Annotated in this window: 59 protein-coding genes (2 of these 59 only partly in view); 31 read left to right on the forward strand and 28 right to left on the reverse strand. The window is 32.2% G+C overall.

Features of this window, described 5'->3' with window-relative positions; all coding sequences use genetic code 11:
• The 8 genes from OLM57_RS10405 to OLM57_RS10440 form a co-directional block, all read right to left on the reverse strand.
• Window positions 1-374, reverse strand: partial view of a plasmid pRiA4b ORF-3 family protein gene (locus OLM57_RS10405; protein WP_264563627.1) — the 5' portion only. It extends 166 nt beyond the left edge of the window; 374 of the gene's 540 nt are visible here — the first part of the coding sequence; it begins with the start codon at window positions 372-374; its stop codon lies off the left edge, out of view.
• Window positions 375-569: 195 nt separating this feature from the next.
• A complete protein-coding gene (locus tag OLM57_RS10410) occupies window positions 570-1172 on the reverse strand; it encodes an HPP family protein (RefSeq protein ID WP_264563628.1) in 603 nt (200 codons plus the stop codon).
• A 10-nt stretch (window positions 1173-1182) separates the two neighbouring features.
• On the reverse strand, window positions 1183-2454 hold the full coding sequence (locus OLM57_RS10415) for a chloride channel protein (RefSeq protein ID WP_264563629.1): 1272 nt from the start codon (window positions 2452-2454) through the stop codon (window positions 1183-1185).
• Between the two features lie 182 nt (window positions 2455-2636).
• Complete coding sequence (locus OLM57_RS10420; protein WP_264563630.1) at window positions 2637-3026, reverse strand: VOC family protein; 390 nt, start codon at window positions 3024-3026, stop codon at window positions 2637-2639.
• Complete coding sequence (locus OLM57_RS10425) at window positions 3023-3184, reverse strand: hypothetical protein (protein ID WP_264563631.1); 162 nt, start codon at window positions 3182-3184, stop codon at window positions 3023-3025. Before OLM57_RS10425 ends, OLM57_RS10420 begins: the two co-directional genes overlap by 4 nt.
• Window positions 3185-3291: 107 nt before the next feature.
• Window positions 3292-3792, reverse strand: coding sequence for a YciI family protein (locus tag OLM57_RS10430; protein ID WP_264563632.1), 501 nt, complete (start codon window positions 3790-3792; stop codon window positions 3292-3294).
• A 17-nt stretch (window positions 3793-3809) separates the two neighbouring features.
• Window positions 3810-4268 (reverse strand): DinB family protein, encoded by a 459-nt coding sequence (locus OLM57_RS10435; RefSeq protein WP_264563633.1) that lies wholly within the window; start codon window positions 4266-4268, stop codon window positions 3810-3812.
• 80 nt (window positions 4269-4348) lie between these two features.
• Window positions 4349-5536, reverse strand: coding sequence for a PorT family protein (locus OLM57_RS10440; RefSeq protein ID WP_264563634.1), 1188 nt, complete (start codon window positions 5534-5536; stop codon window positions 4349-4351).
• A 143-nt stretch (window positions 5537-5679) separates the two neighbouring features.
• Here OLM57_RS10440 and OLM57_RS10445 point away from each other — a divergent pair, with 143 nt between their 5' ends.
• The 8 genes from OLM57_RS10445 to OLM57_RS10480 all read left to right on the forward strand — a co-directional run bounded on the left by OLM57_RS10445 (window position 5680) and on the right by OLM57_RS10480 (window position 12474).
• Complete coding sequence (locus OLM57_RS10445) at window positions 5680-7842, forward strand: TonB-dependent receptor (protein ID WP_264563635.1); 2163 nt, start codon at window positions 5680-5682, stop codon at window positions 7840-7842.
• A gap of 268 nt (window positions 7843-8110) precedes the next feature.
• On the forward strand, window positions 8111-8524 hold the full coding sequence (locus OLM57_RS10450; protein WP_264563636.1) for a DUF2141 domain-containing protein: 414 nt from the start codon (window positions 8111-8113) through the stop codon (window positions 8522-8524).
• Between the two features lie 25 nt (window positions 8525-8549).
• Window positions 8550-9170: a hypothetical protein gene (locus tag OLM57_RS10455; protein ID WP_264563637.1), complete on the forward strand. Its 621-nt coding sequence runs from the start codon at window positions 8550-8552 to the stop codon at window positions 9168-9170.
• Between the two features lie 19 nt (window positions 9171-9189).
• Window positions 9190-10545: a 2TM domain-containing protein gene (locus OLM57_RS10460; RefSeq protein WP_264563638.1), complete on the forward strand. Its 1356-nt coding sequence runs from the start codon at window positions 9190-9192 to the stop codon at window positions 10543-10545.
• A gap of 30 nt (window positions 10546-10575) precedes the next feature.
• Window positions 10576-10881, forward strand: a complete 306-nt coding sequence (locus tag OLM57_RS10465; RefSeq protein ID WP_264563639.1) for a 2TM domain-containing protein — start codon at window positions 10576-10578, stop codon at window positions 10879-10881.
• 21 nt (window positions 10882-10902) lie between these two features.
• On the forward strand, window positions 10903-11208 hold the full coding sequence (locus tag OLM57_RS10470; RefSeq protein ID WP_264563640.1) for a 2TM domain-containing protein: 306 nt from the start codon (window positions 10903-10905) through the stop codon (window positions 11206-11208).
• A 15-nt stretch (window positions 11209-11223) separates the two neighbouring features.
• Window positions 11224-11577, forward strand: coding sequence for a 2TM domain-containing protein (locus OLM57_RS10475; RefSeq protein ID WP_264563641.1), 354 nt, complete (start codon window positions 11224-11226; stop codon window positions 11575-11577).
• Between the two features lie 129 nt (window positions 11578-11706).
• A complete protein-coding gene (locus OLM57_RS10480; RefSeq protein ID WP_264563642.1) occupies window positions 11707-12474 on the forward strand; it encodes a LytR/AlgR family response regulator transcription factor in 768 nt (255 codons plus the stop codon).
• 92 nt (window positions 12475-12566) lie between these two features.
• On the opposite strand, the gene OLM57_RS10485 is transcribed toward OLM57_RS10480, so the two are convergent.
• The 5 genes from OLM57_RS10485 to OLM57_RS10505 form a co-directional block, all read right to left on the reverse strand.
• The gene (locus OLM57_RS10485; protein ID WP_264563643.1) at window positions 12567-13340 is read right to left on the reverse strand and encodes a CDP-alcohol phosphatidyltransferase family protein; all 774 of its coding nucleotides are present in this window, start codon (window positions 13338-13340) and stop codon (window positions 12567-12569) included.
• 170 nt (window positions 13341-13510) lie between these two features.
• Window positions 13511-14533 (reverse strand): COX15/CtaA family protein, encoded by a 1023-nt coding sequence (locus tag OLM57_RS10490; protein WP_264566902.1) that lies wholly within the window; start codon window positions 14531-14533, stop codon window positions 13511-13513.
• 60 nt (window positions 14534-14593) lie between these two features.
• Window positions 14594-16009, reverse strand: a complete 1416-nt coding sequence (locus OLM57_RS10495) for a CCA tRNA nucleotidyltransferase (RefSeq protein WP_264563644.1) — start codon at window positions 16007-16009, stop codon at window positions 14594-14596.
• Between the two features lie 65 nt (window positions 16010-16074).
• On the reverse strand, window positions 16075-16641 hold the full coding sequence (locus tag OLM57_RS10500) for an L-threonylcarbamoyladenylate synthase (protein WP_264563645.1): 567 nt from the start codon (window positions 16639-16641) through the stop codon (window positions 16075-16077).
• Between the two features lie 335 nt (window positions 16642-16976).
• Window positions 16977-17342, reverse strand: coding sequence for a capsule assembly Wzi family protein (locus OLM57_RS10505; RefSeq protein ID WP_264563646.1), 366 nt, complete (start codon window positions 17340-17342; stop codon window positions 16977-16979).
• 134 nt (window positions 17343-17476) lie between these two features.
• Here OLM57_RS10505 and OLM57_RS10510 point away from each other — a divergent pair, with 134 nt between their 5' ends.
• From OLM57_RS10510 to OLM57_RS10535, 6 genes are all read left to right on the forward strand, one after another.
• On the forward strand, window positions 17477-18574 hold the full coding sequence (locus OLM57_RS10510; protein ID WP_264563647.1) for a DegT/DnrJ/EryC1/StrS family aminotransferase: 1098 nt from the start codon (window positions 17477-17479) through the stop codon (window positions 18572-18574).
• Complete coding sequence (locus tag OLM57_RS10515) at window positions 18571-19215, forward strand: acetyltransferase (RefSeq protein WP_264563648.1); 645 nt, start codon at window positions 18571-18573, stop codon at window positions 19213-19215. The genes OLM57_RS10510 and OLM57_RS10515 overlap by 4 nt, the downstream gene beginning before the upstream one ends.
• Before the next feature lies 1 nt (window position 19216).
• On the forward strand, window positions 19217-20392 hold the full coding sequence (locus OLM57_RS10520; RefSeq protein WP_264563649.1) for a glycosyltransferase family 4 protein: 1176 nt from the start codon (window positions 19217-19219) through the stop codon (window positions 20390-20392).
• A gap of 35 nt (window positions 20393-20427) precedes the next feature.
• A complete protein-coding gene (locus OLM57_RS10525) occupies window positions 20428-21246 on the forward strand; it encodes a glycosyltransferase family 2 protein (RefSeq protein ID WP_264563650.1) in 819 nt (272 codons plus the stop codon).
• Between the two features lie 43 nt (window positions 21247-21289).
• The gene (locus tag OLM57_RS10530) at window positions 21290-22168 is read left to right on the forward strand and encodes a hypothetical protein (protein WP_264563651.1); all 879 of its coding nucleotides are present in this window, start codon (window positions 21290-21292) and stop codon (window positions 22166-22168) included.
• Window positions 22169-23081: 913 nt separating this feature from the next.
• Window positions 23082-23843 carry a Kdo domain containing protein gene (locus tag OLM57_RS10535; RefSeq protein ID WP_264563652.1) on the forward strand — a complete coding sequence of 254 codons (762 nt, stop codon included), beginning with the start codon at window positions 23082-23084 and terminating at the stop codon, window positions 23841-23843.
• Between the two features lie 4 nt (window positions 23844-23847).
• On the opposite strand, the gene OLM57_RS10540 is transcribed toward OLM57_RS10535, so the two are convergent.
• The 3 genes from OLM57_RS10540 to OLM57_RS10550 all read right to left on the reverse strand — a co-directional run bounded on the left by OLM57_RS10540 (window position 23848) and on the right by OLM57_RS10550 (window position 26730).
• A complete protein-coding gene (locus OLM57_RS10540; RefSeq protein ID WP_264563653.1) occupies window positions 23848-24618 on the reverse strand; it encodes a glycosyltransferase family 2 protein in 771 nt (256 codons plus the stop codon).
• Window positions 24608-25594: a glycosyltransferase family 2 protein gene (locus OLM57_RS10545; protein ID WP_264563654.1), complete on the reverse strand. Its 987-nt coding sequence runs from the start codon at window positions 25592-25594 to the stop codon at window positions 24608-24610. Before OLM57_RS10545 ends, OLM57_RS10540 begins: the two co-directional genes overlap by 11 nt.
• A 62-nt stretch (window positions 25595-25656) precedes the next feature.
• Window positions 25657-26730 carry a glycosyltransferase family 9 protein gene (locus tag OLM57_RS10550; protein WP_264563655.1) on the reverse strand — a complete coding sequence of 358 codons (1074 nt, stop codon included), beginning with the start codon at window positions 26728-26730 and terminating at the stop codon, window positions 25657-25659.
• A gap of 124 nt (window positions 26731-26854) precedes the next feature.
• Here OLM57_RS10550 and OLM57_RS10555 point away from each other — a divergent pair, with 124 nt between their 5' ends.
• The gene (locus OLM57_RS10555; protein WP_264563656.1) at window positions 26855-27607 is read left to right on the forward strand and encodes a glycosyltransferase family 2 protein; all 753 of its coding nucleotides are present in this window, start codon (window positions 26855-26857) and stop codon (window positions 27605-27607) included.
• Window positions 27608-27722: 115 nt separating this feature from the next.
• On the opposite strand, the gene OLM57_RS10560 is transcribed toward OLM57_RS10555, so the two are convergent.
• The gene (locus OLM57_RS10560) at window positions 27723-28538 is read right to left on the reverse strand and encodes a 2,3,4,5-tetrahydropyridine-2,6-dicarboxylate N-succinyltransferase (protein WP_264563657.1); all 816 of its coding nucleotides are present in this window, start codon (window positions 28536-28538) and stop codon (window positions 27723-27725) included.
• 158 nt (window positions 28539-28696) lie between these two features.
• Here OLM57_RS10560 and OLM57_RS10565 point away from each other — a divergent pair, with 158 nt between their 5' ends.
• The 4 genes from OLM57_RS10565 (at window position 28697) to OLM57_RS10580 (ending at window position 31218) form a co-directional block, all read left to right on the forward strand.
• On the forward strand, window positions 28697-28930 hold the full coding sequence (locus OLM57_RS10565; RefSeq protein ID WP_264563658.1) for a hypothetical protein: 234 nt from the start codon (window positions 28697-28699) through the stop codon (window positions 28928-28930).
• Window positions 28920-29201: a type II toxin-antitoxin system RelE/ParE family toxin gene (locus OLM57_RS10570; protein WP_264563659.1), complete on the forward strand. Its 282-nt coding sequence runs from the start codon at window positions 28920-28922 to the stop codon at window positions 29199-29201. Before OLM57_RS10565 ends, OLM57_RS10570 begins: the two co-directional genes overlap by 11 nt.
• Entirely contained in the window at window positions 29202-29612 is a 411-nt protein-coding gene (gene ruvX / locus OLM57_RS10575; RefSeq protein ID WP_264563660.1) for a Holliday junction resolvase RuvX, read from the forward strand. It abuts the gene before it with no gap.
• 109 nt (window positions 29613-29721) lie between these two features.
• Entirely contained in the window at window positions 29722-31218 is a 1497-nt protein-coding gene (locus OLM57_RS10580; RefSeq protein WP_264563661.1) for a malate:quinone oxidoreductase, read from the forward strand.
• 62 nt (window positions 31219-31280) lie between these two features.
• Here the strand turns inward: OLM57_RS10580 and OLM57_RS10585 are convergent, their stop codons facing one another.
• Window positions 31281-33494, reverse strand: a complete 2214-nt coding sequence (locus tag OLM57_RS10585; RefSeq protein ID WP_264563662.1) for an FUSC family protein — start codon at window positions 33492-33494, stop codon at window positions 31281-31283.
• A gap of 198 nt (window positions 33495-33692) precedes the next feature.
• Between OLM57_RS10585 and def the strand changes: the two genes are divergently transcribed.
• From def to mazG, 3 genes are all read left to right on the forward strand, one after another.
• Complete coding sequence (gene def, locus OLM57_RS10590) at window positions 33693-34280, forward strand: peptide deformylase (RefSeq protein ID WP_264563663.1); 588 nt, start codon at window positions 33693-33695, stop codon at window positions 34278-34280.
• An 82-nt stretch (window positions 34281-34362) separates the two neighbouring features.
• On the forward strand, window positions 34363-34845 hold the full coding sequence (locus OLM57_RS10595; RefSeq protein ID WP_264563664.1) for a DUF5606 domain-containing protein: 483 nt from the start codon (window positions 34363-34365) through the stop codon (window positions 34843-34845).
• Window positions 34846-34997: 152 nt separating this feature from the next.
• Window positions 34998-35768, forward strand: coding sequence for a nucleoside triphosphate pyrophosphohydrolase (gene mazG, locus OLM57_RS10600; RefSeq protein ID WP_264563665.1), 771 nt, complete (start codon window positions 34998-35000; stop codon window positions 35766-35768).
• A 35-nt stretch (window positions 35769-35803) separates the two neighbouring features.
• Here the strand turns inward: mazG and OLM57_RS10605 are convergent, their stop codons facing one another.
• On the reverse strand, window positions 35804-36487 hold the full coding sequence (locus tag OLM57_RS10605; protein WP_264563666.1) for a Crp/Fnr family transcriptional regulator: 684 nt from the start codon (window positions 36485-36487) through the stop codon (window positions 35804-35806).
• Between the two features lie 108 nt (window positions 36488-36595).
• On the opposite strand from OLM57_RS10605, the gene OLM57_RS10610 reads away from it, so the two are divergent.
• The 8 genes from OLM57_RS10610 to OLM57_RS10645 all read left to right on the forward strand — a co-directional run bounded on the left by OLM57_RS10610 (window position 36596) and on the right by OLM57_RS10645 (window position 45431).
• A complete protein-coding gene (locus tag OLM57_RS10610; RefSeq protein WP_264563667.1) occupies window positions 36596-38998 on the forward strand; it encodes a heavy metal translocating P-type ATPase metal-binding domain-containing protein in 2403 nt (800 codons plus the stop codon).
• A gap of 117 nt (window positions 38999-39115) precedes the next feature.
• Entirely contained in the window at window positions 39116-39307 is a 192-nt protein-coding gene (ccoS, locus tag OLM57_RS10615; RefSeq protein ID WP_264563668.1) for a cbb3-type cytochrome oxidase assembly protein CcoS, read from the forward strand.
• 2 nt (window positions 39308-39309) lie between these two features.
• Window positions 39310-41499 (forward strand): cytochrome-c oxidase, cbb3-type subunit I, encoded by a 2190-nt coding sequence (gene ccoN / locus OLM57_RS10620; protein ID WP_264563669.1) that lies wholly within the window; start codon window positions 39310-39312, stop codon window positions 41497-41499.
• A gap of 5 nt (window positions 41500-41504) precedes the next feature.
• Window positions 41505-41684: a cbb3-type cytochrome oxidase subunit 3 gene (locus tag OLM57_RS10625; RefSeq protein WP_264563670.1), complete on the forward strand. Its 180-nt coding sequence runs from the start codon at window positions 41505-41507 to the stop codon at window positions 41682-41684.
• 19 nt (window positions 41685-41703) lie between these two features.
• A complete protein-coding gene (locus OLM57_RS10630) occupies window positions 41704-42645 on the forward strand; it encodes a cbb3-type cytochrome c oxidase N-terminal domain-containing protein (protein ID WP_264563671.1) in 942 nt (313 codons plus the stop codon).
• Between the two features lie 80 nt (window positions 42646-42725).
• Window positions 42726-44144 (forward strand): cytochrome c oxidase accessory protein CcoG, encoded by a 1419-nt coding sequence (ccoG, locus tag OLM57_RS10635; protein ID WP_264563672.1) that lies wholly within the window; start codon window positions 42726-42728, stop codon window positions 44142-44144.
• Window positions 44145-44166: 22 nt separating this feature from the next.
• A complete protein-coding gene (locus OLM57_RS10640; protein WP_264563673.1) occupies window positions 44167-44616 on the forward strand; it encodes a FixH family protein in 450 nt (149 codons plus the stop codon).
• A gap of 113 nt (window positions 44617-44729) precedes the next feature.
• Window positions 44730-45431, forward strand: coding sequence for a sulfite exporter TauE/SafE family protein (locus tag OLM57_RS10645; protein WP_264563674.1), 702 nt, complete (start codon window positions 44730-44732; stop codon window positions 45429-45431).
• Between the two features lie 33 nt (window positions 45432-45464).
• On the opposite strand, the gene hemN is transcribed toward OLM57_RS10645, so the two are convergent.
• From hemN to OLM57_RS10690, 9 genes are all read right to left on the reverse strand, one after another.
• Entirely contained in the window at window positions 45465-46829 is a 1365-nt protein-coding gene (gene hemN / locus OLM57_RS10650) for an oxygen-independent coproporphyrinogen III oxidase (RefSeq protein WP_264563675.1), read from the reverse strand.
• Window positions 46830-46949: 120 nt separating this feature from the next.
• A complete protein-coding gene (locus OLM57_RS10655) occupies window positions 46950-47423 on the reverse strand; it encodes a hypothetical protein (RefSeq protein ID WP_264563676.1) in 474 nt (157 codons plus the stop codon).
• A gap of 112 nt (window positions 47424-47535) precedes the next feature.
• Window positions 47536-47883 carry a hypothetical protein gene (locus OLM57_RS10660; RefSeq protein ID WP_264563677.1) on the reverse strand — a complete coding sequence of 116 codons (348 nt, stop codon included), beginning with the start codon at window positions 47881-47883 and terminating at the stop codon, window positions 47536-47538.
• A gap of 126 nt (window positions 47884-48009) precedes the next feature.
• Complete coding sequence (locus OLM57_RS10665; protein ID WP_264563678.1) at window positions 48010-50010, reverse strand: DUF349 domain-containing protein; 2001 nt, start codon at window positions 50008-50010, stop codon at window positions 48010-48012.
• 248 nt (window positions 50011-50258) lie between these two features.
• Window positions 50259-51011 carry a lipid A phosphoethanolamine transferase gene (locus OLM57_RS10670; RefSeq protein ID WP_264563679.1) on the reverse strand — a complete coding sequence of 251 codons (753 nt, stop codon included), beginning with the start codon at window positions 51009-51011 and terminating at the stop codon, window positions 50259-50261.
• A gap of 207 nt (window positions 51012-51218) precedes the next feature.
• Entirely contained in the window at window positions 51219-51968 is a 750-nt protein-coding gene (locus OLM57_RS10675) for a shikimate dehydrogenase family protein (RefSeq protein ID WP_264563680.1), read from the reverse strand.
• Window positions 51969-51970: 2 nt separating this feature from the next.
• The gene (locus OLM57_RS10680) at window positions 51971-53365 is read right to left on the reverse strand and encodes a tetratricopeptide repeat protein (RefSeq protein WP_264563681.1); all 1395 of its coding nucleotides are present in this window, start codon (window positions 53363-53365) and stop codon (window positions 51971-51973) included.
• Window positions 53366-53539: 174 nt separating this feature from the next.
• Window positions 53540-54721: an aspartate aminotransferase family protein gene (locus OLM57_RS10685; protein WP_264563682.1), complete on the reverse strand. Its 1182-nt coding sequence runs from the start codon at window positions 54719-54721 to the stop codon at window positions 53540-53542.
• Between the two features lie 43 nt (window positions 54722-54764).
• Window positions 54765-56399 (reverse strand): OstA-like protein, encoded by a 1635-nt coding sequence (locus tag OLM57_RS10690; protein ID WP_264563683.1) that lies wholly within the window; start codon window positions 56397-56399, stop codon window positions 54765-54767.
• Between the two features lie 288 nt (window positions 56400-56687).
• Between OLM57_RS10690 and OLM57_RS10695 the strand changes: the two genes are divergently transcribed.
• Window positions 56688-57671 carry the 5' portion of an alpha-amylase family protein gene (locus tag OLM57_RS10695; protein ID WP_264563684.1) on the forward strand. Its footprint extends 888 nt past the window's final position, so 984 of the gene's 1872 nt are visible here — the first part of the coding sequence; its start codon is at window positions 56688-56690; its stop codon lies off the right edge, out of view.

Below are 57671 nucleotides of genomic sequence, written 5' to 3' on the forward strand. Positions count from 1 at the left end.
AATATAGTTTCCGGATACATATTTCCGGCTACCTGCTCTTCAACAGCGGCAAGTTCTACCAGAAATGTCCACATATTTATGAAATCGTATACATAAATAATTTTTGTATTTTCCTTGTCCAAAATATCTGAGAGTTGATAATCGCTCATCACTTTTTGTTCTCCGGGAACATCTCCTGTATCAAACATAGAAATCTCATCTTCCTGATTCCAGGTTTCATCACAAGTATAGAAAGAAGCCACTTCCATTCCGTCAAAACCAAATGAATTGAAAATAGCATTGTGTAAATCTTCTAAAGTGTCTTCCGCAAGTATTGCTATGTCTCTAAAAATGTCTTCTTCGGCATCTAGAATAACTCTGAATTTATAAACCATAATCTTTGTTTTATTGAAAGAGCAAATGTAAAGTTTAATTTTAGATTTTATATGTTGATATTTATTGTTTTTTTATCGGTCATATGTAATTCGTATATCATCATTGCTATTTGTTTCAAATTCATTGCGATGCTCATTTCATATTTACGAATTGGGATTTGTTGAAAAGATTTTTATTCGGCTCGAAAAGACTGTTTATGACTTTCCAGTTAACCGCTTTCTAATTTTATGATAGTGTTTGTGGTAAAAGTTATGACTGGGATACTTTCGGCTCGAAGTCATATTGTTAAAAATTAAAGCAGTCAGAAGTAAAATCAGAACACCTATTAGAACAGGTGAAAATACATACATATATCCTAAACTTTTTATTTTATCGGAACCAATAATGGCAATAAGTGCAGTTGCTCCTCCAGGCGGATGCAAGGTCTTGGTCATTTGCATAAAAATTATCGAAAATGATACAGCCAAAGGAGCGGCTATCCAAATAATATCAGGAATTAATTTATGAACGGTAACTCCAATTATGGCTGAGATTAAATGTCCGCCAACCAAGTTTCGGGGTTGCGAAAATGGACTTTGAATAATACCATAAACCAATACGCTCGAGGCTCCAAAAGAACCAATTAAATAAACCGCATCATTTCCTTTAAAATGTATAGACTGGATATAAGCCAAAATTCCGATTCCGACAAACGAACCTAGAAAGGACCAAAATTGCTCTTTAAAATCGACTAAAGTTTCTTTGTAAAGGATGTATTTTGTTTTGCGATACGTTTGCTTTATTTTTTGAACAGGCATAAGAGAAATGTTATTTTGCTAAACTAGGAGAGTAGGTATAAACAGTAAAAGGATAAATCGTTTTTGCAGTATATTTTGAAATCAGGCAAACGACTAAAATAGGAACGAATAAAGTGTAATCATTCGTCAAACCGCAAACCAGAAAAATGGATGTAAAAGGCGCGTGAATACTGGCACTCAATACTGCTGCCATTCCAATAATAATGAAATTTATAGGAATAACATTTGCATTAAAATAGGTGTTTAAAACCAAAGCAACCAACAATCCCAAAAAGGCGCCAATAAAAAGACTTGGAGCAAAAACACCGCCATCACCACCCGAGACCAATGTTGCCGAAGTTACTATGGGTTTCAAAACTAAGATTCCAATAAATGTTAGGACTATAGACAAAGTGAGTTGTATTTCGTTTGGATTTACTATCAGTCCTTTGATAGCATGATACCCTTCTCCATAAAGTTGTGGGAATAAAAGTAGCGAGATGCTCAAAATACTGGAACCGATAATAATTTTAAAATAATGGGTTTTTATTTTAGAAAACTGATCTTTGAAAAACAACACACATCGCGTTAAATAGACAGAAACAAATCCTGCCAAAATTCCAAGAAGGATAAAATAAGGTATCGCTTTAAGGTGCCAAGTTGTAATGACAACAGTAAATAGTGGTTTTTCTTTTAATAGAAAAATTAGCCCAAATGCAGTAAGAACCGCTATCAGATTACTAACTAAAAAAGCCCGGGTGACTTTTCTGGAGATGACTTCTAGGGCAAAAAGAATTCCCGCAATTGGACTGCTGAATAAAGCCGTAATTCCGGCAGCTACCCCGGCACAGATTAATTCGGTTTTGTATTCTTTGAAGACATTTTGTTTTCTTTGGGCTACAGAGCCAATAGTTGCCGATGCCACAACTGTAGAAACTTCGATACCTGTTGAACCACCGAAAATCACGGTCAATAATCCATTGATAAAATGGGACGAAATTTTATAGTTTGGTAAATTCTGTGATTTGGAATTGGTACTTTCAAAGATTTCCTTGATGCCTTTGTTTTCTTTTTTCTTAAAGAGATATTCTCTTAGAAAATAGATGACCGATAGTCCAAAAATGGGGAAAAGAATATAATATAATGGATTTATTGCCGCCTTATGAGAAAATATTTCTTCGTAATATTCGGTTAGTTTTTTTAAGGCAACTCCCAGAAATGCCGAAAGAAAGCCAATCAGGATAGAAACAACAACTAACTTTTGTAGTTTTAGGAATTGAAAATTTCGTACTGTTTGCATCATTTTCTTTATTTAAACCAAATAGGCTAATTAATTTTTAGAGTAATGAACCTGCAAATTAGATAAAAAGGTCCGTTTTTTGTTTTTTTTCAGGATTACAAAGCTAAAGAAAGAAAAATGGAATTGTAATAGATGCCTGCTTATAATAACATTGTTTTGTGATTTTAACAGCAGTAATTTTCAGATTATTTCTCGTAAAATTCTATCGGAGTGTTGTCTGGGTCGGCAGTGAAGAAAAATCTCTTTTTAGTAAATTCGTCAATTCGTATTGCTTCGGCATTGCAACCTTGTTCTACAATGTGCTTTCTTGTTTCCTCGATATCATTTACTTCAAAGGCCAAATGGCGTAATCCTGCTGCTTCAGGGCCTGAAACTCGTTTTGGAGGATTTGGGAAAGAAAATAATTCAAGTATAAAGTTTCCGTTGAGTGCCAAATCCAATTTATAGGAATCTCGTTCTTTGCGATAGATTTCCTGGATGACGGTCAATCCTAAAATAGCGATATAAAAATGTTTTGATCTCGAATAATCAGCGCAAATTAAGGCAATGTGGTGTACTTTGTTTAATGCAATCATTGTAAATAGGTCATGTTAGGCAAATTGGCATCGGGGTTTTGTTCCAATGTTTTGCTGTGTAATTTAATGATTAATTTTTTAGTATTGGCTATAGAATTGATTCTAAAGAGAAAATGCACTTCGTTTTCATCATCTGCATTTTGCCAAATATGCTCCATATACATTTCTTTGGAAGTATGAAAAGCCCTATCATTTTCTAAAATTCCTTTTATGGTTTCAAAGGAACATTTCTAAGTTTTGCTGAAAGAGGCAGTATTTTTTTAGACTATTTCTTAGGTAATAGAGTGTGTCTTTGTTGAAAAAAAAAATAGATTTTGGGCTTTACTATTTTTTCATGAATCTTCAGAATTTCCTGCAATGCCGCAGTACCGTACCAAGGGGTCAATTCGACTTCAAAAATATTCGCTTTTACGGCTGGATCTGTGGCAACAAGGGCTTTGGCTTCTTCGATAGTGGCAACATTAAAGATGTAAAGACCTCTATAATTTCGGTCGTTTTTCTCAAATGGTCCGGCTAAAACAAGTTTTCCTTCCTTTGCCAATCGGGAGATGTTGTCCATGTGACCTTTAAAAAGATTATTTTTTTCTTCTGCTGTAGCAGTCGTGTTGCTACCGGTTTTCAAAATGCAAAATACGTACTGCTTCATGCCGCGTTCATCTGCATTCAGGAATTTTGCTAAATTTTCATCATATTTAGCTGTGGTTTCCTGCGAAAATCCAATTGTTGTGAGGCACAAAAATGCAGCCAAAAGAATACTTTTTTTCATTTAAATACTTTTTAGAATTAAACCAATTTTTTGAGAATCACAATTTGCCCCAAATGATAAACATCATGATGTATTAGACCATGAATATGCTCATAATAGGTATGATTGTTATCAATGTATATTCTTTCGAAATCGGCATCATCAAAATAGGCCAAAAATGTATTCCATTGTTCTTGTGTTTTTGCCAGATTTTGGAGGGATTGCTGCCAGGCAGCTTCAGATGAATCCAAAACAGGCACAAAATAATTATGGTCAGGAGTAGTGATTTCTTCTCCTTGTACACGACCCAAAATATTCCTTCTCCACAGTATGATATGATTGACAATTTCCCAGATTGTGTTCAAATTTGGGTGAACTTTCTTGTATGCTTGTTGGGCATTTACATCTTTTAAAGTGTCTGCCAGAGTAACATCAAGCCATGGATTGCCATTATAAATGGACTGATATAAATTCGATATTCTTTTACTTTCTAACATAACAATGATTTTTTCAATTCATTGCTAAGATACAAAATAAGTAATTTTGTTTGGTTAAAAAATAAATGTAATAAGATGTTTTACAGTATTTTATAACCCAACAAAATACCGACTGAGCTATAGTTGGAATTCCAACTTTGATATGCTGTCAAAAGTCCTCGACCGAAATTGTATCGTAATTCAATGTCATAACGGCCACTTTTGTAACCTATACCAGTAAATAAATTGGAAGTATTGGATATATCAAGAGCAGTACCAGAATATTGGATTGTAGATTTTGAGGTTACAGAAAAAGCAATTCCGGCATCCAGAAATAATTGTGATTTTTTATTTAAAAACATATAATAACGTGCCCCAAAAGGCAATTCCAGAAACGTGTAATCAGCCTGAATAGATTGATTTGAATTATTTATTTCGGTTTGTTTGTAGGACTGAAAGTTTGGATCTGCAAATATGGACCATTTTTTTTGGTTGAATGGGAAAATGTTTTCAACCTCCAAACCAATTACAAAAACCGGTTTGGTACCAAAAGTATAATCAGTCAAAGCATTGTAGTTATTACCAAAAGTAAAAAGTGTCCCATTGACACCTGCAATTACCTTAAGGTTTATAGCAGATTTGTCTTTTTTTGTTTCCAGGATAGTTGTTTTAGTGGCTTTGGTTGTGTTGAATGTTACAAATAAATCGACAAGTTTTGTTTTTTTATATGTAATGTTTTCAAAATCACTAAGTGTTAACTGATCTGATTTTAAATTATTTCGCAACTGTTGTTTGTAATAATTATTCTCGCCAATTTGTGAAGTATCTTCATTTTTGTATTCCTTAAAAACAAGTTGTTCAACAGTTTCATGATTCCCGGTGCTAATATAAAAACGAACTAGGTTTACATCCTGATATTCATACAGATTTGCTTCTCCTTCTACCAAAACTTTTAGAAGCAAGGTTTCTTCATTGAAAATTGGATTTCTTTCAGTGCTCAAGTTATTGACATCACTTGACGATCTGTCTATTTTTAATTTGAAACGCTTGTATTTACAGCAGTTTTCTATACCAAATTCTTTAATATCAGCGATTGTTACTATTTTTTCCACTTCATTCTCATTCAGTTTGTACTGTATTTCTGTTGGATTTTTATACCAGCCAACATTACGAATCAGACATTCAGTCTTTATGTTAGTATTATTTGTGTAATAGCCAGTTTCAAAATTGATTTGTCCATATGACGAAATTGCAAATAAAATAAAAAATAAGTAGCGGAGTTTTTTCATGTTAAAAAATAATGTTAGAATACCAAACGTAGTCCTTTATTTTGAAATATACAACTCATCCCTAATTTTCCGCAATTGGGTCAGAACAATTTCATTTCCTTTTTATTCTGGATGACATTTGCTTCATCAAAATCACCAAAATCATGAAAACCGTTTTATTCGCCAGCATTTGTTTATTATTCAGTTTTGCACTTTTTTCTCAAAACACTATTTCGGGTAAAATAACCAACGAAAAAGGAGATCCAATCGCTGGCGCCAATGTTTATATTGAAGGAAGCTATGACGGTGCATCAAGTTCTGAAAGTGGAGATTTTTCTTTTGAAACTTCCACTACCGGCAACCAAATGCTAATAGTGAGTTTTCTTGTTTATGAAACTTCAAATACGGTAATAGATGTCGCTAACTTTAAAAACCAAACCATCAAACTCAGGGATAATGTCAATGCACTCGATGCCGTTGTAATCACGGCGGGTTCTTTGGATTCTGGTAGCAAAGCTCGGGTTTCGGTATTAAAGCCTTTGGATATTGTTACCACTGCGGGTTCGGCAGGAAATATTGTGGCGGCTTTGCAATCTTTGCCGGGTACACAAAGAGTAGGCGAGGATGGGAGATTGTTTGTTCGTGGAGGCGAAGCCAATGAAACCCAAACCTATGTTGATGGTATGCGAGTGCCGCAGCCTTACGGAGCAACACCCAATAACTTGCCAACTCGAAGCCGTTTTTCTCCTTTCCTTTTCAGTGGTATTTCCTTTTCTACAGGTGGATATTCAGCTGAATATGGAGATGCATTATCTAGCGTTTTGCTTTTGAATACCATAGACGAACCCGATCAAGCCAAAACTGAAATCTCGTTGATGACCGTAGGTGTTGGTCTTGGAAACACCCAAAAATGGGCCAAAAGTTCTTTTAGTATCAATACTTCTTATATTAATTTATCTCCCTATCAAGCGCTTATACCCCAAGATGTAGAATGGGAAAGTGCCCCACAGGCTTTGTCTGGAGAAATGGTTTACCGATACAATTTTGAAAGAGGAATTTTTAAGATGTATGCCGCTTTTGATGCTTCTCAATATGTCATCAAACAAGAGAATATCAACTCGATTGACAAAATCACTGTTGATTCCAAAAACGAGAATGTATATTTTAATTCTTCTTATAATGGTTTTTTTGGAACCAATTGGAATATCACCGCCGGCTTGAGTTATGGTTACAATCAAGTGAAATCGGATATTGATTTGGACGAATTGAAAAATGCAGAAAATGCCGCCAATTTGAAATTGAAACTGAGAAAGAGCATCTCTAATCGTTTTAAGCTATCGTTTGGCGCCGATTATTTTGTGACCAAATACGATGAAAACTTTACTCATAATGCAGGAAGTAGGTTTGATTATGGCTATGACAACACCATTGGAGCTTTATACACAGAAGCTGATATTTTCTTTTCCAAAAAGCTTGCCGCCAAAGTGGGAATTCGTGCCTCAACCAATAGTTTGATGAATGAAAATTTTGTTTCGCCAAGAATTTCATTTGCATACAAAATAGCACAATTCAGTCAGTTGTCTTTTGCTTATGGTGATTTTTCGCAAACTCCAAGCTCTGACTATATCAAGTTTTCGAAAAACAATCAATTTGAAAGTGAGAAAGCCTCGCATTACATTTTAAATTATCAGTATTACAAAGAGGGAAGAACTTTTAGAGCCGAAGCCTATTACAAGGATTACAGCAATCTCGTTCGTTTTGATGGACCAACGATTGGATTCAATTCCGTCTTTTCTAATAATGGAACGGGATATGCCAAAGGCTTGGATTTGTTTTGGAGAGATGGAAAAACCATTAAGAATCTCGAATATTGGGTTTCGTATTCTTATATCGATACCGAACGATTGTATAAAAATTTCCCGACTCAGGTAACTCCTAGTTTTGTTGCCAATCATAGTTTGTCAATAGTAACAAAATATTGGATTACCGACTGGAAATCACAAATAGGGTTTACTAACTCTTTTGCAACAGGAAGACCCTACAACAATCCGAATGAAACGGAATTTATGAATGCCAGAACAAAATCATACAACGATTTGAGTTTCAACTGGGCGTATTTATTAACTACCCAAAAGATTTTGTATTTCTCGGTTTCGAATGTTTTGGGAGCCAACAATATATACGGATACAATTATGCCATTCAGCCCAGTGCCGATGGAGAGTACAGAAGAAGTGCAATCAAACCAGCTGCCGACCGATTCTTTTTTGTCGGTTTCTTTTGGACCATCAGCAAAAACAAAAAAGACAATCAGTTGAAGAATCTTTAGAGAAAGGGTTTAATCGTTTAAAGGTTTAATTGTTTAAAGTTTGAGAAGTTTAAAAATGGATGATAGCGTATGGAATTTAAAAGCAGGCATTTATTTTCGACTTTATGGCTTACGACTTTACAACTTTCGACTCAATCGCAACTCATCCATCAAAATCAACAGTTCGGTATTATTAAATTTTAAAAGCGTTACAACCAATATAAATTTGTTCAGGAATAAAAGAATAAGAGTTTCAATTATAAATCAATCAAACAAAAAAATCAAAACCATGTTAAAAATTATCACCGCCATCGCACTCTTTATTTGCAGTCTAATGTCTGCTCAAAATGTCAATCTTACTGTTTCTGTTTCGGGTTTAAAAAACAATACAGGAGTGGTAAAAGTAGGTTTGTACAATTCAGAAGGAACGTTTTTGAAATCAATTTACAAAAGCATTACTTCCGAAATTAAAAACAACAGTGCTACTGTTACTTTTGTTGGCATTCCAAAAGGAGAATATGGAATTTCTACTTATCAGGACGAAAACAGCAATGGGAAATTGGACAAAAATATGATGGGAATCCCCTCTGAAGATTTTGCCTGCTCCAACGACGCCAAAGGATTTATGGGGCCTCCAAAATATGAAGATGCCAAATTTAATATCAATAAAGATTCAAAAATAGATATCAAATTTAATAACTAATCAGTAACCATTAACAGTAATCAAAATGAAAAAAATTATCACCACAATCGCATTATTAGTAGTTGTAATTGCATCAGCTCAAGGACAATTTGAACAAGGAATGGAAAAGGCTTTTAAGCTTTGGGGAGAAGGAAAAAACACCGAAGCTTCGGATATGTTTGAACGCATTGCCGCCGCAGACAAAACCAGCTGGTTGCCCAATTACTATGTAGCATTGGTCAATACTACAACTTCTTTTGGGACTCAGGACAAAGCCCAAGCCAATGCATTGCTTGCCAAAGCACAGAATGCCTTGGATGTAGAAATGATAAAAGACCAAAACAACTCTGAGTTGTATGTAATGCAAGGTTTGATTTACACCGCTTGGGTAGTGATAGATCCAATGACAAACGCAATGAAATATTCATCTAAAGTTATGGAGGCTTACGCCAAAGCAAAAGCTTTAGACCCTAATAATCCAAGAGCAGTTTTTGGTGAAGCAGATTACCAATTAGGAGGAGCAAAATGGACCGGAGTTGATACTAAACCACTTTGTGTACAAGTTGATAAAGCTATCGAACTTTTTGCTACTTTTAAACCGGCAACATCTTTTTCTCCAAAATGGGGATTGGATCGAGCATTAGAGGCTCAGAAAAATTGTAAATAAATCAGAATAAATTCGGAAAATGGAAAATCAAGGAAATGTACTTACTAAATTGAAAGATGGAACGATTGTTTGTTTTAAGATTTCTATGGTTTTCACAGTTATTTTTTCAGCTTTGTTGGGAGACAATTTCAGCATTCAAAATGTCTTGATAACTTTTTCCTTAAGCTGTCTGTATTCTTTTGGTGTAGGTTTTGGGAATGGTTTTTTAAATCATTTGCTTGACAGAAAATGGGATTGGCTGGAGCAAACGAATTTGCGAGTTTATTACGGAATTTTAGTTACCGTTTTATATACGATCCCGGTGGTTTTGGGCATAGATTATATCATTTTTATAATTTTACAAAAAATGCCTTTGGATCAGTTTTTTAATGAAAGGATGATTTGGATTCATCTTTTTTACATCATTTTGTCATTGGGAGTTTCTGTTTTTATGCAAGCCCGAAGCTTTATGGTAAAGTGGAAACAAGCTTCAAAAACCGAAGTGATTCAGCAAAGAATCATCGCAGGAACCGCCAATGCGAAGTTTGAAACCTTAAAAAACCAAATCGATCCACACTTTCTTTTTAATAGTTTGAATGTATTGAGTTCATTGATTGAAGAAAACCCTGAGAATGCACAACGATTTACTACTTCTTTGTCCAAAATATACCGTTATGTATTGGAGCAAAAAGACAAAGAATTGGTTTCGGTTGCTGAAGAATTGTCTTTTGCAAAAACCTATATGAATCTGTTGAAAATGCGTTTTGAGAACAGTTTGTTTTATGAATTACCGGAAACAACAATAAATCCGGAAGCCAAAGTAGTACCGCTTTCGTTGCAATTGTTATTGGAAAATACGGTAAAACACAATGTGGTTAGCGAGCAAAAACCATTGCACATTCGAATATTTATTGATGGCGACTATCTGGCTATTCAAAATGATTTTCAAAAGAAAGAAGTAATTCAAAGCCGTCAAGGTGTGGGATTGCAAAATATTGTGGATCGGTACGGAATTATTACCAATAGAAAAGTATTGATTGAACAAAATGAAAAAACGTTTACTGTTAAGATTCCGATTTTAACCAAACAAATTAGTGTTATGGAAACAACTTCAAATTATAATGAAAATAGTGCTTATTATAGAGCAAAAAAAAGAGTAGAACAACTGAAGGGATTTTATGGAAACTTGATTTCCTATTGCTGTGTGATCCCAATTTTAATATTTGTGAATTTAACCTATATGCCACAATTTCATTGGTTCTGGTTCTCAGCTGCTGGTTGGGGATTTGGTTTAACGATGCATGCTTTCAAGGTATTTGGCTACGGCAGTGATTGGGAAGAAAGAAAAATTAAGGAAATATTGGAAAAAGAAAACAATAAACAGAGTTGGAAATAGGATTTAGTAAAATCTAAAATTTTAAACATCATGGAAAATCAAAAAACAGATGAAGAACGCTATTATATGGCGAGAAAAAGGGTAGAAGAGATAAAAGGTTTTTATGGGAACTTGCTTTCCTATATTGTGGTAAATTGCTTTTTATTGGTATTAAATTTAGTGACATCACCACAGTATTTATGGTTCTTTTGGCCTTTATTGGGTTGGGGAATCGGAGTGCTTTTTCACGGATTAAAAGTTTTTAATTATTCACCGTTTTTTAATAAAGATTGGGAGGAACGAAAAATTAAAGAATTCATGGAAAAAGAAGAACAATCAAAAAAATCATGGGAATGATAACTTTATAAAACAACTGAAATGGAAACAAATTATGTTGAAGAGGAACGCTATTTTCAAGCTAAAAAAAGAGTAAAAGAAATTAGAGAATTTTATGAACATTTGACTGTTTATATGCTCTGTAATCCGATTGTAATTGTTGTAAATCTTATGACTTCGCCAGAGTTTTTGTATTTTTGGTTTAGCTTGTTGGGCTGGGGAATAGCGATAGTTTTACACGGATTGAAAGCGTATGGTTATGCACCATTTTTTGATAAAGAATGGGAGGAACGAAAAGTTAAAGAATACATGAAAAAGGAAGGTCAAACAAAAAAATCATGGGAATAATAAAAACACTACACAATGGGAAGATATAGAAAACAGTTATTTGAAAATTTTCAGGATGAAAATTTCAATCCAGACACAAGATATGAATTGGCTTATAAAAGAGTAAAAAGAATCAAAGGATTTTATATTCATTTATTGGTTTATGTTTTGGTAAATACTTTTATAATTGTCTCCAGTTTTAATAGTAGCACATTGGGAACCGAAGTTTTTTTTAGATGGGAAACATTCTCTACGGCTTTGTTTTGGGGTATCGGTTTGGTAGCGCATGGAATGTCTGTTTTTGGTAGAGATTTATTTTTTGGTACTGATTGGGAAGAAAAGAAAATTAAAGAGTTTATGGATAAAGACAAAAATCAAAAGTGGGAGTGATAAACAGTTATGAGTTATGAGTTATGAGTTTTTGCTTTTCGTTCTAAAACTGGATTAGTATTCTTTAATTTCATTTCTCTATTTTCTAAAAATCTAGTAATCAAAAAATCTAACAATCTGAAATTTCAAATGACCACAATAATAATAGAAGACGAAAAACCAGCAGCGAGATTATTGCAACGCAAACTCGAAAAAATAAATATTCCGGTAGGAGTGATGCTTCATTCTGTAGAGGAAGCATTGGACTGGTTTTCGAAAAATGAGCATCCCGATTTAATCTTTTTGGACATACAATTATCAGATGGATTATCCTTTGAAATCTTCGAAAAAATAGAAATAAAAAGTGCCGTTATTTTTACCACGGCTTATGATGAATATGCGCTAAAAGCTTTCAAATTAAACAGCATCGATTACCTGTTAAAACCCATCGATGAAGATGATTTAGAAGTAGCTGTTTTGAAATTTAAAGACCATTTTCAAATCTCCAAAAACGGAAATGAAACGATGCAGTTGGATTTTGAACAGATTCGAAAAATGCTTTCAAACCCTTTTGAAAAAACTTTCAAAAAAAGATTTACCGTCAAAATAGGGCAGCATCTTAAAGTGATTTCGACCGATGAAATTGAATGTTTTTTTAGTGAAAATAAAGGTACTTATATTCATACATTTGATAATAGAAATTATTTAATAGACAGTACTTTGGAAGTTTTGGAACAGGAAATTGATACTGCTGCCTTTTACCGAATCAGCCGAAAATTCATCATTTCACTCAAAGCAATAAAAGAAATTGTGGTGTACAGCAACTCCAGATTGAAGATAATTTTGCCTACTTACAAGGAAGATGAGGTGGTTGTAAGTAGAGAAAAGGTCTCGGATTTTAAAAATTGGATCGGTTAAAAAATACTTGGTGTCATTGTTGAGGTTTGTTGTTTTAAAATACTGAATTAGAATATTTTAAATTACTACTATAGATTTTAATTATGACGATTTTATGCTTTAATAAACGCTTTTCTAACACCTATTAGCACAAAAATGAGTGAAGTATAAACGATGAAAAAAGGAACAATATATTCTATCCAGTTCAATGGTAACATAATGGCAATTATCAATAATTGAAAACCCAATCCGTAAACAGAAAGTAATGTCATAAACCAATTTGGAAACGTTTTTACCTTATAGGCTTCTTTGTCAAGGGTGTGAATTATTTTGTCAAAAGCACCATAAACAATAGTGTAAATTTTAAACAAAATATCCACCCATTTTTGACTTTCTCCAGGCAATGCTCGAGGAGATTTGTCCTCAAAAATTTTGCTGGTTGTATCTCCTCCCTCAGATTTATTTCTCAAAATGACATAGTAATAATTGTACAAAGTGCCTTGTAATTGTATGCCAATAAAAGCCAAAAGAGTAAAGCCAAAAGTGGTTTTTGAAACATAACAAATACTCATAAAAATCAAAAAGTTGAGGATAATGTCGAATACGCTATCAAGGTATCTTCCGGTATAAGATGGAGTGTTTTTGACACGAGATAATTCACCATCGGCGGCATCAATTATTGATTTTAAAATGATAAAAAATGAAGCAAAAAGATAGTGGTTTTGTAAAATACAAAAGATAGCAATAAGACCAGAAATACCAAAAAGAAGCGTTACGTGAATGGGTGTAAAACGAGTGTTTTTTAATTGATTGGCAAATATTTTGGCAAGCGGTCTACCGTAATCGGATAAATCAAGAAATTGATTTTGCGTAGCAAGTTTAGACATTTTAATGGATGAAACAACAAGATGTGACAATATAGTCGGACTACAAAAGTAACTCTATTTTAAGTTTTTGAATCGTAAACAGTAGTTAAAAATTAAAAAAATGCTTTTATAAACAGTTCTTTAAAGAAATTTAAACTGTTTATAAAAGCATTTTCGTTATAAGGATATTGCTATTTACTCAATCGATGCAAAGTGTATGTCATCGCCGTTAATAGAAAGAACGCGACAATTTGATGGGTCAAACCAAGCCAAAGCGGCACGCTATACAATAATGTAAAAACGCCCAAAGCAAATTGCAGAAATACTATAATTACCAATGCATTCAATCCGTTTTGCTGTTGTGACGATAGTTGGTATTTTTTACTTTTAAAATAAAGGAATAAAATGAATCCTACGACCACATAAGCCAAGGTTCTATGAACCAATTGAACACCACTTTTTCCCTCCGTAAGATTCAAGAGCAGTGTTTTTTGTTCGATAAATACACTGTCGTGAATGAATTGCCCGTCGCTCATCATTGGCCAATGATTATGAATTAAACCTGCGTTTAGACCCGCAACAAAACCTCCATATATAATTTGCAAAAGCAAAAAGGCCAAGGCAAACCGGGCTATTTTTTGCAACGGAACAATTGCTGCTTTTTTATCAGGATATATTAAATCTAGCGCAACCCAAAGTGTATAGGCAAAAGTGATAAAGGCAAATGTAAGGTGTAAGGAAAGACGAAAATGACTTACATCTGGATTGTCGATCAAACCGCTTTTTACCATAAACCAACCAAAAAAACCTTGCAAAGCGCCCATTCCAAGTAGTACAAAGCATTTGTTTAAAGTGGCTTTGTCGATTTTCTTTTTAGCTAAGAAGTAAAAGAACGGGATTATAAAAACAAGCCCGATTATTCTACCAATAAAACGGTGAAACCATTCCCAGAAATAAATAAATTTATAATCGGAAAGTGTGAAGTCGTTATGAATATTGATTTTTTGGTATTCTGGAAACTGCTTGTATTGGTCGAATGCTTCTTGCCATTTGGCTTCTGTAAGAGGAGGAAGAGTATCGGTAACCAGATGCCAATCAGTCATCGATAAACCGGAATTGGTCAATCGGGTGATGCCACCCACTACAACCATTATAAATACTAAAAAGCAACCTGATAGGAGCCAGATAATTACAGATTTGTTGTTTTTCATTATGTTCTAAATCAATTTTTTGTAAATTTATTTTATAAATAATTAGTTGTAGCCGAACATTAGTTAAACTTTCTTTAAACCTAATTTTTCTGCTCTTTTCATCATAAATCCATAAGCGGCATCATAATCATTTGCAATTTCTCCTTCTAGGATGGCTTCTTTAATGGCTTCTTTTAGCATTCCGATTTCACGAGAAGGCTTTAAGTTGAATATCTCCATAATTTCTTCACCTGAAATTGGAGGTTGAAAATTACGCACATGGTCACGTTCTTCTACTTCCACAATTTTTTTGCGGACAATCTCGAAATTACTATGGTATTTCTTGAATTTATTGGGGTTTTTAGTTGTGATATCCGCTTCGCAAAGCGTCATTAAATTTTCAACATCTTCGCCAGCATCAAAAACCAAACGACGCACTGCCGAGTCAGTAACAATATCTTGTGCCAAAACGATTGGTCGCGAACTCATGATAACCATTTTTTGCACAAATTTCATTTTGTGGTTCAACGGCATGTGTAAGCGCTCGAATATTTTTTTGGCCATTTTACCGCCTAGGAATTCATGACCATGAAATGTCCAACCTTGTTTTTTGTTGAAGCGTTTGGTGGGAGCTTTTCCAATGTCATGCAACAAAGCCGACCAGCGCAACCAAACATCGTCGGTATTGGGGCAGATGTTATCTACAACTTCTAGAGTATGGTAAAAATTATTTTTGTGTGTATGACCTTCTATTTCTTCTACTTGGTTCAAAGCGGTTAATTCAGGTAGAATAATATCCAAAAGGCCAGTTTTAAACAACAATAAAAATCCAACGGAAGGTTTATCGGTAGAAAGAATCTTATTCAATTCTTCTACGATTCGTTCTCCAGAAATGATTTTGATGCGTTCGGCATTTTTGGTAATAGACTCCAAGGAAACTTTGTCGATTTCAAAACCCAATTGAGCGGCAAATCGAATTCCGCGTAGCATGCGTAAAGGATCGTCCGAAAAGGTAATGTCTGGATCTAGAGGTGTTTTTATAATTTTGTTTTCCAAGTCGGAAATACCATTGAAAGGATCGGACAGAGCACCAAAATTATTGGAGTTCAAAGATAAAGCTAATGCATTAATGGTAAAATCTCTACGATTTTGATCGTCTTCAAGGGTTCCGTTTTCTACAATTGGATTACGGCTGTCAAGATTATAGGATTCTTTTCGAGCACCTACAAATTCAATTTCGGTGTCATCAAAACGCAACATTGCCGTTCCATAGGTTTTGAAAATCTGAACTTTTGGTTTTTTTGGTAATAATTCTGAAACTTTTAAAGCCAATTCGATACCACTCCCGACAGCAACAACATCAATGTCTTTTTTGGAATCTCTATTTAAAAGTAGGTCACGAACAAAACCACCAATTACATAACTTTCTACATTAAGTTCTTGGGATGCTTTCGATATAACTTCGAATATTTTATTGTTTAAGGCTTCTTTGTAGTTCATTTTTTTTGTTTAGAGTTTAAAGTTTAAAGTTGTTTAACTGAAAACTAAAAACTGACGACTGATCACTATTTTCGAATCACCTTAACCTGTGAATCATTAGTTAATTTAATGATTGTTGATGGTTTTCCGGCAATTTTATCGCGATGCAAATTTACAACATAGTCGACGCCTTTTATAATTTCGGGACTAATTTCTTTGAAACTTTTCGGAGTAGGTTGGCCAGAGATATTCGCTGACGTGGAAACCAATGGTTTTTTCATGCGCTCCATTAATTTGAAACAAAAAGGTTCTTTGACAACCCGAATTCCCAACGTATTATCAGTTGCGATTAAATTGGGAGCCACATTTCGGGGTTTGTCAAGTACTAGTGTTGTTGGGTTTTCGGAAAAATCCATAATTTGCCAAGCTACCTCCGGAATTTCTTTAAAAACATTGTAAATCATTTTTTCGCCATTCATCAGGCAGATCATGCTTTGGGTTTCGGCTCGTTTTTTGAGTTTGTATATTTTGGCAACCGCTTCGGGATTTGTGGCATCACAGCCTATTCCCCAAACGGTATCGGTAGGGTAGAGTATGATTCCACCTTCTTTTATAACTTCGTAAGCGTTGTGTATTTCTTGATTGATGTCCATTTTATTTTTATAAGCTGCAAAGATATTTATTTGAAGCAATAAAAATGGGAGGTTTTGTGGAAATTATAAGCTTCTAAAATTTGCAGACTATTAATAGAATGTTTTAAAACAATCTATAAATGATATTGTAAACTAAGTTGGAATTGCATGTTTATATTGTTGTTTTTAAGTTGATCCTAATAGTTTCCTATTAATGAGGTATTTATTTTAGCCTTTACTCCTAAATTCCCATACTGTTTGTAAGCATAGGTGTTTAAAGCTAAATCTACCCATTTATGATTGTAGTCCGTATAAGCATCGTAATAAAAATCCATATTTTGGGCATAACGTTCTACTTATATTCCCCTAACTTTATTATTTTCCCAGACACTAAAATCTAAAGTTTGTAAATTGCTACCAGGCCCAATGCCAGCACCTATTACTTCTCCTTTGTGTGTGTAGCCTTGAAGAATAATTCCATGCAAATACCAAGCACCAGCTGTTCTTACTACACGATCTGCACTTTGTTCCAGACGAGTGGTTTCAAAATTTACTTTCAGATACTTATTCTTGGTTTTGTCTAGCATGAAAATTTTGCTAAAACCAGCAAGATAGGCTCTTGGATGTTCAGGGTATTCGAATAAATATGCTAAATCTTGTGAATGGTCATTCCAGCCGCTTTCGGCATAAAACTCAAATTTTGATGATATAAAATAATGCATTTCTCAAATAGATATTTTTGCATCAGAATTATTCAGTATATTTGTTTCGTTTTTGAAATAGTAGTGAAGATGTACATTTGTAAATTATCTTTAACTATGAGTAAATTTTTGATACAACAGCAACAAATTATACAATGTCAGTAATAAAAATTCCAATTTATAGGCCACACTTAAATGGTAATGAAAAAAAGTATGTTAATGAATGTATTGATTCTACATGGATTTCATCTAAAGGAGAGTTCATAACGCGATTTGAAAAACAATTTGAAAACTTTTTAGAAGTCAAACATGCAACAACAGTTTCTAATGGTACGGTAGCATTACATTTAGCATTACTAGCTTTAGGAATTAGTGAAGATGATGAGGTAATTGTACCAACATTAACTTATATAGCTTCAGTAAATTGCATACATTATACAGGTGCAAAGCCAATATTTGTTGACTCATTAGCAGATTCATGGCAAATGGATCCAAAGGATGTTAGAAGTAAAATTACTAATAAAACTAAAGCAATTATGGCAGTTCATTTATATGGACATGCTTGTGATATGGATGCTTTATTATCGATTTGTAAAGAATTTGGATTGTATTTAATTGAAGATTGTGCAGAAGCAATTGGTTCAAAATATAAAGGAAAATATGTGGGTACTTTTGGTGATATTTCTACATTTAGTTTTTTTGGTAATAAAACTATCACCACAGGCGAAGGAGGCATGGTTGTAACAAATGATGAAACCCTTTTTGATAGATGTGTACATTTTAAAGGACAAGGTTTAGCGAAGCATAGGCAATATTGGCATGATGTAGTTGGGTATAATTATCGAATGACTAATATTTGTGCAGCAATAGGCTTGGCTCAGTTGGAGCAGGTTGATGATTTTATTCACAGAAAAAGAGAAATTGCAGAAAAATACAAGTTTGCATTTGAAAATAGCTCTATTAAGTTTCATGGTGAACTTCCAGATGTTTACAATTCGTATTGGATGTGTAGCATCTTGGTTGAAAAGCCAGAGCAAAGAGAAGAGTTAAGAGATTTTTTGATGGAAAAAGGCATTGAAACAAGACCTTTGTTTTATCCTGTGCATACTATGCCAATGTATGCAGGAAAATTCCAAAAGCATGCTGTTGCAGAAGATTTAGGATGGAGAGGTATTAATTTGCCAAGTTTTCCTGTAATGACAGATGATGAACAAGATCAAATAATTTATCATATCAAAGAGTTTTTTCTATGAAAACTTTTATTTTTGGTGGGTCCGGTCACGCAAGAGAAGTGTATTGGATAATCAAGGAAATTAATAAAAAATCCAAGGAAATAATAGATGTTGATAAATTTGTTGTTGCTGATAATGATCCATTGTTAGGAAGTAAATACGATTCAATTCTCATAATATCTGAATCAGAATATTTTAAAAAACACGTTAATTATAATCATAATTGTGTGTTAGCAATAGGTTCGTCAAAAATAAGAAGAATTGTTTTTAATAAAATATTATCAAAAAACGTTTTTTTTCCTAATTTAATTCATCCATCCGTTATTTATGATGAAACTAGAATAAAACTTGGAATAGGAATTGTTATTGGACCAAATGTTACAATGACTACAGATATTGCAATTGATGAATTTGTGCATATAAATATAGGGTCAACAATTAGCCATGATGCAAAAATTGGTGCATTTACAACAATTTCTCCAGGAGCACATATCGCAGGAAATGTTACCTTAAAAGAAAATGTTTTCATAGGAATAAATGCAGTAATAATTGAGAAGATTAGTATTTGTGAAGATGCAATAATTGGAGCAGGTGCTGTTGTAGTTAAAAAAATTTACAATTCTGGAACTTACATAGGAATTCCAGCAAAAAAAATAATGTAAGATGTCAAAAAACATTCTTTTTTACATACCGACAATAGACCAAGGATCAGGGGGAATAAGACAGTATTCTTTTAATATGTTAAAAATGATTTCTGAAAATGATACAGGAGAATTTAATTTTTTTATTTATCATAAAAGAAATGATAAGATGTTTCTCGAAATTATTGAAAAAAAGGCAAATTTTAAATTAATACCGACTCATTTTATTGCAAAAACTTTGATTAAAGGCTATAATTTATTAGGTAAAGTAATTTCTTTTTTAACTTTTGAAAAAATTATATTTAAAAAAGAGTTTTATGATTTTTTGATAAAAAAGCATGAAATACAAATTGTTCATTGTCCTTATCAGTTTATACCTAAAACAAAAAAAGCAAAACTTATTACAACAATGCACGATGTTCAGGAGATACATTTTCCTGAGTTCTTTTCAGAAGATGAATTAAAAAATAGGGCTGTCAACTACCCTGATTATATGGAGAGAGCTGATACAATAATTGTTAGTTATAATCATATCAAAGAAGATTTAGTTAATTTTTTTAAAATAAATCCATTAAAAATTAAAACGTTATTGATTGGTTTAAATGATTTGTGGATTGCAGAGTATTTTAATAAAGGTATTAAATTTGATTTCAAAACTGATTTTGAGAGTTATTTATTATATCCAGCAAATGCATGGAAGCATAAAAATCACATTAAATTATTAGAAGCTATTAATTTTTTAAAAAATCAAAATAAGATTATAAATTTTTTGTTTACTGGAGATTTCACGAGTGACCACGGATTATTTTTAATAAATAAAATTGAAGAATTTGAATTACAAAATCAAATTATTTTAAAAGGAATTGTGAGCCAAGATGAACTGTATAGTATTTATCAAAATGCAACAGGAGTTGTCGTTCCAACATTATATGAAGCGGGAAGTTACCCTTTGTATGAATCGATTTATATAGAAAAACCAGTAGTTTGTTCGAATGTAACTTCTTTGCCTGAAACTATTGGCGATAATAAATTTGTATTCAACCCTTTGGATAAAATTGATATTGCAGATAAAGTTGAAAAATTGTATTTTGATGAAGATTACAGGAATGTTTCAAGGTTAAATGCGATTAAAATGAAGAATGAACTTAAAAGCAATAATTCAATTAAAACGATATATTCAGTTTATAGAAATTTGTAGTCTATGGTAAAAAGTATCGATTTAGAAAATATTATATGAAAAAAATTTCAGTTATTACAATTAATTACAATGACAATAAAGGGCTTTATAAAACCATAAATAGTGTTTTAAATCAAACTTATAAAGATTTTGAGTTTATAATAATTGATGGAGGAAGCACAGATGGGAGTAAAGAATTAATCGAGCAACATTCCAAACAAGTTGATTATTGGATTAGTGAAACTGATACAGGAGTTTTTAACGCCATGAATAAAGGTATAAAAGTCGCAACTGGTGATTTTGTTATTTTTATGAATGGTGGAGATTGTTTTTACAATAGTTTGGTTTTAGAAGAAATAGAACCATTACTAATAGATGATTTTGATATCTATTATGGTGATAATTTTAAAGAAACTCCAAGCTCAAAAAGGTTGAAAACCTATCCTGAAAAACTTAATTTTTCCTTTTTTTATACAAGTTCAATAAATCATCAATCAACATTTATTAGAAAGTCACTTTTTGAAAAGTATTTCTATTATAATGAGAATTATAAAATTGCTTCTGACTGGGAATTTTTTATATATACAATATGTCATTTACAAGTTCCTTATAAATATCTTAACAAAACGATTGCGATTTATGATTTTACTGGAATTTCTTCTAATCCGAAGTTTTCCATGGTTTATAAAGAAGAAAAAAATAGAACTTACAAAAAGTACTTTGCCGCATTTTATGAAGATTATAAAAATGTTAGTGAATTAAAGTCAAAAAGATATTTACAGTTTGCATATATTAAAAAATTTAAATTCGCTTGGAAGATTACAAAAGCATTTGTCAATTTAGTACTCTTTTTTTTACCCAAGATGCCCAAATAAAAATTATATATGGGTAATTTAGCCCAAATCAACTAAAAATAAAATGAAAAAAATTCATGTTGGCTTTTTGTTTTCTTATGATTACCAAAAATTAAAACTTTCAATTCCGCCAGTATATGATGCTTCGGATAGGATTTTTATTGCAATGGATGAGAATTTAGTAACTTGGTCTGGTAATAAATTTGAAGTTGATTCCTCTTTTTTTGATTGGTTAAAGGAATTTGATACTGACAATAAGATTGAAATTTATCGTGAAAATTTCTATATACCCGAATTGACTGCAATTGAAATGGATACCAGAGAACGACATTTGTTATCATTAAAAATGGGAATTGGAAATTGGCTAATTCAAATTGACAGTGATGAATATTTTATTGATTTTAAGAAATTTGTTGCAAATCTTAGAAAATATGATAATTATCTCGATAATCCTGAAAATAAAAAAATTGAAATTTATGCTTTCTGGTTGATAATTTATAAATATACAGAAAATGGGATTTTATATATTGATAAGCCAATGAAAGCTGCATTTGCAACTAATTACCCTAATTATAAGTGTGCAAGACGAACCAACGAAAGAATAATTTATGTAGACAATTTAGTTCTTCATGAATCTGTTGCAAGAAGTGAATCTGAATTGCGAATCAAATTAGAAAATTGGGGACATAGTAATGAGGTACATGATGATTTTCTGGATAAATGGATAAATACGAATGAAAATAACTATAAAGAAGGCACTAATTTCTATTATATTGAACCCAAAAGGTGGAAAAAATTAGCATATTTTCCTTCCAAGAATATGGATGACATCCTAAATGTTGTAAAGGAATCTAAAAATTTAAATATTTCTAAAACGAAATTGTTTTTTAAGAATTTAGGACAATGGTTCAAATATCATTGGAAGAAAAAAAATAGAATTTAAAAATGATATTAACATTGTTAATTTCTATAGGCAATTAGAAAGAATCATTATTGTTTATTTTGTATAACAAACAAAAATGTAGATAAAATTTTTATTACCGATGTCGTTTCGCGAAATGAAACAAGAGAACTTAGAGTTTTTTTAAAACTATTTCTGTAAAATATATTTGGTAAGAAGATAAATGCTATGGAAAAGGAAGCGTTTTAAAAAAGGTAATATTAGCTTTGAAATCGAATTGTGTTATTTCATATGAATATTTCATTCAAATTATATAAATAAAATATCATATTTGGCCTGCTTAAGTTAGGTATATTGTTTATTCTTTTATTGAATGTAGACGAAAATCAGATAAAAGATTGATTATTAATAATATTTGCAATATTAATTCTTTGACTTTTACAACTTTTAAACTTTAGTCTTACTTATATAATATATTTATTAATATTCTATTAAAATGCATTAGCACAGTTTTAAATTTTAAGAATATTATTTTTCAATATTTTCAAAAGAAATTAAAAATAAAACAAGTTTTTTTTTACCTAACAATTTTATCTGATTTTTGCAAAAGTATGCTAATATTTAAAAAAACATGATGATTATGACTTGCCATTTTGAAGGTTAGATTTCATTGGAATTAATGATTATAACGAAGGAATTAGGAGGAGATTCAGAATTCTTTATTTTGATTAGGTAATAATGGTATAAGAGTTAAGGGACTTGGATATGTCTCTATTTTTCATATTACATATTCGAAGGTTTAATTCAGTTAAAAGAAATTTAATCGTAATTATAAAATCCAAAAGAAAACTATTGTGAAAGGGATGACTAAAATTATAAATAGAATTGATGAAAATAACATTCACTAAATATTTCAATGATTATAAATGGATAGATTCACTTAAAAAACAAATAAATGGACTTAAAAATAAATCATAATTATAAAAATAGCATTGAATTAATAAAATCAAATATATTTAATTTCAAAACTAAAGGAAAACTCTTTGGTGACGGTAAAAGGAACATCATTAAACTATTTGAATTAGAAGGAGTGACAATGAATATAAAATCCTTCAAAGTTCCTAATTTGATTAATAAAATTGCTTATAGGTATTTTAGAAACTCAAAAGCAAGGCGTTCTTTTGAATTTGGAACACTTTTGTTAGAAAAAGGAATAGGAACACCACAGCCCATTTGCTATTTAGAAAACTATAATTGGATTGGATTGAAAGATAGTTATTACGGTAGTGAACACCTACAATGTGATTTGACCTATAGAGAACTTGTTGAAAACCCAGAATATCCAGATCATGAGAATATTTTGCGTCAATTTACTCGATTTTGTTATTTATTGCATCAAAAAGGAATTGAATTTAAAGACCATTCGCCTGGAAATACATTGATTAAAAAAAATAAAGATGGAAATTATGACTTCTTTTTAGTCGATTTGAATAGAATGAATTTTCATAAAGAAATGTCTTTTGATTTGAGAATGGAAAATCTTTGTCGATTGACACCTGTTAAAGAAATGGTTGTGGTAATGAGTAATGAATATGCAAAAGCATCTGGTGAATCTGAAAATTTAATCTTTGAAACGCTATGGAAATATACTACGAATTTTCAAGAGCGATTTCACAGAAAAAAAAGATTAAAAAAGCGATATATGTTTTGGAAATAAGAAACTAGTTTTGTTTCCATAAGCGATTTAACTCTCTATATCTTATATAAATACAATAGGCATTAAGATAACAAATAATAATGCCTTTTTTTCCATCAAGGATGCCCAAACGAATAACGTAATTGTAAAGAAAATTGTAGGTAGGGTGAAAGATTTGCAAAAAGAAATTCGATTTTTTTTGCTTTATAAATTTTTCCCGAGCTTTAAAATTTCCGTAAAATATTATTTTTTCTTTGTAATCGTTGAAACTGGCATAGGAATAATGGATTAGCTTGTTTTTCAAATACCCTATTTTTCCTTCTACTATTAATTTTTCGTGAACCAATCTTTTTTCATCATATTTTGCGAATTTTTTATTGAAAAGACGAAATATTTTATCGGTTTGATTACCACTATAATTTAAAATTTTTTTCTCAAACATGAATACTCTCTCAAAAAAGTATGCAGAGTAGGTTTGATTATTTTGCAGTGTTTCAATGATTTCTAGTTTTAATTCAGCAGTCAGGAACTCATCTGCATCAAGGAATAAAATCCAATCATTTTTTGCCTGTGAAATAGCAAAATTTCTTTGAGCTGAGAAGTTTTCAAATTTATTTTGTAAAAAAGTGACTTTTGGAAAAGATTTTGCAATATAGGCTGTTTTATCAGTGCTAAACGAATCGATAATTACAATTTCATCAGCAAAATCCAAATCGGATAAAAGAGAATATAAATGTTCTTCCTCATTTAATGTAATAATCAAAACGGATATTTTTTCAGTAATGCTATTTGGCATAATTTGTTTTTTGATAGTTTACTGACCTTTGACTTAACCATGTTTGCTCTAATATGGCGTTTGAATAATACATGCATAAATTCTTAAGTATGTATCTATTGGTTCTTATTTTTATATTAGAAAAAAACAACAAACTCAAAAGGGATAAAATTATTTTTTCAAGTAATGTAAAAAGAATTAAAAATGTATGAGCAGGAATTTTTGACAAAGAACTAAAGTTATTTTTAATATAAACGTGTTTAGAAATGATAACTTCTGTTCTACTACTATATTCCGTCTCAAAATTTATTCTTGACGAACCTCCATGTTCGTGAAAAATAGATGTTGTGTTGGTAACTGCAATTTTACCTTTTTGTTCTTTAACCTTTTTGCAAAGATCAACGTCTTCAAAATACAGCCAATAATCCTCATTCCAACCACCTACTTTTTCAAACCAATTACGACTCATAAAAATGAGAGCCCCTGTTGTCCAATCTGGATAAAAAAGCTCTTTATTGGCGCTGAAGAAGGAGTCGCATTTTATCTGAAATACTACTTTAGAAAGATATTTAGTTACTGTAAAAAGTTGCAGAAATGTTGGAAACTTTTTTTTTTGATTAAAGAACTTATTTTTTTTGTTAACCTGTAAACAAGATAAAATTCCTATTTCTGGATTCTTTTTATAGGTGTGAAATAAGGTGTTTAGAGCAGTTGCCGAAATAACAGTGTCAGGATTTAAAAACAAAAAATAGTCTCCTTTTGCTTTTTTTGCGCCTATGTTACAACCATTAGAATAACCGGAGTTTATATTGTTTTCTATAAAATTATAATCCTTGAATCGGGTTTTAAAATTGCCAAACTGCTCATCATTGGAGAAATTATCGATTACAATAACTTCAAAAGCTATTTCAGGATCATTTATTAAAAGTAATGATTCTATACAGTTTTGTAATGGTTTCCAACTTCGGTAATTAACTATTATAATTGAAATCTCCATTAGTAAATAGATGAAATTTTAAAAATATTTAAAGGTATAAAAAGGCTAACACAAAAAAAAAACTAGATATTTTTCAGGTTGTTGTTTATGAAAAAATCAATTTTATCTATAAATAATTCGGGAGTAAAATACTCATACATTGTGGTGTGGTTTTTTTTAATTTCATCGTGATGAAGATTGTCAAATAACTCGGGTTTGAAATCATTTAAATGCACGGATATGTTTCTTAACCCATCTTCAAAAGTCGCCCAAATATTCTTTTCTACAAAAGGAGAGAAAATAGTAAATGCAGGTTTGTTTAATGCTTTTGCCATATTGATTGCTCCTCCATCATTGCCTATTATTACATCACATTGGTTCATTATTGAAACAAATGATCTTAAATCTGTACCAAATAGATCAAAATATATTTTCTCTTTAGTGCTTATTGAGCAAGAATTGTATATAAATTTGGCATCCTCAATTTGATTTTCAAAATAGTTAAAAAAAATGGTTACATCATACTTGGCAACATGCTCAACAACTTTAACCATATATTCTAGCGGATAAGTTTTGTTTTTCTCACTCCCCAATAAACTTATCATTACGGTTTTTTTGGTTCTGTCTATTTTGTGTTTTTCAAAAAGCAAAATGGTTTCTTCATTTTCTTTAGGACTTACAAATAATTTTGGATATGGGTTAATATTATTTTTGTCCAGTTTTAATGGGTTCAATAATAAAAGTCTATTATCAATGGCAAACCCATATTTTGGCTTATTACTATTTTCAAAACGCTTTAAGTTATGTGTATAGAATAAAGTGGTGTACCATTTGTGATATCCAATTTTAATAGAAGCGCCAGTGAACATTGTAATAAGATTTGTCTCTAATTTATTATAAACATCAATTACAACATCATATTTTCTAGCTCTAATTTCAAAAATAAATTTAATTAGTGAAAAATAATTTTTTCTAACTTTATGGGATAAAGGTATTATAGTGTCAATATTTGGATTTCCAATTAATACATCAACACTATTGGTATAACACATGTAATCAACAGTATAGTTTGGGAATTGTTTTTTTATATTGTTACATATAATAGTACTTGTGAGTACATCACCAATTCTTTTCTGCTGAATAACTAAAATTTTCATATTGAATTAACTTAATTTGAGTGCTAAAATACAAAGTATTTATAGATATTTGCGAGCGCTATTTTATAAAAGAAGGAAAGTAGCCGAAAATAATATATTTTTGTAGAAGCAAATAAACATTACAATGGCAATAAGTGGTTTGGTTATTACTTTTAATGAAGAGAAAATGATTGGAAAGTGTATTGATGCACTTTTTAAAGTTTGTGACGAAGTAATAATAGTCGATTCGTTGAGTAAAGACAGAACTGTTGCCATAGCCAAAGACAAAGGAGCAATTGTTGTTGAACAAGCTTTCCTTGGTGATGGGCCTCAGCGTTCTCATGGGTTACCTTTTTGCAAAAATGATTGGATTCTAAACTTGGATGCCGATGAATTTCTAGATGCTGATGCAATAGATTATATTTTAAAAGAGAAATACCTCAAAAGTAATTTTGATGCTTTTAGTTTTAGAGTAAAAAACTTTTTGGGTGATAAATTAATTGATTTTGCAGGTTGGTATCCAGATCATAAAGTACGTTTTTTTAATAAAAAAACAGCTAGCCCTTCAGATTCCAAAGTGCATCAAACAATTATAGCTACAAATGAAAAGCAAGTTGCTGTACATATATTGCATTATGGATGGGACTCATTAGAACAAATTATTTCCAAAAAGAATCAATATTCGGGATGGCATGCCCAGCAACTTTATGACGAAGGCAATAGAATATGGAGCTACAAGCCTATCCTAAATGGAACCGTTGCTTTTTTACGTTGTTATTTCTTTAAAAAAGGGTTCTTGAATGGATTAGACGGGTTAACTATTTCAATGATTCAAGGTTTTTTTTCTTATATGAAATATGCCAAATTAATTAAAATCCAGAAGAAAAATAAAGAATAATTATGTTTGCTTTTGTTGCTAAAAAGCTATAATGATTTATAATGAAAAAAAAATCCAAATTCCAATCGAACAGTCAATTGGAATTTGGATTTTTTTAATTGAAGTTTAAATCAATTTAAACCGCTACATCATATTCGCGTAAAGCGTTATTCAATGAGGTTTTTAAATCTGTTGATGGTTTGCGAGTTCCAATAATTAATGCGCAAGGCACTTGATATTCTCCAGCGGCAAACTTTTTTGTATAGCTACCTGGAATCACGACTGAACGAGCAGGAACAAAACCTTTTCTTTCGACAGGAGTTTCTCCGGTAACATCGATTATTTTTGTTGAAGCTGTCAAACAAACGTTGGCACCAAGCACTGCTTCTTTACCTACGTGAACTCCTTCGACAATAATACAACGGGAACCAATAAAAGCACCATCTTCGATTATTACAGGAGCGGCTTGTAATGGTTCTAATACTCCACCAATTCCAACACCACCACTTAAGTGCACGTCTTTACCAATTTGGGCACAACTTCCTACGGTTGCCCATGTGTCTACCATTGTTCCAGCATCAACATAAGCACCAATGTTTACATAACTTGGCATCATGATTACACCACTCGAAATATAAGCCCCATAACGCGCAGATGCACCTGGAACTACACGAACTCCTTTTTCGGCATAATCTCTTTTTAACAACATTTTGTCGTTGTATTCAAAAATTCCAGCCTCTAAGGTTTCCATTTTTTGAATCGGGAAATACATTACAACGGCTTTTTTTATCCATTCGTTTACTTGCCAGCCATCTCCAACAGGCTCGGCTACACGTAATTTTCCTGAATCTAAAAGTTCAATTATTTCTCTGATAGCATCAGTAGTTTTTGTTTTTTGTAACAAAGCACGGTTTTCCCAAGCTTGTTCTATTATAGATTGTAATTCGTTCATTTTTGATATATTTTTGGCAAAGATACCATTTTTAAGCAATAGCAAAAAAGAGAATTTGTATGGAAAATGTTATGGATTTAACAGGATAATTTTCTTCATGAAAGCAAATTTTTTTAAATTCCGAAATGTTGTATCTTTGACTATCAAATAAAACTGCCATGGAAACGATTCGATTAGAATTTCAGCCTAAGATAAAAGCCAAATTGTTGGAATTGTTGAGTTCATTTTCTTCAGATGAATTGAAAATTGAGCAAGAAGACCCTGATTTTGATGAAAATAAAAGAAAATTAGATGCTTCTTTGGCTAAGATTAAAAATGGTACTGCAAAGTTTTATTCTTTAGAAGAGGTAGACGCATTTCTTGAAGAAACTATTTCTAAATATGAGAATTAAGTTCATGGATGATTTTCTGTTTCAACTAAATGATCAGGTTCATTATATTTCAAAAGATAAGCCACTTGCAGCTAGAAAATTTAAAACTGATTTATTGAGAAATATTCGAAAAGATTTAAAGCACCCTTTTAATTTTAAAAAATCCAGATATTATGATGATGAAAACATAAGAGATTATGTTTTTAAGGGATATACTTCTGTTTATTATATTGATATTGAGGAAAATTCCATTTCTGTTTTCGGATTTATAAAACACAAAAATTCATTTTAGATGCCGCGAATACTCTCCATAGATTACGGACAAAAACGTACCGGAATAGCCGTTACCGATGAATTGCAAATTATTGCTTCGGGCTTGACTACGATTCCATCACCAACCGCAATAGCTTTTCTGAAGGATTATTTTGCTAATGAAAAAGTAGAAGCAGTTCTTATAGGTGAGCCCAAACAAATGAATGGGCAACCTTCAGAAAGTGCTTCAATAATAAAAGGATTTGTGACTCATTTTACCAATCATTTTCCAGATATGAAAGTGATTCGTGTAGATGAGCGTTTTACTTCAAAAATGGCTTTTCAAACCATGATTGACAGCGGACTCAATAAAAAACAGCGTCAAAACAAAGGCCTTATCGATGAAATTTCAGCTACAATTATGCTTCAGGATTATTTGAATCGAAAATAACACTTTTAATTTAACAAACTGTTATGCTTTTTGGGTGTTTTGTAACCAAAAAATAATTTTTTTTTGTGGTTTTTAGAGTTAATTTTGCAACTTGTTAAAAAACACAAAAATGTCCGATACAACAATACGATCCAATTCAGATGTAGTTTTAATTGGAGCTGGAATTATGAGTGCTACTCTAGGTTTGATTTTAAAAGAATTACAACCTGATTTAAAGATTGATATATACGAAAGATTGGATGTTGCAGCAGCAGAAAGTTCTGATGCATGGAATAATGCAGGAACAGGACATTCCGCTTTTTGTGAGCTTAATTATACTCCGGAAGGCCCAGATGGAAAAATAAATCCAAATAAAGCTATTAGTATTGCCGAACAATTTGAGGTTTCCAGACAGTTTTGGTCTTATTTGGTCAAAGATGGAAAACTTCCAACTCCAGAATATTTTATAAAAAGTATACCTCATATTAGTTTTGTTTGGGGTGATAAAAATGTTGATTTTCTAAAAAACAGGTTTAAAGCTTTGCAATCAAATCCTCTTTTTGCTGAAATGATTTTTAGCACTGATGTTTCTGAATTGCAAAAATGGATGCCTTTAGTAATGGAAGGTAGAAATCCAGATGAAAAAGTAGCAGCAACTTCAATGAAAATTGGTACCGATGTGAATTTTGGAACATTGACCAGAAATATACTAGCTTATTTAACAAAGTTGGATGATGTCACGATACACTATGGTCATGAGGTTAAAAAATTAAAACAACGCGAAGACAAATCTTGGAGGATAAAAATCACTGATTTGATTTCCAATCAAAAGAAAAAAGTATATTCCAAATTTGTTTTCATAGGTGCTGGTGGAGGTTCATTGCCATTATTGGAAAAAGCAAATGTACCAGAAGGAAAAGGATACGGAGGTTTCCCTGTTAGCGGACAATGGTTAAAATGTACAAATCCCGAAGTAATAGCAAAACATCAAGCTAAAGTATATGGAAAAGCGAGTGTAGGTGCGCCACCAATGTCTGTGCCTCATGTTGATACCCGAATGATTGATGGAGAGAGAGCATTACTTTTTGGACCGTTTGCAGGATTTTCTACGCGCTTCTTAAAAAACGGCTCTTATTCGGATTTACCCTTGTCTATAAAAGCTGACAATGTAATTCCGATGATTGTTGCGGGATATAAAAACATCCCACTTACTAAATATTTAATTGAGCAAGTGCGTCAATCTCCAAAAGACAGAATGAATGCCTTGCGTGAATATGTTCCAAATGCCAGAACAAAAGATTGGAAACTGGAAAGAGCTGGACAAAGAGTTCAGGTTATTAAAAAAGACGAAGAACTAATAGGGAAATTGGAGTTTGGTACAGAAATTATCAATACACACGATGGAACTTTGGCAGTTTTACTTGGAGCTTCTCCAGGAGCCTCGACTGCGGTTTCTATTATGGTTGAGTTGGTTAGCAAATGTTTCCCAGAGCAGTTTAGCTCTCCAGAATGGCAGGAAAAAGTGAAGGCAATGATTCCTTCTTTTGGTAAGTCTTTAAATGAAAATCCAGAGCTATTGGCAACTATTAGAAAAAATACTTCCTCAGTTTTAAAATTGGAGGAGTAGTTTATATTTTTGGTCGCGGTTTTCAGTTACATTCAGCAAACTGAGGTCGCGACAAAATTTTCTTAATCTTCCATTAGTATCTTTGTATTTTTTAAAATATTTTCAGATAAATTGGTGAGCCAAATCAATTGTTCGATCACCAGTTGTGCTTCCTGCATTTTTAAGGCAAAAGCTTCCTCGTCTATTTTATTTCCTTCTTGTAGTTCGTTTTGTCTAATGTTTTTTAATTCGATGAATCGATTGGCTAATTCTTCTTTTGAAATTTCATTGGGGTCAACAATTATTTCTGATTTCAAATGTGCAATTGCTTGGTCGAGGTTTTTAAGAACTTTCTCCACTACAATGGTAAATGCTTTTGAGGAAGGAGTTGTTTTGTGGGATTGTATATAAGTTCCTAATGAAGCTGTCGATGAAAGCAAGGAATGGTTGAGTTCTGTCAATTTATAAAGCACAACTATTTTCTTTTGTTTGGATTTTGGTTCTTGTGACATTCTTTGAAATGATGCCATAAGGTTTCCAATTTCTATAAATGCATTTTTTCTTGCCAGACGATACGAAGTGGTGACTTCTCCTTTTTTGGTATAAAAAACAAATATTTCTTTTAAATAATCTCTATTGGCAATAATCGATTTTTCTAAGTATTCAGGAGCTTTAATGTATTCCCATGAAGGCCACAAAAAATGGTTGGCAAAATAAGCCAATAGTGCTCCTGTTAAAGTGTCTATGATTCTGAATTGAATAACATTAACAAAATCAGGAGACAATATTCCATGAAGAAAAACAATATACATGGTTACAAAAGTGGCACTTACCGTATAATTGGTTTGGGTAAAAGAAAACCCAAGTAACATGCACAGTATGGCCAAAATGCTTAATGAAAAATGGTTGGGCATTAAGGATAAAATACTGAATGCAATTACACCGCCAATGACTGTTCCAATAGCACGCTGTATCGATCGCTGTTTGGTCAATCCGTAACCAGGTCTCATAATAATGATTATGGTCATTAAAATCCAATATACATTTTGAAACGGAAGAAAGGTGCCTACAATACCTCCTAAAATAAGGGTAACCGTCAACCGTAAGGAATGCCTAAAGATAGTTGACGAAAAACTTATATTTTCAATAAATGTGCTAATTGGATAATATTGGGGAGTTAAAAATTTTTCTAAATCCTTATCTTTTCCTTTGAAATCATAGGTGTTCGAGACCGATGTAAAAGCACGTTCTATAACTTTAATTTTTTCGATTTGCTTTTCGGCATATTCCAGCATGGTTTTTAACATCAGAACTCCTTCGGTTGCTTCTGTTTTTCCAAGCTCATTTTCATATTCGATTATAGCTGTTTCTAAAGCTAATAAATGTTTTGATAACTTATGTTTTGGAACATAATTGGTTCTTTTTTCAATATTTTTTGATAATTGTTTTAATGTTGATGCCAAATTATAGGCTAAGTTTTGATAAGTGGCTAAAATTTGCGGATGTTTTTCGAATTTTTTATGCAATCGATTATGGTCGAATGAAGTAGACAAAGCTAATTCCAATATTTCTACTAAAGAGATAAAGACAATGAGCATTTTTCTATTTTGATTGGAAGAAACGGCATTAATTTGCTTTCCAATAAGCACTCTTCTTATATTATGATGAATGGTGTTGAGTTCTACTTGTAAATGCAATTGTTTCTCAAGAATTACTTTTCTGTCTGCAATGCTGTTCCACAAATCACCTCTTAATTTTAGGTATTTGGAGGTTAATTTGATGCATTCTGCAACTTGTGATTCGGCATAACGATACGGTCTTACGTAATAAAACACTAATGAAATGAGTAAATAAAACAGACCTCCTGCCAATATTAAAGCAGAATGTTGCACCATCTCTAGTCCAGTATGAAGATGAGAAAAAGATAATGATACAGATAATAATGCAGAAAATGAGGTAAAAGTGGCTCGCTGTCCATAAACGGACAGCATTGCTAAAATGAAAACCAAGATGGAAAAAAAGGGATAAAAAACAAATGGAACAGGGTAGGTAATATTGATTAATAAATTGACACCTGCAATCAAAAAGGCAGTGACAATAATTCCGTTTATTTTATGCTTTAAACTACTGGGAATATCACTCGGATAAGTTAAAAAAGCTCCTAGTGCAATGGTAAAACCAATTTCAAAATGGCCTAAAAAAGAAAATACTATTACAGGAATAACCGCAGAAATGGTTGCTTTTAATGCATTGGTAAAATAGGTGCTATCTGTAAAACTTTCAATTTTATTGAACATAAATTTTGATTTGATACAAAGGTAAAGTTTGTACAATTATTTTAGGCCTTGAAGGCTTAGATTTGTTACTAAATTACAAAAAAATGCTAATTATCAAAATGCGATTAATCATTATGTATTTTTTTACTATTTTTGCCAACCTAATTAAATGGTATTTCCACTTTAGTTTACAGTAAGATAATAATTAATACAACACGAATGATATTACCAATTATAGGGTATGGTGATCCTGTTTTGAGAAAAATAGGAGAAGAACTTACGCCTGAGTATCCAAATTTGAAAGAAGTTATCGCAAACATGTATGAAACCATGTATAATGCTTGCGGAGTTGGACTTGCTGCAGAACAAGTAGGTTTGTCATTGCGATTGTTTGTCATTGACACCACACCTTTTAGTGATGATGAAGATTTGGGAGATAAAGAGCAAAAACAGTTGAACGGTTTTAAAAGAACATTCATTAATGCTCGAATGATAAAAGAAGAAGGTGAAGAGTGGGCATTTAATGAAGGCTGCTTGAGTATTCCAGATGTTCGTGAAGATGTGTATAGAAATCCAACGATAACAATTGAATATTGTGAAGAAGATTTTGTTATGAAAACCGAAGTCTTTGATGGTTTAATAGCCAGAGTTATTCAACATGAATATGATCATATAGAAGGAATTTTGTTTACCGATAAAATATCATCTTTGAAAAAACGTTTGATTCAAAAAAAATTAAAAAACATCACCGAAGGGAAAACTTTTCAAGATTACCGAATGAAGTTTTTTGCCAAAAAAGGAAGATAGTTTTATGTTATCAGTTGTAAGTCCTGTCAGTTAACGGGATAAATATTTAGATTTTTAATAAAGAATAAATAAAAAAATAAAAATGAATTTAGAAAAAATATTATCCATTTCTGGGAAACCGGGTTTATATGTTTTAAAAGTACAAACAAGAACGGGCTTTGTTGCTGAATCTTTATTGGATGGAAAAAAAATTACCGTAAGTTTAAAAAGTAATGTAAGTCTATTGTCTGAAATTTCTATTTACACTTATGAAGGCGAAAAACCATTGTCTGAAATAATGCAAAATATTGCCAATAAAGAAAACAAAGGTGCAGCTATTTCTCATAAAGAAGACAATGCAAAATTGACTGCTTATTTTAGAGACATATTGCCAGAATATGATGAAGACAGAGTATATCCTTCCGATATCAAAAAAATACTAAACTGGTACAATATGCTTCAGGAAAGAGGCTTGATTGTTGATGATGCTCCAGTTGTTGCCGAAGCTCCGGCTGAAGTTGTAGAAGAGGTTGCTGCTCCAAAAGTAAAAGCACCTGCTAAAAAAGCAAAAGCTAAAAAAGAGTAATTTATAACTCTTAGTTATATTTAATCCTGTTAAGAATATTCTTGACAGGATTTTTTTTATTTTTGTTAAAGCCAATTATTCACTCTCCTATAAAAAAAAAACGGAATCTGGATTAATTTAAAATCAGGAATCCTTCAAACCCAAAACAAAAAATGAACAAAGATCTTCAACTGCAAGCTTTCAAAAGATTATTGGATATAATGGATGATCTACGTGAAAAATGTCCTTGGGACAAAAAGCAAACGATGCAAACACTTCGTCATCTTACCATTGAGGAAACCTACGAGTTGGGAGACGCTATATTAGACAACGATTTAAACGAGGTAAAAAAGGAATTGGGAGATTTACTATTGCATATTGTTTTTTATGCCAAAATAGGCAGTGAAACGAACGATTTTGATATGGCTGATGTATGTAATGATATTTGCGAAAAATTGATTCACCGTCATCCTCATATTTACAGTGATGTAGTGGTAAAAGATGAAGAAGAAGTAAAACAAAATTGGGAAAAATTAAAACTGAAAGAAGGAAAAAAATCGGTTCTCGAAGGTGTTCCAAAAAGTCTGCCTGCACTAGTAAAAGCAAGCAGAATACAGGATAAAGTAAAAGGAGTAGGTTTTGATTGGGAAGAATCACACCAGGTTTGGGACAAAGTACAAGAAGAATTGGAAGAATTACAAGTTGAAGTTGCTGCTGGAGATCAAGATAAGATGGAAGCCGAATTCGGAGATGTATTATTCTCAATGATAAATTACGCCCGATTTTTGAACATTAATCCCGAAGATGCTTTGGAACGAACCAATAAAAAGTTCATTAAACGTTTTCAATATTTAGAAAGCAAAGCAGGCGAATTGGGAAAACCACTTATGGATATGACACTTGCAGAAATGGACGTTTTTTGGAATGAAGCCAAGAAACTTTAGTTTGAGTTACCAGTATTCAGAAAACAGTTCAAACTTTAGTCAGCAATCTTTTTTAATTTATTAATGTCTTTCAAAACTATTTTTTTACCAATCAGTTCTATCAAACCTAATTTATTAAAATCAGATAATAATCGAATGCAGCTTTCGGTGGCTGTTCCTATCATGCTGGCTAGCTCATCTCTTGATAGTTGCACTTTTAAAGTTCCGTCGGTATTTTTTCCGAATGAATCGTGCAAATAGATTAAAGTCTCTGCTAATCGTTCTTTTACCGATTTTTGAGCCATATTAACCATGTGTTCATCAGAAATTTTTAGATCACCACAAATCGTTTTCATAACATTCATTGAAAACTGATTGTTTTTGTCAAAAAATCCCATCACTTCATTTTTTGGAATAAAACAAACTTGCATATCTTCAAGTGCAATGGCACTTAAGTTTGCAGGTTCATCGCTGATCATGGATCGTTGTCCCAATAATTCACCTTTGGTAACCAATTTTACAATATGGTCTTTACCGTTTGGACTCAATTTGGTCAATTTACAAATACCTTCCTTAACGCAAAAAATACCATTTACATTCTCACCTTCCTCAAAAATGTTTTCACCTTTTTTGATGATCTTGGATGTTTTACATTCTGATAGTTTTATAAGTTCGTCTTTGTTTAGCGCTTTTAGTGTACTAAATTCTCTGACGATACATTGTTCACATTTGCTACTCATAATGAAATTGGATTTGAGGCTGTAAAGTTATACATTTATATGATAATTATCATTGTTTTTACCGCAATCAATTTGTAAAATTTGCACCCGCTAAAAAGCCCTTAATTTATGGAGAAAAACAACTGTTTTCATTGTGGTTTAGATATTGTAAAAGAAGAAGAAATCATTTTTGACGGAAAGGAATTTTGTTGCAATGGATGTAAAACAGTTTACGAAATTTTTAGCCTGAATGATTTGACTTGTTATTATGATTTTGAAAAATCACCGGGCGCAACACCTCAAGATATTAACGGAAAATATGATTTTTTAGAAAATGAAAGTATTATTACAAAATTGTTGGAATTTCAAGAAGATTCAACCGCTATTATTTCACTTAGCATTCCTCACATACATTGTAGTTCGTGTATTTGGATTTTGGAAAATCTACAACGTCTTCAAAAAGGAATAAACACTTCACAAGTCAATTTTCCTGAGAAAAAAGTTAGAATCAATTATAATCCCGAAATAGCTTCCTTAAAAACGATTGTTTGTTTATTGAGTTCAATTGGCTATGAACCTTATATCAGTCTAGAAAATTATGAAACAGGCACAAACAATGTCGATAGAAGTTTGACCTACAAACTGGGTGTCGCTTTCTTTTGTTTTGGAAACATAATGTTGTTATCTTTTCCCGAATACTTCGAGGTAAAAGAATTCTGGTTGGATAATTACAGATCTTTTTTCAGAGGTTTGATTTTTGCCCTGTCTTTGCCGTCTTTCTTTTATTCGGCAAGCGGCTATTATGTTTCAGCGTATAAAAGTATAAAATCAAGAATGCTCAATATCGATATTCCTATTGCTTTGGGTATTATTGTTATGTTCGTGAGAAGTACTTTTGATATTGTAATGAACTATGGTTCTGGTTTTTTTGACAGTTTGACCGGTCTTATTTTCTTTATGTTATTGGGAAAAATGTTTCAAATAAAAACGTACAGTTTTCTTAGTTTCGAAAGAGATTTCAAATCTTATTTTCCAATTGCAATCACCAAAATTAAAAGTGATACTTCCGAAGAAAGTGTACCTATTTATGATGTTATAAAAGGCGATCGATTGCTAATAAGAAATCAGGAATTGATTCCTGTTGACGGAATTTTGATTTCGGATAAAGCCGATATTGACTATAGTTTTGTAACAGGAGAAGCCATTCCAATTACCAAAAAATCGGGTGATAAAGTATTTGCAGGCGGAAAGCAAATAGGTAAAGTGATAGAAATGGAAGTCTTGCACACCGTTTCTCAAAGTTATTTGACTCAATTATGGAGCAATGATGTTTTTCAAAAAAATGTAGAGCAAAAGCACAAAACAATTACAGATCAAATAAGTCGCTATTTTACGCCAATACTTTTATTAATAGCATTTTCAGGATTCGGATATTGGATTTTTATTGACGCCAATATTGCTTTCAATGTTTTTACTGCGGTTCTTATTGTGGCTTGCCCTTGTGCCTTGGCCTTAACGGCTCCTTTCACCATGGGCAATGTATTGCGTATTTTAGGAAAAAAGAAATTCTATCTCAAAAATGCATTAGTAATAGAACAATTGGCCAAAGTTGATACTATTGTTTTTGATAAAACCGGAACCATAACAACCAATACAAAATCAAATATATCTTATGAAGGAAACCAGTTTTCAGAAGCTGATTCTATTTTAATAAAAAATGTACTTCGTGCCTCTAATCATCCTTTGAGTAGAATGTTGTATGATTTTTTGCCTGAAAGTAAGCGATTAAAATTAGACTCATTTGATGAAATAACTGGAAAAGGAATTCAAGCCGAGATCGGAAGTATTCAGATTCAAATGGGTTCAGCTGATTTTTGTTTGCCTCTTTCTGAAAACGACCGAGTAGATACTCCAAAAGAATTTATGGATCGAACTTCTGTTCATGTAAAAATTGGCGGAGTCTATTTTGGGAAGTATATTTTTAATAATGAATATCGAGAAGGGCTTTCAAAATTATTCAATGATTTAAGTGCAAAGTATCAACTGAAAGTTTTGTCTGGCGACAATGAAGGAGAAAGAGCACTATTGGAATCCCTTCTGCCTAAAGGAACCGAAATGATTTTTAACCAAAAACCAGAACAAAAACTTGAATTTATAAAAGCATTGCAGGACCAAGGTAAAAATGTGATGATGGTAGGTGATGGTCTTAATGATTCTGGGGCTTTGGCACAAAGTAATGTTGGTATCTCAATATCTGAAAATGTGAATGTTTTTTCACCGGCTTGCGATGCCATTTTGGATGCAAAAGAGTTTCAAAAGCTGAATTATTTTTTGAAATTATCACATAAGGCGATTACAACTATCAAAATGAGCTTTACTTTATCACTTTTATATAATGTTGTTGGTTTGACATTTGCAATAACAGGAAACCTACGTCCATTGGTAGCAGCTATAATTATGCCGCTCAGTACCATAACGATAGTGAGTTTTGTGACCTTAATGAGTAATTATTATTCGAGAAAAATAAAATAGTTTAATAGGTAAATGTTTAGTTTTTTTTCATAAATTTAACATATTTCAATAAATATGATAATTGTCATTTTTTATAAAAAGACTTAAAAGTATTTTTGTTTAACATAATATTAAGGTATGAGTGTCATCTATTTATTAATCTCCATTAGTATAATTGTTGCTATTGGCTTTTTTGTTGCTTTTATTGTAGCAGTAAAAACAGGTCAGTACGATGATGATTATACCCCATCGGTCAGGATGCTTTTTGACGATGAATTAAAAATTACCACCAAAAGTAAAATACAAACAACAGAAGAAAAACAAATTTAATTATGGAAATGGAACAATTTTATTACGACAACAAAATTGTAAAGAAATTCATTTATGCCACCATTGTTTTTGGTGTGGTAGGAATGTTAGTAGGGCTTATTTTAGCCATTATGTTTCTTTTTCCAAACATCACCGACGGGATTTCGTGGTTGAGTTTTGGAAGATTGAGACCTTTACACACAAATGCTGTTATTTTTGCCTTTGTTGGAAACGCAATGTTTGCGGGTGTTTACTATTCTTTACAGCGATTACTGAAAGCCAGAATGTTCAGTGATTTTTTGAGTAACCTAAATTTTTGGGGTTGGCAATTAATTATTGTGGCTGCGGCAATTTCTCTTCCGTTGGGATATACTTCTTCCAAGGAATATGCTGAGTTAGAATGGCCAATAGATATTGCTATAGCCTTAATTTGGGTAGTATTTGGTATCAATATGATTGGAACTATTTTAAAACGAAGAGAGCGCCATTTGTATGTTGCTATTTGGTTTTACCTTGCCACATTTGTAACTGTTGCTGTATTGCACATTTTTAATAGTTTGGAACTACCTGTTTCAGCAATGAAAAGCTACTCGGTTTATGCAGGAGTTCAAGATGCATTAGTACAATGGTGGTATGGCCATAATGCGGTTGCTTTTTTCTTGACAACACCATTTTTAGGTTTAATGTATTATTTTGTTCCCAAAGCGGCAAATCGTCCTGTATATTCTTATAGATTATCAATTGTACACTTCTGGTCCTTAATTTTTATTTATATATGGGCAGGACCTCACCATTTATTATATTCTGCTTTACCTACCTGGGCTCAAAACTTAGGAGTTGTATTCTCTATTATGTTGATTGCTCCATCTTGGGGTGGTATGATTAACGGACTTCTAACTTTAAGAGGAGTTTGGGATAAAGTAAGAGTTGATCCAGTTTTAAAATTCTTCGTAGTGGCTATTACGGGTTATGGTATGGCTACTTTTGAAGGGCCAATGTTATCCTTAAAAAATGTAAATGCTATCGCCCATTATACCGATTGGATTATTGCTCACGTACACGTTGGAGCATTGGCATGGAATGGTTTTATGGCTTTTGGGATGATTTATTGGTTGATACCACGAATGACAAAAAGTACTTTATATTCCATAAAATTAGCCAATTTCCATTTCTGGATTGGAACTTTGGGAATTATACTTTATACACTTCCTATGTATGTAGCAGGGTTTTTGCAAGCTTCTATGTGGAAACAATTTAATCCTGACGGTACCTTAACTTATGGTAATTTCTTGGAAACAGTTACTCAAATTATGCCAATGTATTGGATGAGAGCTGCCGGAGGAACTTTATACTTAACAGGAATGTTAGTATTGGTTTACAACATTATACAAACAGTAAAAGCAGGTTCTTCTATTGAAGACGAAATGGCACAAGCACCAGCACTGCAACAAATAAATAGCGGAAGAATTAAAGGTGAGAAATACCATGCATGGTTGGAAAGAAAACCGATTTTATTGACCATTTTTGCTACTATTGCTATTTTAATTGGAGGAATCATACAAATTGTTCCAACGATTATGGTAAAATCTAATATACCAACAATAGCAAGCGTAAAACCATATTCTCCTTTAGAATTGCAAGGTCGTGATATATACATTCGTGAAGGTTGTGTAGGTTGTCACTCTCAGTCTGTTCGTCCTTTCCGTAGTGAAGTAGAACGATATGGGCCGCAATCAAAAGCAGGTGAATTTGTTTACGATCATCCATTCTTATGGGGATCTAAACGTACCGGACCAGATTTGTTAAGAGAAGGAGGTAAATACAATGACAATTGGCATTTTAACCACTTTTGGAGTCCACAAAGTATTTCTGCAGGATCAATAATGCCAGGATATAAATGGTTATTTGATAACAAACCATTGGATATATCATTGACCGAAAAGAAAATGAGAGCCATGGCTACTCTTGGGGTGCCTTACACAGACACACAAATTGCAAATGGATTGAAAGATTTAAGAACTCAAGCGATTGCAATTGAGGGAAGTCTTAAAAATGACCCTGATTTTGTTGCAAGTTATGAAGACAGCAAGAAAAAAGCAGCTGCCAAAGGCGAGAAATTTATTCCGATGAATGAAAGAGAAATCGTTGCGCTTATTGCTTATATACAAAGATTGGGAACTGACATTAAAGTAAAAGATAATACTAATAAGTAAGCGCCATGTTTGAACAAATAAAACATAATATGGAAACTATCGCAGGAGTTGCGATTTATCCAATACTGTCGTTACTCATTTTCTTTGCCTTTTTTATCGGATTAGCCTTTTGGGTGTTTTCTTATAAAAAAGAAAAAATCGATGAATTGAGTCAAATTCCTTTGGATGATAATCAACAAGTATAATTTTCAAAATCGATAAAAAATGAAAAAATTAATCCCAGCATATATACGCGTACCGCTAATTTTCTTTGCCGTTTTTGGAGCAATGGAGTATTTTATTGACTCAGGAGATCGTCCGGCTTTTATAAAATTCCCAATGGTTTTGCTCTTTTTATTAGTTTTTCTTTTTCTTTTAATAGCAATAGAAATTACAATAAACGCAGTTGACACTATTACCTATCATTTATTGACTGAAGATCAGAAAGCTCAAGTAAATGCCGTTAATAATTTGAGTATAAAAGACAGTCCAGTTGTTAAAAAAATTATTGGATTCTTTGTTAATAAAAATGCACCAATTGAAGATGAAGGCGAAATATTACTAGATCATGATTACGACGGTATAAGAGAATTAGACAATAATTTACCACCATGGTGGGTGTATCTTTTCTACGCATGTATTGTTTTTGCAGCGGTATATTTGGTTCGTTATGAAATTATGGGCGCTCCAGATCAAGAAATGGAATTGAAAAATGAAATGACACAAGCCAAAATTGAAGTAGCTGAATATATGAAAACAGCTCCAGATTTAATGGATGAAAAATCTGTGACTTTATTGACTGATCCTGCCGATTTGGCTGCTGGAAAAGCAATTTTTACCACAAATTGTGTGGCGTGTCACAGAGCAGATGGAGGAGGGCAAATTGGACCTAATTTAACGGATGATAATTGGATTTTAGGTGGTGGAATTAAAAATATCTTCCATACCATAACAAATGGTGGTCGTGATGGAAAAGGGATGATTGCCTGGTCGAAAAATGGATTAAAACCAAAAGATATTCAACATGTTGCCAGTTATGTTATATCTTTGAGAGGAAGTAATCCAAAAGATCCGAAAGCATCAGAAGGAGAGATTTGGGTAGATGAAACAGTAACAAAAACTACTACAGCTCCTGTTGCTATAGATACTACTCAAGTAAAAAAATAATATAATTACAAACCAATGAGCTTTGTCAATAGTTTAAAACCTAGGCAAAGCTTTTTTTTAATTTTAAATTAAAAAATAAAATGTCAAATTTACCAGACGAAGCTTTTAGGGACACTATTGGGACAATTGATGAAGAAGGTAATAGAAAATTTGTATTTCCAAAAAAACCTTCAGGAAAGTTTTATGAATATAGAAAATGGGTTAGTTATTTTTTATTGGCTATACTTGTTGCAAATCCATTTGTAAAGATCAATGGGAATCAATTTATGATGTTCAATGTGTTGGAACGTCGTTTCAATATTTTTGGATTTCCTTTTTGGCCTCAAGATTTCTATTTATTTGTACTTTTTATGATTGTAGGGGTAGTTTTTGTTATCCTTTTTACCGTAATTTTTGGACGTATTTTTTGTGGATGGATTTGTCCGCAAACAATCTTCCTCGAAATGGTTTTTCGCAGAATTGAATATTGGATTGAAGGGGATAGAGGTGCACAAATTAGGCTTTCTAAACAAGAGTGGAATGCCGAAAAAATCAGAAAGAAAGGTTTAAAATGGACAATTTTTTTAATTATCTCTTTCTTTATTGCCAATATTTTTTTAGCCTATTTGATAAGTAGTGACGAATTGATAATGATGATTAAAGATGGCCCAAAAAATCATGTCAGTACTTTAATTTCTTTGCTTATTTTTACAGGGGTTTTCTACTTTGTTTTTGTTTGGTTCAGAGAGCAAGTATGTATTATTGCTTGTCCATACGGAAGGTTGCAAGGCGTTTTGTTAGATAATAAATCGATAAATGTGGCTTATGATTTTGTTCGGGGTGAAAAAGAAGCCGGTCGTGCAAAATATAATAAACAAGAAGACAGAGCTGCAACTGGAAAAGGCGATTGTATTGATTGTAAGCAATGTGTTCACGTTTGTCCTACAGGTATTGATATTCGAAACGGGACGCAATTAGAGTGTGTCAATTGCACAGCTTGTATTGATGAGTGTGATACAATCATGGAAGGGGTAGGTTTGCCAAAAGGATTAATCAGATATGCATCGGAGGATGAAATTGAAAAAAAATCCAAGTTCAGATTTACTGCCAGAATGAAAGGTTATACAGCCGTATTGGTTATTTTAATTGGTGTTTTGACAGGTTTATTATTTTTGAGAACTGAAGTTGAGGCTACCATTTTTAGATTGCCAGGTCAATTATATCAGCATAAAGGTGATGATATAAGCAATGTTTTTACTTTCAAAATTATTAATAAAACCAATTTAGATTTCGATGATATACATTTCAAGTTAAATGGCATTCAAGGGAAAATAAATGTGGTTGGGCAACAAGAGTTTAAAGTCAAAAGACAAGGAATGAGTTCTGGAACGTTGTTTGTTGAAATTCATCAGTACTTATTGGAACACGATAAAACTAAAATCAAAATTGATGTTTACAATGGTGATAAAATAATTGAAACCACTTCAACAAATTTCCTGAGCCCAAGAAGCTTTGATTAAATAAGTTATAAAATAGTAAAAAATGAAAATTAACTGGGGAACTGCAATTGTTATTGCTTTTGCGTTGTTTATGACCTTTATATTGTACTTTGTTTTTAAAGTGCAATCCGATAGTAAATATGACAATGAATTGGTTGTTGAGGAATATTATAAACATGATGTTCATTTTCAAGATGAAATGGCTCGAATTCAAAACGCACATGATTTAACGGTAAAGCCAATAATTTCGGTTGAAACTGACGAAATAAAAATAGCTTTTCCCGCCGATTTTATTCCCAAAAATATTAAGGGAACGGTTGCTCTTTATAGACCATCGAGCAAAAAGTTTGATTTTCAGTTGCCACTTGTTTTGTCCAATTCTGATTTGATTATTCCTAAATCAAAATTTATTGGAGGTGTTTGGTATGTCAATATGGAATGGCAATATAATGGAAAATCGTATTTGACAAAAGAGGAGATTTATATAAAATAGAAAGAAAAATAGAGTTAAGATGTTAGAATATAGAAAATAGTGAAAAAAAAAATTAAATTATTTCATTGTAAAATCTGCATTCTAAAATCTGCATTCTAAAATCTAAAATCACAATGCTTTATACCGCTTTTTTGTTTGGTTTAATCAGTAGTCTTCACTGTATTGGCATGTGTGGCCCCATCGCCATGATGTTGCCGGTAGATCGAAAGAATCCTGCAAAGAAAACAACCCAAATTATTACGTATCATTTAGGAAGATTATCAGCTTATGGAAGTATAGGACTGTTATTCGGATTGTTGGGAAGAGGATTCTTTTTGGCTGGAATTCAGCAGCAATTGTCTATTTTTGTTGGGGTTGCAATGATTTTGGTTATCTTGGTTCCAGAAAAAATTTTGGCACAGTACAATTTTTCTAAACCTGTTTATAGGTGGATTTCAAAAATAAAACAGACTTTAGGGAGTCATTTTAAAAATAAAAGTTACAAATCCCTTTTCATAATAGGATTACTTAATGGTTTTTTGCCATGCGGAATGGTTTATGTTGCTTTGTTTGGAGCAATAGCCATGCAAAGTGCCAGCTTGGGAGTTTTGTATATGATTCTTTTTGGTTTAGGAACAGTACCTTTGATGAGTACTGTTGTTTATGTCAATACTTTTTTTACAGTTCCTTTTAGAAATAAAATTCAAAAAGCGATTCCTTATGTTGGGGTTGTAATTGGGATGCTTTTTATTTTGAGAGGATTAGGATTGGGTATACCCTATATTTCTCCTTCCAATATGAACTTATACGTACAAGAAAAAGCCAATTGTCATTAATTGACTTTTTGTTGATATACAGGTGTATTGAAATTATATTGTCATAGAAAATAATGCGGTATCAGGTGCTTTTCTTCTTAATCTTAGATCAAAGGCCATACAAATATTACGTACATGCGGTTTTCCCTCGTCAGTAATTTGTATTTTGTTTTTTTGGATCGTTAGTAAACCGTCTTTTTCCATTTCTTTAAGCTGAATAAGGATTTCTGGTATTTCTGAAAAATAATTGGCTGTATCTTCCCAACTCGTTTCGAATTTACACATTAAATTCAAAATATGTTTTCTTATGATTAAATCTTCGTCAGTAAGTAAATGGCCTCTGTAAATGGGTAACTTATCTTCTTTCAATAATTGATAATAATCTTCAATTGTTTTGATATTTTGAGCAAAACTATACCAACTGTCACTAATAGCAGATACTCCTAGACCAATCATTAATTGAGTTTTAGAGGAACTATATCCCATGAAATTTCTATGTAAGGTTTTATTATTAAATGAGTTATAAAGACTGTCCGTTTTTAGAGCAAAATGATCCATGCCTATCTCGTAATACTCATTTTCAAATAATAGTTCTTTCCCTATTTCGTACAATTTTCTTTTGACAACATCTTTTGGTATATCTTCATCATGAAATCCACGTTGACCATTTCCTTTTATCCAGGGTACATGGGCATAACTATAAAATGCCAACCTGTCGGGTTGCAACGAATTGGTTTTTTCGATAGTATCTATAATATCTTCAATTTTCTGAAAAGGCAAACCGAAAATAATATCATGACCAATAGAAGTATATCCTATTTCTTTTGCCCAAAAAGTAACTTTGGCAACATTGTGAAAAGGTTGAATTCGATTAATTGCTTTTTGAACTTTTTCAGAATAATCCTGAACCCCAAAACTCACTCTTCGAAACCCCAAATCATACAATTTTTGTAACTGTGCGTGAGTTGTATTATTAGGATGACCTTCAAAACTGAATTCATATCCTTCCGCCTTATCTGCTAGTGATAGTATTCCATTTATTAAGTATTCTAAGTTGTTTATAGAGAAGAAAGTAGGTGTTCCCCCTCCCAAATGAATTTCTTTAATTCTTGGTTTTTCTTCCAAAATATTGCAATAAATAGTCCATTCTTTTAAAACAGCTTCTATATATTGATTTTCAACATTGTGGTTTTTGGTAATACGTTTATTGCATCCACAAAAAGTACATAAGCTTTCACAAAAAGGTAGGTGGATATAAAGACTAATCCCTTCTTTTGAATTGCTTTCAATGAAAGATTTTTTAAGAGTCTCTATCCATTTTTGATTTGTAAATCCTGACTCATCCCAATACGGAACCGTAGGATAGCTGGTGTATCTTGGGCCAGGAACATTATATTTTTGAATGAGTGAACTTTTCATAATAGAAATGATTTATATATCAAAAGTAGTATGACTTTTTAACATTTAAAATGATAATTATCATATAAGATTATAGCTATATAAAAAAAAGAGGTTCTATGTGAACCTCTTTTTTAGTTGTTATGCAATGGAATTGTTGATTAAATCAACCCATTTTTTTGCCATTTTATGGTCTTCATGCAAACAATTAAAATCCAAAAAATGATTTTCGATATTGTAAATGGGAATCATTTCTTTTCTCATAGTATTTTTATGAACAAGTTCAATTTCGACTTTTGTGATCGTATTTGATTTGTTTTCATTATTTGCAATCAAATTGCATAATAGAATGTTTTTTAAATCAACAAAATAAGCTGTCTCTTTTTTGTAGCTAAAATCAATAAACAAAAAGCCTTTATTTTTTTGATCTATTGACAATATTTTTTTGTTCTGTGACTCTGTTAATTCAAAATTATAATGATTGTTTTGACTGTATTGGTTTTTTATCGCTGTAATTTTTTTTCTATTTGTTATGTTAGAACGAAAGACCAATGTTATCGGAATACCTATCAAGATTGTAATTATGAGTCCTATTATGGTTACGGATGTGTCCATTTTTTTATTTTTTTTGGATTATTTATAATGATTTATTTTCCTTGTTCAAAAGGAGCCAAGGAGGAATTAAAAGCAAAGTTGGCTTTTAAAATAGTTTAATCATGATGGTTATTCACCAAAAAAAATGAAAAGGAAAAAGTAAAATAGAAACTTGACTGCATCTGTCAATGTCTTGATCAAATACAGCGATTTTAGGGTTATTTTCTTTAAAACTAGAAAATAATAAAGATGATAGGGTACAGTCACTTAGGTCTACCGAAATGCGGTTATTGTGTTTTAAATCTAAAGCTCCTCTATCAACACTAGGTTGAATAAAATGTGAAGAGCTTAAACTTTCTTTGCTAAGGGAGCTGTTATTTTCTTTTTGAAAAGTAGGAATTGCGTATTGATTTGCGCTGTATGCAAATGAGAATTGCATAAACAGACCAATAATTACAATAAATTTCCAAAAGGTTTTCATCCGACAAATTTAGAGAATAAGTTTTTGATTTACGAAGGTATTATTGTAAATGAACGTTAAATTTTATAAAAGCAAAACCCTCGGAATTTTAAAATTCCGAGGGTTTAATTTATGATCAGTATGAATTTATTCTTGATTCATATTTCTCAATTGTTTTAGTTTTTCTTTCCACACATCAAGACTTTCCTTATGAATTGCTATATTTTTTCGAACTTCTAAAACTATTGAATTTTCCTTTTTTGCATTTCTGGTATTGGTAAAAAACTGAATGTTATTTTCCAATTGAAAAATTTCATTTTGAACTTCTTCTATTTTACGCATTAAAAAGATTTTTTCATTATCTAGTTTTCTCGTATCATTGCTTTCAGATAAATGATCTATTCTGTTGGAGAAACGCATCATTTCTGTGTCTTTTTTGCTTAAACTTAATTTTTCAAATAAAGCATCGAGAATTTTATTGAATTTCCCTTCAATATGTCTTCTTGGGAAAGGCACTTTTCCAAAATTTTTCCAAGTTTCAATGTGTAATTTAATGGCATCCAAATCTGTTTTGTGATCACCGGTTAATTGAAATGCTCTTAAAGTTTCCAAATAGGCTTTCTTTTTATCAAAAGCTTCTACTTCGTCAACGTTTTCTTCATTTTTTTGCTCTTTTAATTTGTCAAAATAATGATTGCAAGCCTCTCTAAATTCATTCCAGATTTTATCAGAATATTTTCTGGGAACATGCCCTATTTTTTTCCACTCTTCCTGAATTTGTTTCATTATAGGAGTAGTTGTGGCAAAATCTTCACTTTCCTGCAACTCTTTCGCTTTGTTTACCAGCGCAATTTTTTTATTCAGATTGTCGTTTTGATCTTTTTTAATGTCTTTATAGAAAGAATTTTTAAACGTGTTAAAATTTCTGACAGCTGTTTTAAACGCAGCCCATGTTGCTTCATTTACATCAGATGGAACTTTTCCGGCTGAGAAAAATTCTGTACGTAGTGCTTCTACTTTTTCTATTTGAGCCAACCACTGTGAATGTGCATTGACTTTTTCGGTTGCCAGAACTTCTATTTTGGCAATGATTTCTTTTTTCTTTTCAAGGTTTTCAAGTTCAGTACCTCTTTGGTTCTCAAACAATATTTCCCTTTTATCGTGCATTTTTTTGGTCAGTTCGCTAAACTTGTTCCAAATTTCATCACGATGTTCTCTAGAAACAGGACCAATATCTTCTTTCCAGATTCTGTGTAAATCCTGCAATTCTCTAAAAGCTTTGTTGATATCTGCTTCGTCAACCAATTTTTCTACACGAGCAATTATTTTTAGTTTTTGATCTAAATTGTGTTTAAAATCAATATCTCTGGCTTCTCTATCCAAGTGTAAATAATCGTAAAAATTCTCTACATGAAAATGAAAATTATTCCAAACATGATTGTATTTGTCTTTTGGAATAGGGCCTGCATTTTTCCAACGCTCTCTTAATTCATTAAAATGCTTTAAGGTGTCTTTAATGTTTGCTTGTGGGTTTATTAATTCTTTTAATTCCTCTACAATAGCCAATCGAACTTCTAAATTTGTTTTTAGATTGGTTTGTAAACTCTTAAAATGACTGTTTTTATTGTCTTTATAGATTGTGTAATACTGATCGAATTTCGTCTTTAAAGGCAAGTGATATTGAAATTCTTCGTTTGGATCTTGGTTTTCCTGATTGAATTCTTCTCTTTTTTCTTCTAAGAGATGATTGTATTTGGCTAAAAAAGCTTTCTTGATCTCTTCTACATGTTCTTTAACGGACATTACTTTTTCATTCGTAACTAAATTTTTCAATTCATCTACGAGTGCTTCCATTGATAATGTGTCATAATCAAGCATCGGAATATCGTGACGCTCTTTTAGGGTTTCGTCTTCGCTTTCTTCAGCATTTGAGTCGGCAATGGCATCTAGAACATTTTGATTTTCATTGGCTACACTTTCATTTGTAACTATTGTTTCAGATTCAGTGTCTAATACACTTTCTTCCAAGACAGAATCGGTTACTTCATTTTCTTCTTGAGCAGGTACTTCAGACTGAATTGTATCTTGCAATTCATTGGCTATTTTTCCATCTGCTTCTTGCAGGTTATCATTCTTTTCTTCTAACATTTTAAAATGTATAAGGTTTCTATTTATCGAATGCGAAAGATAGTAAAGGTGTGTCTAAATTCAAAATAAATACATTATTTATAGCTAGTTTATAATGAAAATTCTTGTTTTTGAGGCATAATTTATGACTTCAATCCTTTTTTTGAAGATTTGTTGAATTTTTTTTGAATAATAAATTGTTTTGAAATGAAAAACTGGAATAAATGAAAAGTATTGATTTTTATAACAATTTGTCTGTCTATTTTCTTTTAATATAAAATAACTAAACCTAATTCTAAACCGTTATTATATGCCTTTTTATCTCCAAAACCTATACTAGGATGTATATAAAACATAGATTCTTTGCTGAATTTTCGACCAAATTCTAAGTAAGCAGAATTTTGAAAACCATTTATTACATCATTGTATCGAAAGGCTACGTTGCCAGCAATCCAATTTTTTTGAAAACTGAATATCAATGCATTTTCAAAAACAGATGTACTTATATCGTTTCTATTACTGGATCCAGCAAAACTTACTTGATATTCTACATCTGTAAGCCATAATAATTTTCTTGATTTGTCAATATATAAACCGTAAAACAATGTAGGTACAAAAACCCATTTTCCACTACCAAAACTTGGATTACTAGCCGAATTGGAAATTACTTTTGCTCTGGCTCCAATTCCTCTTTTGTTGTTTAGTGCAATTATATAGGAAGTCGCAAACGAAATATCTCCGAGACCTGTTTTGTTTATAGAATTGGTATTTGTAGAAACCAAAGGAACATCAAGTCTAAGATTCCAATCTTTCTTACCGATAGGTTCTAAGATTCTAAAATCGGTAGTATTGAAAGACCCAGAATCAGTATTCAAATATTCATTGAATAAAATAACCGTTTTTTTGAAATAATTGTATCTCACATCTGCAAAAGGATTAATTTCAGCTACGGCGTCCTCCTGTGCTTGTAAGGAGCAAATGAAGAGTAAGTTTATGGATAGGAGATATAGAATATTTTTCATAGCTGTTAGTTTAATGTTTAAGCTAATATAATTAAAATATTCTAGGTGCTATGTCAAATTTGTAATCAATTTAAGTGTAAAATAAAAATTATTGTAAATTTTATGCTTGTTTGTTTTAAGCAGAAAGTCCTCAAAATGAGTTTTCATTTTGAGGACTTTTGTGTTTTTTGAATTTATTGCAAAAACTGTAAAAGCAGTTTCCTTTTCCTATTTATTCCAAATAGACCAAGCCTTTTCGGCCTGAAAAATAAGCATGTCCAAACCATTTTTTATAACAGCACCTTTTGCTTTTGCTTTAGTTAGGAATTGGGTCTCGGCAGGATTGTAAATCAAGTCGTAGGCAATATGTTTTTCTGTGAAAAATTCGTAAGGGATAAGCGGGAATAAATCTACATTTGGGCTGGTTCCTACTGGCGTACAATTGATTATTATTTGATAATTGTCAAAAGTTGTAGCGTTGATTCGGCTGTAGTCAATGGCATTTTCCTTGGCTTCACGAGATACAAAAGTATAGGCAATTTCCAATTGGTCTAATGCAAAAGCTACGCCTTTTGAAGCACCTCCAGTACCCAGAATTAACGCTTTTTTGTGATGCGGTTTTAATAAAGGTTCTAAGGATTTTTTGAAACCGTAATGATCCGTATTATATCCTTTTAGTTTGCCTTTTTTGGTAAATCTTACAGTGTTTACAGCACCTATTTGAACCGCATTTTTTGATAATTTATCTAAAAAAGGAATAATTACTTCTTTGTAAGGAATAGTAACATTGAGTCCGTTAAGATCGGTATTGTTTTTTCTTAATTCAGTAAAATAGTTGATGTCAGGAATGTCAAAATTCTCATAGGAGCAACCTTCAAAATGTTCTTTGCTAAATTTTTCTGTAAAATACCCTTTCGAAAACGAGTAATTAATATTGCGACCTAACAAACCAAAACGTTTTCTTACTATTTCAATCATTATTATTTTTTAAGTTTTTCAATATAATTTCGAACTACTTTTTTTGCCCATACTACTGGGAATAAGTCTTCAATTATAATGTAATTATCTCTATTCAAACGGAGTCCGTTACTCAAATGAAACTTGGCTTTGGTGTTGTCCTGAAGCATATAATACAAACCCGCCAAACGATATTCGACTTCGTTTTCTTCAGGGAAATATTCGGATGCCTGCAATAAGGTTTGAATAGCACTCTCGAATTCTCCCAAGAACTGAAGAATATCAACCCAAAATAACCAGGTATCCAATTGATAATCTCCAAACTCAACTGCTTTTCTATATCCAAATTCAGCTTCTTCAAAGAAGTTCATTTGTTTGTTGATGGTTGCAAAACGTTTCCAGTACAATCTATTTTGGTTGTCAATTGCCAGTGCTTTATTGACATAAAATAACGCTTTTTGGAAATTTTTTTGACGTACATAAAAATCAGTAATTGCAATCCAGCCTTTGTCTAAAAGTGGGTCTTCATGCACTGTTTTGTTGAAAAATTTTAGTGCCAAAACTTTATTACCCAATTTTTCATGGCATTTTCCTATTCGAAGCAAAGCATAAGAAGTGGCATCGTCGAGTTCGATTGTTCTTTCATAACTTTCGATTGCTTCTTGGTATTTTTTTAATCGCTCAAAAGCTTTGGCTCTTTCCATAAAAGCACCAAGAAACTCATCATCAATCAGAGTGGCATAGTCAAAAGCACGAATTGCATTTTCATATTCTTTTACTCCATAGTACAAACGTCCCAATTGATGCCAGGCGATTTCGCTATATGGGTTTTTGTCGATGTATTTGTTTAAATATAAAATTGCATCTTGGTTTTGATCCAAAAATTCGAAGCAATACACGACATTGTATAATGCAGATTGGTCTTCAAAATCTTCTTCAAGGCATTTGATGAAACTTTCTTTGGCCAATTCGAGATTGTCCATAAAAAGATATTCCATTCCAATTAAGTTATAGACATCTGCATAATCATCGGTATAATCCAATGCGATTTTCAGCATTTCAACTGCTTTTTCGTGCTGATCCCTTTTAGAACAGATATTTGCTTTTTGTATATAAATCTCCTCGTTTGTAGGTTCTATGGCATAAAGCTCGTTCAATAATTTTTCGGCTATTTCTAGTTTGTCGTCATAGATGAGCATTTCTACTTGAACTAATTTTAATCCGGTAGATTTTGGGTGCTGATCTAGTGCTAGTTTTAGTGCTTTTTTGGCCAATCCAGGCTTGCCCATATCGAGATAATGAAGAATAATTTCTTCAAATTCTTCGGAGTCAAAAAAGAGTACTTTGTTGGTTTTCAACATAGACTCAAATTTGGATAGGGATAAGTTATACTCTTCTTCTTCGTTGCTTAATTGCATACTGTGTGTTTTAAATTATCCTATATTAAAATTAGGAAAACGTATTGTTGTTGTGAGGAAGAATTTTATTTGTTGTGAACAATTTAATTAACAAGTTTTTCAATGCCAATTCTAGTTTTCTAAACCAATATTCTAAAATTTATTTTCTATTTTCTAAAAATAAAAGCTGCAATCTTATATGATTATCTCGTTCATTACTTCAAGAATTATGGCGCATCCTTCTCGAATTTCATCTTCTGATATGGTGAGCGGCGGCGTAATTCTGATTGCGCAACCTTCAAAAAGTAGCCAAAATAAAATTAGTCCTCTGTCTTGACATTTTAAAATTACTTCATTTGTGATCTCAGCACTTTTTGTCATTGCTGCGAGCATTAATCCTTTGCCTCGAATTTCTTGTATCAAAGGATGTACCAAAAGTGTTCTAAAGAGTTTTTCTTTCTCTAAAGCATCCGACATTAGCGTGGTCTCGGTTAATTCTTTCAAAGTAGCCAAACAAGCTGACGCAATGACAGGGTGTCCCCCAAAGGTGGTGATGTGTCCTAATTTTGGATTTTCGCTCAATAAATCCATCATTGCAGTTGACGCAGTGAATGCTCCTACTGGCATTCCGCCTCCCATTCCTTTTCCCATAACAACAATATCAGGAACGATATCATAGTTTTGGAAACCAAATAATTTTCCAGTTCTACCAAATCCCGGCTGAATTTCGTCGAGTATCATTATGGCTCCAACTTCGGTACAACGTGCTCTGACTTTTTTTAGGAAATCATTATGGGGCTCGATAAAACCAGCTCCTCCCTGAATAGTTTCAAGGATAATCCCGGCAGTTTTGGTGGTTATTTTTTGTAAATCGGCTTCATTATTGAAAGTGATAAAATCTACATCTGGTAGTAATGGTCGAAAGGCTTGTTTGCGTTCCTCAAATCCCATAACACTCATAGAGCCCATAGTATTGCCATGATAAGCATTGTGACAAGAAATCAACTGACTTCTTCCTGTTGTTCTTCTGGCTAGTTTTAAAGCACCTTCTATGGCTTCGGTACCCGAATTGACCAAATAGGTTTTGTCTAAAGGAGCGGGCAGGAGGGAAGCCATCAATTTGCAATATTCTACTGCAGGACTTTGGGAATATTCACCGTAGACCATCACATGAGAATACTTGTCCAGTTGATTCTTTATAGCGTCATTAACTCTTTTGTTTTGATGTCCAAGCGTGCAAGCCGAAACACCCGCAACAAAGTCTAAATATTTTTTGTTGTTGGTATCGTATATATAGGAACCTATTGCATGAGAAACTTCCATACCCAAAGGATAAGGTGATGTTTGTGCTTGGTATTTCAGGAAATCAGGATTCACGGATATTTGGTTAATCGTTTAAAATAGTTTAACTGCAACTTGTTTACTTCTTCTTACTCTTCTTCTTGTCATAGTTCAACGTTTCTTTCCGAATCTTCATCGGTGTTTCTTTCTTGGCTTTGTCTTTTATAGTTGCTTCGATGACTTTGAGTTCTTCTGCATTTTCTTCTTCAGTAAATACATCGTCTTTAGACTTTATTCGTTCATCACCACGCCAATTGAGTCCCCGTAGTTTTCGGGCATTTTCGGGTAAATCGGCTTCAGGATAAATATCGCCATCAACTTGCTTAAAGAAAGTGATGGTTTCTACCGCGTTTTTGTCAAAAAGAATACTGATTTTACTGCTCACATTTTTATTGATTCCAATGAGTTCCTTGGCATCATTTCGCATATAATAAATGACTTCAGTATTTTTGATGATATCAACATTGTGAAGTTTTCCGTCTTGAAATTTTCCAAATAAATTTTGCCCTTTGGTTTGATTGAAACCTGTTCCCAGAGTATCCTTCGAGACCAGAAAGGTATTGTTGAGGACTTTGAGAGAATCCAGTTTTTGAGTTTTACTATCACCTATTAAATGCATTACATCCCCAGTGATTTGATTGTCGCCATTCCAAAGTATTGGGTTGCCAATTAATTTTGTCAAAGATATTTTGGAACTCGAATGAATCGAATCACATTTTCCGCTCATGTCGGTTTTGTAAAAGCGTACATTATTGAAGGCACGAATGATCCGGTCTCCTTCTTTACCCGTGACCATTAGTTTTTTTCCATGAATATAAACGGAGTCGTTATCTACAAAGTTGACCGCCAAAGCTCTTTTGGTCACAAACATCGAGTCTTTCTTTTTGTACAATTCGGCATAATGACCTCGAATAACTCCTCGATTGATGGAGTCGGTAATTTTTACATTTCGTGTTGCCGATGCAAATTCTTTATTCCTGTCATAATACAAACTGTCTCCTTTTATCACTCGATCATCGTACCTTATGTAGGATTTGTTCAGAAAATGGGCCAGATTTTTTTTAGTGTCGTAAAACCCTTTTTCGGTATAGATATAATTGGCTTTGCTGGTAATGGTAGAAGGACCAAATAGGTACGAATGTCCTGAATTACTGTAATAATCCAAATGATTGGACTTGATCTCGTAGGTTTTGTTGGTTAGGGTAACAGCCGTTAAAAACTGAAATTTTTTCTGCGAAACATAATACCTTCCCGATTTACTTTTAAGGGTATTGTCTTTGTTTATAATGGTTCCCTGTGTGTTGTAAAAAACTTCTTGAGTGTTTCTGTCAAAATTGATGGTATCTGTAGCAAGAGTAGCGTCTGGCGAACTCATGACGGCATTACCAGTTGCAAAAGCTTTTTTTAGTTCGCCACTATATTCAGCATAATTACTGTTCAAAAATAAAGTGTCTCCCTGCACCAATTGCACATTTCCAAAAGCTTTTAGATAATTTTCTTTCTGAAAAAAATATGCTTTATTGCAAGTTAAAATTACACCGTCGTGACTTACCCTAACATTTCCAGTTAATAAAAGTGCGTCAGGAACTTTAAGTTGATCCACATCAGCAAAATCAGATTGTTCGATTTGTATTTTTTTTGGGGCTTGAGCCAAAGTGGTTTGGACGCAAAGCAATACTAAGCTATAAATTATGAAATTTAAAGATTTCTTCAATGGTTTTAATTTTTTGTAAATTTATAAAAAAGGATACAATCCCTATCTATATTAGGATTTATTTATAATTGTTTAATGCTTTAGAAAAAAAGCTATTTTTATCTTTTTCTAAGTTATAAACAAACACAAGTACTATTACGTTATAGTCTCGTTTCTGGTTTTTAGCTGGATACAATTACAATGTTGTTTTCAGGATTTTTTGAAATATTTCATTAAATTTATAGATTGATAATTAACTAAATTAAATATCAAAAAAGAGAATTTAATTTTTTTGAAAACAGAATAAAAATGATAAAAAAAAAGGCACTAATTGCAGGAATGAGTATTTTGCTTATGGCAACTGCTTGCAAAACAAAAGATGTAAAAATGAGCGTAGAAAAAAAAGAAACCAAAACAGATAAAAAAGAAGTTGTTTATCAAGTTTTTACTCGATTGTTTGGAAATAAAAACACTACCAACAAACCTTGGGGAACCATAGAAGAAAATGGGGTTGGAAAGTTTAATGATTTTACAGACAAAGCCTTACATGAGATTAAGGATTTAGGGGTATCCTATGTTTGGTACACGGGAGTTCCGCACCATGCAGTAATAAGAGATTACACCGCAATAGGCGTTTCCAATGATGATCCAGAAGTGGTAAAGGGCAGGGCAGGCTCGCCTTATGCTGTAAAAGATTATTACAATGTCAATCCAGATTTGGCTGTGAATCCAGAAAAACGTTTAGAGGAATTTGAAGCATTAATAAAACGCACGCACAAAGCCGATCTTAAGGTAATTATTGATATAGTTCCCAATCATATTGCTCGTAAATACGAAGGGAAAAGCAATCCTAAAGGGGTTAGGGATTTTGGAGCAGATGATGATGTTACAGTAGAATACAAAAGAGACAATAATTTTTATTATATCCCAAATACTCCATTTCAAATTCCAGATACTGACAAACCTTTAAATGGAGAAAAAAATTCACTTATTGATGGGAAATTTGATGAAAATCCAGCCAAATGGACAGGAAATGGCTCTCGATTGGCAAAACCGGACAAAAACGATTGGTACGAAACAGTAAAAGTAAACTACGGTGTGCGTCCTGATGGATCAAAAGATTTTCCAGAACTGCCTGCGGGTTATGATAAATTATCCTTCAAGGAACATTATGCTTTTTGGAAAGACAAAAGTGTACCAAGTTCTTGGATTAAATTTAGAGATATTGCATTGTATTGGACAGCAAAAGGGGTAGATGGTTTTCGATATGATATGGCAGAAATGGTTCCTTAT

Origin of the sequence: Flavobacterium sp. N3904, assembly GCF_025947305.1 — a bacterium.
Lineage (GTDB): Bacteria > Bacteroidota > Bacteroidia > Flavobacteriales > Flavobacteriaceae > Flavobacterium.

Coding starts and splice junctions, on each gene's coding strand:
- OLM57_RS10410 (WP_264563628.1), bottom strand. CDS start 1,172: ATGCCTGTTCAAAAAATAAAGCAAACGTATCGCAAAACAAAATACATC.
- OLM57_RS10415 (WP_264563629.1), bottom strand. CDS start 2,454: ATGATGCAAACAGTACGAAATTTTCAATTCCTAAAACTACAAAAGTTA.
- OLM57_RS10420 (WP_264563630.1), bottom strand. CDS start 3,026: ATGATTGCATTAAACAAAGTACACCACATTGCCTTAATTTGCGCTGAT.
- OLM57_RS10425 (WP_264563631.1), bottom strand. CDS start 3,184: ATGGAGCATATTTGGCAAAATGCAGATGATGAAAACGAAGTGCATTTT.
- OLM57_RS10430 (WP_264563632.1), bottom strand. CDS start 3,792: ATGAAAAAAAGTATTCTTTTGGCTGCATTTTTGTGCCTCACAACAATT.
- OLM57_RS10435 (WP_264563633.1), bottom strand. CDS start 4,268: ATGTTAGAAAGTAAAAGAATATCGAATTTATATCAGTCCATTTATAAT.
- OLM57_RS10440 (WP_264563634.1), bottom strand. CDS start 5,536: ATGAAAAAACTCCGCTACTTATTTTTTATTTTATTTGCAATTTCGTCA.
- OLM57_RS10445 (WP_264563635.1), top strand. CDS start 5,680: ATGAAAACCGTTTTATTCGCCAGCATTTGTTTATTATTCAGTTTTGCA.
- OLM57_RS10450 (WP_264563636.1), top strand. CDS start 8,111: ATGTTAAAAATTATCACCGCCATCGCACTCTTTATTTGCAGTCTAATG.
- OLM57_RS10455 (WP_264563637.1), top strand. CDS start 8,550: ATGAAAAAAATTATCACCACAATCGCATTATTAGTAGTTGTAATTGCA.
- OLM57_RS10460 (WP_264563638.1), top strand. CDS start 9,190: ATGGAAAATCAAGGAAATGTACTTACTAAATTGAAAGATGGAACGATT.
- OLM57_RS10465 (WP_264563639.1), top strand. CDS start 10,576: ATGGAAAATCAAAAAACAGATGAAGAACGCTATTATATGGCGAGAAAA.
- OLM57_RS10470 (WP_264563640.1), top strand. CDS start 10,903: ATGGAAACAAATTATGTTGAAGAGGAACGCTATTTTCAAGCTAAAAAA.
- OLM57_RS10475 (WP_264563641.1), top strand. CDS start 11,224: ATGGGAAGATATAGAAAACAGTTATTTGAAAATTTTCAGGATGAAAAT.
- OLM57_RS10480 (WP_264563642.1), top strand. CDS start 11,707: ATGACCACAATAATAATAGAAGACGAAAAACCAGCAGCGAGATTATTG.
- OLM57_RS10485 (WP_264563643.1), bottom strand. CDS start 13,340: ATGTCTAAACTTGCTACGCAAAATCAATTTCTTGATTTATCCGATTAC.
- OLM57_RS10495 (WP_264563644.1), bottom strand. CDS start 16,009: ATGAACTACAAAGAAGCCTTAAACAATAAAATATTCGAAGTTATATCG.
- OLM57_RS10500 (WP_264563645.1), bottom strand. CDS start 16,641: ATGGACATCAATCAAGAAATACACAACGCTTACGAAGTTATAAAAGAA.
- OLM57_RS10505 (WP_264563646.1), bottom strand. CDS start 17,342: ATGCATTATTTTATATCATCAAAATTTGAGTTTTATGCCGAAAGCGGC.
- OLM57_RS10510 (WP_264563647.1), top strand. CDS start 17,477: ATGTCAGTAATAAAAATTCCAATTTATAGGCCACACTTAAATGGTAAT.
- OLM57_RS10515 (WP_264563648.1), top strand. CDS start 18,571: ATGAAAACTTTTATTTTTGGTGGGTCCGGTCACGCAAGAGAAGTGTAT.
- OLM57_RS10520 (WP_264563649.1), top strand. CDS start 19,217: ATGTCAAAAAACATTCTTTTTTACATACCGACAATAGACCAAGGATCA.
- OLM57_RS10525 (WP_264563650.1), top strand. CDS start 20,428: ATGAAAAAAATTTCAGTTATTACAATTAATTACAATGACAATAAAGGG.
- OLM57_RS10530 (WP_264563651.1), top strand. CDS start 21,290: ATGAAAAAAATTCATGTTGGCTTTTTGTTTTCTTATGATTACCAAAAA.
- OLM57_RS10535 (WP_264563652.1), top strand. CDS start 23,082: ATGGACTTAAAAATAAATCATAATTATAAAAATAGCATTGAATTAATA.
- OLM57_RS10540 (WP_264563653.1), bottom strand. CDS start 24,618: ATGCCAAATAGCATTACTGAAAAAATATCCGTTTTGATTATTACATTA.
- OLM57_RS10545 (WP_264563654.1), bottom strand. CDS start 25,594: ATGGAGATTTCAATTATAATAGTTAATTACCGAAGTTGGAAACCATTA.
- OLM57_RS10550 (WP_264563655.1), bottom strand. CDS start 26,730: ATGAAAATTTTAGTTATTCAGCAGAAAAGAATTGGTGATGTACTCACA.
- OLM57_RS10555 (WP_264563656.1), top strand. CDS start 26,855: ATGGCAATAAGTGGTTTGGTTATTACTTTTAATGAAGAGAAAATGATT.
- OLM57_RS10560 (WP_264563657.1), bottom strand. CDS start 28,538: ATGAACGAATTACAATCTATAATAGAACAAGCTTGGGAAAACCGTGCT.
- OLM57_RS10565 (WP_264563658.1), top strand. CDS start 28,697: ATGGAAACGATTCGATTAGAATTTCAGCCTAAGATAAAAGCCAAATTG.
- OLM57_RS10570 (WP_264563659.1), top strand. CDS start 28,920: ATGAGAATTAAGTTCATGGATGATTTTCTGTTTCAACTAAATGATCAG.
- ruvX (WP_264563660.1), top strand. CDS start 29,202: ATGCCGCGAATACTCTCCATAGATTACGGACAAAAACGTACCGGAATA.
- OLM57_RS10580 (WP_264563661.1), top strand. CDS start 29,722: ATGTCCGATACAACAATACGATCCAATTCAGATGTAGTTTTAATTGGA.
- OLM57_RS10585 (WP_264563662.1), bottom strand. CDS start 33,494: ATGTTCAATAAAATTGAAAGTTTTACAGATAGCACCTATTTTACCAAT.
- def (WP_264563663.1), top strand. CDS start 33,693: ATGATATTACCAATTATAGGGTATGGTGATCCTGTTTTGAGAAAAATA.
- OLM57_RS10595 (WP_264563664.1), top strand. CDS start 34,363: ATGAATTTAGAAAAAATATTATCCATTTCTGGGAAACCGGGTTTATAT.
- mazG (WP_264563665.1), top strand. CDS start 34,998: ATGAACAAAGATCTTCAACTGCAAGCTTTCAAAAGATTATTGGATATA.
- OLM57_RS10605 (WP_264563666.1), bottom strand. CDS start 36,487: ATGAGTAGCAAATGTGAACAATGTATCGTCAGAGAATTTAGTACACTA.
- OLM57_RS10610 (WP_264563667.1), top strand. CDS start 36,596: ATGGAGAAAAACAACTGTTTTCATTGTGGTTTAGATATTGTAAAAGAA.
- ccoS (WP_264563668.1), top strand. CDS start 39,116: ATGAGTGTCATCTATTTATTAATCTCCATTAGTATAATTGTTGCTATT.
- ccoN (WP_264563669.1), top strand. CDS start 39,310: ATGGAAATGGAACAATTTTATTACGACAACAAAATTGTAAAGAAATTC.
- OLM57_RS10625 (WP_264563670.1), top strand. CDS start 41,505: ATGTTTGAACAAATAAAACATAATATGGAAACTATCGCAGGAGTTGCG.
- OLM57_RS10630 (WP_264563671.1), top strand. CDS start 41,704: ATGAAAAAATTAATCCCAGCATATATACGCGTACCGCTAATTTTCTTT.
- ccoG (WP_264563672.1), top strand. CDS start 42,726: ATGTCAAATTTACCAGACGAAGCTTTTAGGGACACTATTGGGACAATT.
- OLM57_RS10640 (WP_264563673.1), top strand. CDS start 44,167: ATGAAAATTAACTGGGGAACTGCAATTGTTATTGCTTTTGCGTTGTTT.
- OLM57_RS10645 (WP_264563674.1), top strand. CDS start 44,730: ATGCTTTATACCGCTTTTTTGTTTGGTTTAATCAGTAGTCTTCACTGT.
- hemN (WP_264563675.1), bottom strand. CDS start 46,829: ATGAAAAGTTCACTCATTCAAAAATATAATGTTCCTGGCCCAAGATAC.
- OLM57_RS10655 (WP_264563676.1), bottom strand. CDS start 47,423: ATGGACACATCCGTAACCATAATAGGACTCATAATTACAATCTTGATA.
- OLM57_RS10660 (WP_264563677.1), bottom strand. CDS start 47,883: ATGAAAACCTTTTGGAAATTTATTGTAATTATTGGTCTGTTTATGCAA.
- OLM57_RS10665 (WP_264563678.1), bottom strand. CDS start 50,010: ATGTTAGAAGAAAAGAATGATAACCTGCAAGAAGCAGATGGAAAAATA.
- OLM57_RS10670 (WP_264563679.1), bottom strand. CDS start 51,011: ATGAAAAATATTCTATATCTCCTATCCATAAACTTACTCTTCATTTGC.
- OLM57_RS10675 (WP_264563680.1), bottom strand. CDS start 51,968: ATGATTGAAATAGTAAGAAAACGTTTTGGTTTGTTAGGTCGCAATATT.
- OLM57_RS10680 (WP_264563681.1), bottom strand. CDS start 53,365: ATGCAATTAAGCAACGAAGAAGAAGAGTATAACTTATCCCTATCCAAA.